51 protein-coding genes (1 of these 51 running past the window's edge) are annotated in these 57671 nt (G+C 62.8%); 27 read left to right on the forward strand and 24 right to left on the reverse strand.

Annotated elements, in window-relative coordinates; genetic code table 11:
• The coding region (locus tag G3N94_RS11045) for an ATP-binding cassette domain-containing protein (RefSeq protein ID WP_205792419.1) at positions 1 to 578 on the forward strand (578 nt) is incomplete at its 5' end.
• A complete protein-coding gene (locus tag G3N94_RS11050) occupies positions 578 to 1279 on the forward strand; it encodes an ABC transporter ATP-binding protein (protein WP_205792420.1) in 702 nt (233 codons plus the stop codon). The genes G3N94_RS11045 and G3N94_RS11050, both read left to right, overlap by 1 nt.
• Before the next feature lie 805 nt (positions 1280 to 2084).
• Here the strand turns inward: G3N94_RS11050 and G3N94_RS11055 are convergent.
• Positions 2085 to 5594: an indolepyruvate ferredoxin oxidoreductase family protein gene (locus G3N94_RS11055; RefSeq protein WP_205792421.1), complete on the reverse strand. Its 3510-nt coding sequence runs from the start codon at positions 5592 to 5594 to the stop codon at positions 2085 to 2087.
• Between the two features lie 186 nt (positions 5595 to 5780).
• Here G3N94_RS11055 and G3N94_RS11060 point away from each other — a divergent pair, with 186 nt between their 5' ends.
• A complete protein-coding gene (locus G3N94_RS11060; RefSeq protein ID WP_346778686.1) occupies positions 5781 to 6281 on the forward strand; it encodes an ABC transporter substrate-binding protein in 501 nt (166 codons plus the stop codon).
• A 124-nt stretch (positions 6282 to 6405) separates the two neighbouring features.
• Here the strand turns inward: G3N94_RS11060 and G3N94_RS11065 are convergent, their stop codons facing one another.
• The 11 genes from G3N94_RS11065 to G3N94_RS11115 form a co-directional block, all read right to left on the reverse strand.
• Positions 6406 to 7947 (reverse strand): 3-hydroxyacyl-CoA dehydrogenase, encoded by a 1542-nt coding sequence (locus tag G3N94_RS11065; RefSeq protein ID WP_241021754.1) that lies wholly within the window; start codon positions 7945 to 7947, stop codon positions 6406 to 6408.
• A 117-nt stretch (positions 7948 to 8064) separates the two neighbouring features.
• Positions 8065 to 9054, reverse strand: a complete 990-nt coding sequence (locus G3N94_RS11070) for an NADPH:quinone oxidoreductase family protein (protein ID WP_205792422.1) — start codon at positions 9052 to 9054, stop codon at positions 8065 to 8067.
• A 12-nt stretch (positions 9055 to 9066) separates the two neighbouring features.
• Complete coding sequence (locus tag G3N94_RS11075; protein WP_205792423.1) at positions 9067 to 10179, reverse strand: CaiB/BaiF CoA-transferase family protein; 1113 nt, start codon at positions 10177 to 10179, stop codon at positions 9067 to 9069.
• Positions 10176 to 10832 (reverse strand): 3-hydroxyacyl-CoA dehydrogenase family protein, encoded by a 657-nt coding sequence (locus tag G3N94_RS11080; RefSeq protein ID WP_205792424.1) that lies wholly within the window; start codon positions 10830 to 10832, stop codon positions 10176 to 10178. Before G3N94_RS11080 ends, G3N94_RS11075 begins: the two co-directional genes overlap by 4 nt.
• Position 10833: 1 nt before the next feature.
• A complete protein-coding gene (locus tag G3N94_RS11085) occupies positions 10834 to 11709 on the reverse strand; it encodes a 3-hydroxyacyl-CoA dehydrogenase family protein (protein ID WP_205792425.1) in 876 nt (291 codons plus the stop codon).
• A gap of 9 nt (positions 11710 to 11718) precedes the next feature.
• Entirely contained in the window at positions 11719 to 12885 is a 1167-nt protein-coding gene (locus G3N94_RS11090) for an acyl-CoA dehydrogenase family protein (RefSeq protein ID WP_205792426.1), read from the reverse strand.
• A 14-nt stretch (positions 12886 to 12899) separates the two neighbouring features.
• Positions 12900 to 13655 (reverse strand): SDR family oxidoreductase, encoded by a 756-nt coding sequence (locus G3N94_RS11095; protein WP_205792427.1) that lies wholly within the window; start codon positions 13653 to 13655, stop codon positions 12900 to 12902.
• On the reverse strand, positions 13648 to 14418 hold the full coding sequence (locus tag G3N94_RS11100; protein ID WP_205792428.1) for an enoyl-CoA hydratase-related protein: 771 nt from the start codon (positions 14416 to 14418) through the stop codon (positions 13648 to 13650). Before G3N94_RS11100 ends, G3N94_RS11095 begins: the two co-directional genes overlap by 8 nt.
• A 2-nt stretch (positions 14419 to 14420) precedes the next feature.
• Complete coding sequence (locus G3N94_RS11105; protein ID WP_205792429.1) at positions 14421 to 16103, reverse strand: class I adenylate-forming enzyme family protein; 1683 nt, start codon at positions 16101 to 16103, stop codon at positions 14421 to 14423.
• A gap of 15 nt (positions 16104 to 16118) precedes the next feature.
• The gene (locus G3N94_RS11110) at positions 16119 to 16898 is read right to left on the reverse strand and encodes an enoyl-CoA hydratase-related protein (RefSeq protein WP_205792430.1); all 780 of its coding nucleotides are present in this window, start codon (positions 16896 to 16898) and stop codon (positions 16119 to 16121) included.
• Positions 16899 to 16910: 12 nt separating this feature from the next.
• On the reverse strand, positions 16911 to 18140 hold the full coding sequence (locus G3N94_RS11115; RefSeq protein WP_205792431.1) for a CoA transferase: 1230 nt from the start codon (positions 18138 to 18140) through the stop codon (positions 16911 to 16913).
• Positions 18141 to 18409: 269 nt separating this feature from the next.
• Between G3N94_RS11115 and G3N94_RS11120 the strand changes: the two genes are divergently transcribed.
• Positions 18410 to 20089, forward strand: coding sequence for a sigma 54-interacting transcriptional regulator (locus G3N94_RS11120; RefSeq protein WP_205792432.1), 1680 nt, complete (start codon positions 18410 to 18412; stop codon positions 20087 to 20089).
• A 91-nt stretch (positions 20090 to 20180) separates the two neighbouring features.
• Here G3N94_RS11120 and G3N94_RS11125 read toward each other — a convergent pair whose 3' ends face one another.
• The gene (locus G3N94_RS11125) at positions 20181 to 20651 is read right to left on the reverse strand and encodes an Lrp/AsnC family transcriptional regulator (protein ID WP_205792433.1); all 471 of its coding nucleotides are present in this window, start codon (positions 20649 to 20651) and stop codon (positions 20181 to 20183) included.
• Between the two features lie 294 nt (positions 20652 to 20945).
• Here G3N94_RS11125 and panB point away from each other — a divergent pair, with 294 nt between their 5' ends.
• Positions 20946 to 21767: a 3-methyl-2-oxobutanoate hydroxymethyltransferase gene (panB, locus tag G3N94_RS11130; protein ID WP_205792434.1), complete on the forward strand. Its 822-nt coding sequence runs from the start codon at positions 20946 to 20948 to the stop codon at positions 21765 to 21767.
• 131 nt (positions 21768 to 21898) lie between these two features.
• Here the strand turns inward: panB and G3N94_RS11135 are convergent, their stop codons facing one another.
• A complete protein-coding gene (locus G3N94_RS11135; RefSeq protein WP_205792435.1) occupies positions 21899 to 22690 on the reverse strand; it encodes an enoyl-CoA hydratase-related protein in 792 nt (263 codons plus the stop codon).
• 642 nt (positions 22691 to 23332) lie between these two features.
• Positions 23333 to 23854 (reverse strand): MarR family transcriptional regulator, encoded by a 522-nt coding sequence (locus tag G3N94_RS11140; protein ID WP_205792436.1) that lies wholly within the window; start codon positions 23852 to 23854, stop codon positions 23333 to 23335.
• A 391-nt stretch (positions 23855 to 24245) separates the two neighbouring features.
• Between G3N94_RS11140 and G3N94_RS11145 the strand changes: the two genes are divergently transcribed.
• The 6 genes from G3N94_RS11145 (at position 24246) to G3N94_RS11170 (ending at position 30928) form a co-directional block, all read left to right on the forward strand.
• On the forward strand, positions 24246 to 26267 hold the full coding sequence (locus G3N94_RS11145; protein WP_205792437.1) for an NADPH-dependent 2,4-dienoyl-CoA reductase: 2022 nt from the start codon (positions 24246 to 24248) through the stop codon (positions 26265 to 26267).
• A gap of 66 nt (positions 26268 to 26333) precedes the next feature.
• Positions 26334 to 27329, forward strand: a complete 996-nt coding sequence (locus G3N94_RS11150) for a zinc-binding dehydrogenase (protein WP_346778685.1) — start codon at positions 26334 to 26336, stop codon at positions 27327 to 27329.
• Positions 27330 to 27601: 272 nt separating this feature from the next.
• Complete coding sequence (locus G3N94_RS11155) at positions 27602 to 28756, forward strand: acyl-CoA dehydrogenase family protein (protein WP_205792471.1); 1155 nt, start codon at positions 27602 to 27604, stop codon at positions 28754 to 28756.
• Between the two features lie 154 nt (positions 28757 to 28910).
• Positions 28911 to 29660, forward strand: a complete 750-nt coding sequence (locus G3N94_RS11160) for an electron transfer flavoprotein subunit beta/FixA family protein (protein ID WP_205792439.1) — start codon at positions 28911 to 28913, stop codon at positions 29658 to 29660.
• A 16-nt stretch (positions 29661 to 29676) separates the two neighbouring features.
• Positions 29677 to 30618: an FAD-binding protein gene (locus G3N94_RS11165; RefSeq protein WP_205792440.1), complete on the forward strand. Its 942-nt coding sequence runs from the start codon at positions 29677 to 29679 to the stop codon at positions 30616 to 30618.
• Between the two features lie 34 nt (positions 30619 to 30652).
• Complete coding sequence (locus tag G3N94_RS11170; protein WP_205792441.1) at positions 30653 to 30928, forward strand: hypothetical protein; 276 nt, start codon at positions 30653 to 30655, stop codon at positions 30926 to 30928.
• A gap of 63 nt (positions 30929 to 30991) precedes the next feature.
• Here G3N94_RS11170 and G3N94_RS11175 read toward each other — a convergent pair whose 3' ends face one another.
• Together G3N94_RS11175 and G3N94_RS11180 are read right to left on the reverse strand one after the other, a co-directional pair.
• Complete coding sequence (locus G3N94_RS11175; RefSeq protein WP_205792442.1) at positions 30992 to 32188, reverse strand: MFS transporter; 1197 nt, start codon at positions 32186 to 32188, stop codon at positions 30992 to 30994.
• 134 nt (positions 32189 to 32322) lie between these two features.
• Positions 32323 to 33231: a LysR family transcriptional regulator gene (locus G3N94_RS11180; protein WP_241021755.1), complete on the reverse strand. Its 909-nt coding sequence runs from the start codon at positions 33229 to 33231 to the stop codon at positions 32323 to 32325.
• Between the two features lie 798 nt (positions 33232 to 34029).
• Between G3N94_RS11180 and G3N94_RS11185 the strand changes: the two genes are divergently transcribed.
• Together G3N94_RS11185 and G3N94_RS11190 are read left to right on the forward strand one after the other, a co-directional pair.
• A complete protein-coding gene (locus G3N94_RS11185; protein ID WP_241021756.1) occupies positions 34030 to 35331 on the forward strand; it encodes an MFS transporter in 1302 nt (433 codons plus the stop codon).
• 59 nt (positions 35332 to 35390) lie between these two features.
• Positions 35391 to 35651, forward strand: a complete 261-nt coding sequence (locus G3N94_RS11190; RefSeq protein WP_205792444.1) for a hypothetical protein — start codon at positions 35391 to 35393, stop codon at positions 35649 to 35651.
• A gap of 69 nt (positions 35652 to 35720) precedes the next feature.
• Here G3N94_RS11190 and G3N94_RS11195 read toward each other — a convergent pair whose 3' ends face one another.
• A complete protein-coding gene (locus tag G3N94_RS11195) occupies positions 35721 to 37445 on the reverse strand; it encodes an FAD-dependent oxidoreductase (RefSeq protein ID WP_205792445.1) in 1725 nt (574 codons plus the stop codon).
• Positions 37446 to 37821: 376 nt separating this feature from the next.
• Between G3N94_RS11195 and G3N94_RS11200 the strand changes: the two genes are divergently transcribed.
• From G3N94_RS11200 to G3N94_RS11240, 9 genes are all read left to right on the forward strand, one after another.
• Positions 37822 to 38970: a branched-chain amino acid ABC transporter substrate-binding protein gene (locus G3N94_RS11200; protein ID WP_205792446.1), complete on the forward strand. Its 1149-nt coding sequence runs from the start codon at positions 37822 to 37824 to the stop codon at positions 38968 to 38970.
• Between the two features lie 54 nt (positions 38971 to 39024).
• A complete protein-coding gene (locus G3N94_RS11205) occupies positions 39025 to 40227 on the forward strand; it encodes a PLP-dependent aminotransferase family protein (protein WP_205792447.1) in 1203 nt (400 codons plus the stop codon).
• Between the two features lie 471 nt (positions 40228 to 40698).
• Positions 40699 to 40992, forward strand: a complete 294-nt coding sequence (locus G3N94_RS11210) for a hypothetical protein (protein ID WP_205792448.1) — start codon at positions 40699 to 40701, stop codon at positions 40990 to 40992.
• Positions 40989 to 41573: an SRPBCC family protein gene (locus tag G3N94_RS11215; RefSeq protein ID WP_205792449.1), complete on the forward strand. Its 585-nt coding sequence runs from the start codon at positions 40989 to 40991 to the stop codon at positions 41571 to 41573. The genes G3N94_RS11210 and G3N94_RS11215 overlap by 4 nt, the downstream gene beginning before the upstream one ends.
• A gap of 15 nt (positions 41574 to 41588) precedes the next feature.
• The gene (locus G3N94_RS11220) at positions 41589 to 43262 is read left to right on the forward strand and encodes a thiamine pyrophosphate-binding protein (RefSeq protein ID WP_205792450.1); all 1674 of its coding nucleotides are present in this window, start codon (positions 41589 to 41591) and stop codon (positions 43260 to 43262) included.
• A gap of 48 nt (positions 43263 to 43310) precedes the next feature.
• Positions 43311 to 44285 (forward strand): quinone oxidoreductase, encoded by a 975-nt coding sequence (locus G3N94_RS11225; protein ID WP_205792451.1) that lies wholly within the window; start codon positions 43311 to 43313, stop codon positions 44283 to 44285.
• 68 nt (positions 44286 to 44353) lie between these two features.
• Positions 44354 to 44650: a DUF1330 domain-containing protein gene (locus tag G3N94_RS11230; protein WP_205792452.1), complete on the forward strand. Its 297-nt coding sequence runs from the start codon at positions 44354 to 44356 to the stop codon at positions 44648 to 44650.
• Positions 44651 to 45076: 426 nt separating this feature from the next.
• Positions 45077 to 45550: an Lrp/AsnC family transcriptional regulator gene (locus G3N94_RS11235; RefSeq protein WP_205792453.1), complete on the forward strand. Its 474-nt coding sequence runs from the start codon at positions 45077 to 45079 to the stop codon at positions 45548 to 45550.
• 113 nt (positions 45551 to 45663) lie between these two features.
• Complete coding sequence (locus G3N94_RS11240) at positions 45664 to 46806, forward strand: NADH:flavin oxidoreductase/NADH oxidase (RefSeq protein WP_205792473.1); 1143 nt, start codon at positions 45664 to 45666, stop codon at positions 46804 to 46806.
• Between the two features lie 172 nt (positions 46807 to 46978).
• On the opposite strand, the gene G3N94_RS11245 is transcribed toward G3N94_RS11240, so the two are convergent.
• From G3N94_RS11245 to G3N94_RS11255, 3 genes are all read right to left on the reverse strand, one after another.
• Positions 46979 to 47842, reverse strand: coding sequence for an AraC family transcriptional regulator (locus G3N94_RS11245; protein WP_205792454.1), 864 nt, complete (start codon positions 47840 to 47842; stop codon positions 46979 to 46981).
• A gap of 331 nt (positions 47843 to 48173) precedes the next feature.
• Positions 48174 to 48749 carry a TetR family transcriptional regulator gene (locus tag G3N94_RS11250; protein ID WP_205792455.1) on the reverse strand — a complete coding sequence of 192 codons (576 nt, stop codon included), beginning with the start codon at positions 48747 to 48749 and terminating at the stop codon, positions 48174 to 48176.
• Positions 48750 to 48988: 239 nt separating this feature from the next.
• Positions 48989 to 49315 (reverse strand): DUF1330 domain-containing protein, encoded by a 327-nt coding sequence (locus G3N94_RS11255; protein ID WP_205792456.1) that lies wholly within the window; start codon positions 49313 to 49315, stop codon positions 48989 to 48991.
• A gap of 607 nt (positions 49316 to 49922) precedes the next feature.
• Here G3N94_RS11255 and G3N94_RS11260 point away from each other — a divergent pair.
• The gene (locus tag G3N94_RS11260) at positions 49923 to 50864 is read left to right on the forward strand and encodes a transcriptional regulator GcvA (protein WP_205792474.1); all 942 of its coding nucleotides are present in this window, start codon (positions 49923 to 49925) and stop codon (positions 50862 to 50864) included.
• A 1-nt stretch (position 50865) separates the two neighbouring features.
• On the opposite strand, the gene G3N94_RS11265 is transcribed toward G3N94_RS11260, so the two are convergent.
• A complete protein-coding gene (locus G3N94_RS11265; RefSeq protein WP_205792457.1) occupies positions 50866 to 52095 on the reverse strand; it encodes an MFS transporter in 1230 nt (409 codons plus the stop codon).
• Positions 52096 to 52248: 153 nt separating this feature from the next.
• A complete protein-coding gene (locus G3N94_RS11270) occupies positions 52249 to 53154 on the reverse strand; it encodes a LysR family transcriptional regulator (protein WP_205792458.1) in 906 nt (301 codons plus the stop codon).
• A 98-nt stretch (positions 53155 to 53252) separates the two neighbouring features.
• Between G3N94_RS11270 and G3N94_RS11275 the strand changes: the two genes are divergently transcribed.
• Genes G3N94_RS11275 through G3N94_RS11285 form a run of 3 tightly spaced genes read left to right on the forward strand, consistent with a single transcriptional unit; the run spans position 53253 to position 55762 of the window.
• Positions 53253 to 53903, forward strand: coding sequence for a DsbA family oxidoreductase (locus G3N94_RS11275; protein WP_205792459.1), 651 nt, complete (start codon positions 53253 to 53255; stop codon positions 53901 to 53903).
• A gap of 10 nt (positions 53904 to 53913) precedes the next feature.
• Positions 53914 to 55059, forward strand: a complete 1146-nt coding sequence (locus tag G3N94_RS11280; protein WP_205792460.1) for an FAD binding domain-containing protein — start codon at positions 53914 to 53916, stop codon at positions 55057 to 55059.
• Between the two features lie 40 nt (positions 55060 to 55099).
• The gene (locus G3N94_RS11285) at positions 55100 to 55762 is read left to right on the forward strand and encodes a DsbA family protein (RefSeq protein ID WP_205792461.1); all 663 of its coding nucleotides are present in this window, start codon (positions 55100 to 55102) and stop codon (positions 55760 to 55762) included.
• A 334-nt stretch (positions 55763 to 56096) separates the two neighbouring features.
• Here G3N94_RS11285 and G3N94_RS11290 read toward each other — a convergent pair whose 3' ends face one another.
• On the reverse strand, positions 56097 to 57191 hold the full coding sequence (locus tag G3N94_RS11290) for an alkene reductase (protein WP_205792462.1): 1095 nt from the start codon (positions 57189 to 57191) through the stop codon (positions 56097 to 56099).
• A 371-nt stretch (positions 57192 to 57562) separates the two neighbouring features.
• Here G3N94_RS11290 and G3N94_RS11295 point away from each other — a divergent pair, with 371 nt between their 5' ends.
• Positions 57563 to 57671 carry the 5' portion of a hypothetical protein gene (locus G3N94_RS11295; RefSeq protein ID WP_241021757.1) on the forward strand. Its footprint extends 296 nt past the window's final position, so only the first 109 of its 405 coding nucleotides appear in the window; its start codon is at positions 57563 to 57565; its stop codon lies off the right edge, out of view.

Raw genomic sequence — 57671 nt, forward strand, 5'->3', positions numbered from 1 at the left:
TCGACGGCCATCAGATCGCGGGGCTGTCGAGCCACCGGATCGCGCTGAAGGGCCTCGTGCGGACGTTCCAGAACATCCGCCTGTTCAAGTCGCTGACCGTCGTCGAGAACCTGCTCGTCGCGCAGCATCGCAAGGTGAAGTCGGGGCTGCTGCACGGCCTGTTCGCGACGCCCGCCTACCGGCGCGTGGAGAAGGAAGCGCTCGAACGCGCAGCAGTGTGGCTCGACCGGATGGGCCTGACGTCGGTCGCCAACCGGCCGGCCGGCACGCTGTCGTACGGGCACCAGCGGCGCCTGGAGATCGCGCGCTGCATGATCACCGAACCGCGTCTGCTGATGCTCGACGAGCCGGCGGCGGGCCTCAACCCGCAGGAGAAGATCGAACTCCAGCACCTGATCGACAAGCTGCGCCGCGAGTTCGGCGTGTCGGTGCTGCTGATCGAGCACGACATGAGCCTCGTGATGGGCGTGTCGGACCGCATTCTCGTGATGGAGCACGGCCGGCCGATCGTGATCGGCACGCCCGAAGCGGTCCGCAACGACCCGCGCGTGATCAAGGCGTATCTGGGGGAAGAGTGATGCTGAAGCTGGAACAGGTCCATACGCACTACGGCGCGGTCGAGGCGCTCGCGGGCGTGTCGATCGAGGTGAACAAGGGCGAGATCGTCACGCTGATCGGCAGCAACGGCGCCGGCAAGACGACGCTGATGATGACCGTGTGCGGCACGCCGCGCGCGTCGTCGGGCCGCGTGCTGTTCGAGGGCCGTGACATCACCGGGATGTCGACGCACCAGATCATGCGGCAGGGGATGGCGATTTCGCCGGAAGGGCGGCGCGTGTTCCCGAGCCTCACGGTGCTCGAGAACCTGAAGATGGGCGGGTTCTTCGCAAGCCGCGACGAGATCGAGGCCGGTGTCGAGCACGTGTATCGCCTCTTTCCGCGTCTGAAGGAGCGTTCGGCGCAGCGCGCGGGCACGATGTCGGGCGGCGAGCAGCAGATGCTCGCGATCGGCCGCGCGCTGATGAGCAGGCCGCGTCTGCTGCTGCTCGACGAGCCGACGCTCGGCCTCGCACCGCTCGTGATCGCGCAGATCTTCGACATCATCCGGATGATCCGCGATGAGGGCGTGACGGTGTTCCTCGTCGAACAGAACGCGAACAAGGCGCTGGGCGTGGCCGATCGCGGCTACGTGCTCGAAACGGGGCGCGTGGTGCTCGCGGATACGGGCGCGAACCTGCTCGCGAACGACCGGATCAAGCAGGCTTATCTCGGCGGTTGATGAGGAAAGCCGCCGGCCTGCAACGGGCCGGCGGTGCATGGCTCCGCTGCTGTCTCGTACTTGCACGTGCGACATGGTCGGGGAAGGGGCGATACCGGTCAAATGGATCGTCCCGACGTCGACCCTCAAGCGGTCAACGAAGCGCGGCGCATCCAAGCGCAGATATTCGGACTTGACTTCGACGAAGTGCCTGAATCTGATGGATCATAAGTGATCCGAAGTGAATGACTGGCGTGGCACGCTCACGCGCACAACACCCGGGCTTTCACGGTCTGATCTTCGGCCCGTCCGCCGCAACGGCATGTTTCCAAGCGGATCAACCACTCGATCAGCGCACACGACATGCGCGCCGGTTCTAGCGACGCTTACATATGCACGTCCTGCCGTCACGAGTGACATGACATCGATCCAGCGCGACCGGCAACGGCATCTGCGCGAGTACTCGTCATCAAGAACACGCGACGGCACTTTCGGTTTCGGCATGTCTTCGCCGAGTACGAATACGGCAGGCCATGCAGCTACCCATCCTCCGCGAATCGCTATTCCAAAACTGAACGGGAGACCCACTCGAGGTTGAGCTGGAACGATCATCCGGACCGAGGTTCGGGGCTTTCGAGGAGCGACTTGAGGAGGGACTTTCGGGGAGAGCTTTCGCAAACGGAAACCGGCCGAGAGACACAGAGTCTCGCGGCCGTTCCTCTGCCTTCGGGATGCGCCGCGCCACGGAGGCGTCGGCTCGCATCCGGTTCGCTGGAACGATGGGGAATCGTTACATCACGAACCGGCTTCGAACCGACTACACGGCTTATGCGGCCTTGACGGTGCTGCGCGAATCGCTGCCGTTACCGGCACGCGCGGAAAGCGCCGCGATCGCACTGGCTCGTCGCCCGACATGCTCACGCATCGCCAGCTCCTTGACGGGGCCGAAGCCGCGAATCTCCAGGGGCAATGCGGCCAGCGCGGTCGCCTGTTCGAGCTTGCCTTCGGTCAGGGATTCGCATGCGCTGCGAATATCGTCGAAGTACTCGGCGACGAGACGTCGTTCCGCGCGCCGTTCGGCCGTGTAGCCGAACACGTCGAGCGCCGTTCCGCGCAGGCCACGCAAGCCGGCGACCGCTTTCAGGACCGGGAAGATCCACGGGCCGAACTTGCGCTTCTTCGGCCGGCCGGTGCGCGGGTCGACAGCGGAAAAGAGCGGCGGTGCCAGCCACAACGAGACCTTGTCGGCGTTCGAGAACTGCGCCATCAGCGATTCGCGGAATTCCGGCGTCGAATACAGGCGTGCGACTTCATACTCGTCCTTGTACGCCATCAGCTTGTACGCGCTCCGGGCCACCGCGGTGGCGAACGTATCGCCTTTGCCGCCGGCCTTCGCTTCCGCATGACATGCAAGCGCGATGAGATCGGCATACTTCCGCGCGTAGCCTTCCCCTTGGTACTCGACAAGCCGCTTCCGGTGCAGTGCCACGAGTTCGTCCAGCGTGGCGGGCTCTGCCTTCGACCCACCCGCAGGAACCTGGATCACGTTCAACGCGTCCGGCACGGCCGCGATGATGCGCCCCCAGTTGAACGCGGACTTGTTCATCTCGACCGCGGCGCCGTTGCGCTCGATGATCTGATCGATCGCCTCGCGGCTCAGCGGCACCAGGCCTTTCTGCCACGCGTAACCCAGCATCAGCGTATGCGTCGGCAACGTGTCGCCGAAGATGCTCTGGGCGAGCGCACCGGCATCGAACGCATGGAACGCGTTGGCGTCGCATCGATTGCGAATTCGATCGTGCATCAGCTTTGTCGGCAATGCGGCATCCCGGTTGCTGACGACATCGGGCGTCGGCGTCGGGGCGAGATTGAGCACGGCCGACGTTCGCTTCTGGGACAGCCGGATCAGCGAATCGGGGGCCGCCGACACCACGAGGTCGGCACCCAGCAGCAGGTCGGCCTTGCCCTCGCCGATACGAGACGCCGCGATCTGGTCATCCGTCGCGGCGATGCGTACCTGACTGACCACCGCGCCGTTCTTCTGCGCCATGCCGGTGAAATCGAGCACCGTGGAGGCGAGGCCGTCGACGCTTGCCGCGGCACCCAGAATCGCCCCCATGGTCAGCACACCGGAGCCGCCAATTCCGGTGATATAGATGTTGAACGGCTCGGCGAGTGCCGGCAGAACCGGGGCGGGCAGGGTGGCGAGAAAATCCGCTTCCATTCCGACGAGTCGCTTGCTGTCGGGCTTGCGGACCTTCACGCCTTCGACTTCGACGAAGCTCGGGCAGAACCCCTTCACGCACGAGAAATCCTTGTTGCAGGCGCTCTGGTTGATGGCGCGCTTGCGACCGAGCGGCGTGTCGACCGGCTCGATGGAGATACAGTTGGACTGAACCGAGCAGTCGCCGCAGCCCTCGCAGACTTCCTGGTTGATGAAGACCCGGCGATCCGGATCGGGCATTTCCTTGCGCTTGCGGCGACGCCGCTTTTCGGCCGCGCAGGTCTGCTCGTAGACGATCGCGGTGACACCCGGTACGTCGCGCAGTTGTCGCTGCACCGCGTCGAGCTGGTCGCGATCGTACACGCCGACATCCGGTGCGAGTTCGCGATCGCCTTGCCAGCGCGCCGGATTGTCGGTCACGAACGCGATCTTCTCGACGCCTTCCGCGTGCAACTGGCGCGTGATGCGGGCCGGATCGTTGGTGCCTTCGGTCGGCTGCCCGCCCGTCATCGCGACGGCATCGTTGTACAGGATCTTGTACGTGATGTTCGTTTTCGCCGCAACGGCGGCACGGATGGCGAGCAGGCCGGAGTGCTGATAGGTGCCGTCGCCGAGATTCTGGAACACGTGCGCGGTCCTGGAAAACGGCGCCGCGCCGATCCACTGCGCACCTTCTCCGCCCATGTGGCTAGCCACCTTGGTCTTCAGTTCCGGTTGCGACAGCGCGATCACGTGACAGCCGATCCCGCCGCCGCTGATCGAGCCGTCGGGCGTGCGTGTCGACGTATTGTGCGGACAGCCCGAGCAGAAGAACGGCCGACGCACGGGGATGACCGCGGTGGACGGCTTCTTGGCCGCCGCGTCGAGCTCGGCGAGACGATCGCGCAATTCGGGCGAATCGATTCCGTTGGCCTGCATTCTGCGCACCAGCACGCCGGCGACGAGATAGGCGCTGAATTCCCAGACTTCAGGAAGCAGCATGTTGCCGGCCACGTCGGTTTTCCCCGAGATGGCGGGACGCTGCGCATCCGGCCAATGGAACAGAGCCTCCTTGAGCTGTGCTTCGACGTTGGCGCGCTTCTCTTCGATCACGAGCACTTCGCGATGCCCGGCGGCAAACTCGGTTGCGCCGTCGGTTTCGAGCGGCCAGCTCATCGCGACCTTGTAAACCGATACCCCCATGTCGCGCAGCATGGCGTCGCTCAGGCCGAGATCGCGGCATGCCTGCATGAAGTCCTGATGCGCCTTGCCGACGGTGATGATCCCGAGGCCCTTCGTCGGGGCGTCGACGATGACGCGGTCGAGCCGGTTCGCCCGTGCCCACGCGCGCGCCGCCGGCAGTCGTTCGTCGATCAGCCGGCGTTCGTATTCGCCGCGCTGGGCGGGCCACGACAGCGTCGGATCCCAGTTCAGGCCGTGCGCGGGCATCGGAAAATCGGTCGGCGCATGGAACGTCGGCCAGGTCGCCATATCGATCGTCGCCGCGGTTTCGACGACTTCCGCGATCGTCTTGAGCGATACCCACAGCCCGGTGTAGCGCGACATCTCGATGCCGGCCAGGCCGAACTCGATCACCTCGCGGACGTTACTCGGCTGCAGGACGGGAATCGACGCGGAGTGAAAAATGCCGTCGGTCTGGTGAGGCCACATGGACGACTGCGCGGCGTGATCGTCACCGGAAATCGCGAGCACGCCGCCCAGTTTCGACGTCCCCATCATGTTGGCGTTGCGGAATACGTCGCCGGTCCGGTCGACGCCGGGGCCTTTGCCGTACCAGATGCCGAAGACGCCATCGACCTTGGTGTCGCCGAAGACGGTATGCAGCTGTGCGCCCCACAGGGCGGTTGCGGCCAGGTCCTCGTTCAGGCCCGGCTGGAACACGATGTCGTGCGCGGCAAGCTGTTTCGATGCTTTCCACAACTGCTGGTCGTACACGCCGAGTGGCGATCCGCGATATCCGGATATCAGGCCACCGGTATTCAGGCCGAGCGCCCGATCGCGCTCGCGTTGAATCATCGGCAGGCGAACCAGCGCCTGGATACCAGTGATGAAGGTGCGTTGTCGGCTTTGGGCCGAGCTCGAAGCGCGATGCTGCGTCAGCTCAGTACTCACGAATGTCTCCAGAATTCAACTTCTCCAATGATGAGTAAGTTTATGGCGACGATTCGAGCGTTTTGCACCAAATTGAATTACTTGATTCATCAAAATCAAGACGTTTGAACCATCATGTGTAGACTGACTAGTACAACTGAACCATGCGGGCGATTCCGGCGAGATTGAACGCACTGACAGAACGCGATTCGCCAGGCATCCGAGTTCGGCCTCGGTAGCGGCAAGCAGGTCGTCGCACCGTTGTTGATCTTCGACCGCGACCTGAAGGGGCTGGGCCTGAAAGCCGCGCAAGGCCTGCAATTCACGACCGCGTTCTACTGGTACTACAACGACGAAACCCGTGCGATCGGCAAGCGCTATTTCGCGAAGACCGGCGCGATGCCGACGATGGTCCAGGCTGGCATGTATTCCGCCGTCACGCAGTATCTGAAGGCGGTCCAGGCGGCCGGAACGGCCGACTCGGACAATGTCATGGCGAAAATGCGCGCGACCCCGATCAACGATTTCTTTGCGAAGAACGGCCGTATTGCCGCGAACGGGCAGATGTTCCACGACATGTATCTGGCCGAGGCGAAGAAGCCGGCCGAATCGAAGGGAGACTGGGACCTGCTCAGGATCGTCAAGGTCATTCCGAAGGACAAGGCATTCCAGGCTGTCGCGCAAAGCGGATGCGCGCTCAAGGATTGAGTCTCGAGCGCCAGTCTGCGCGAGGTGTTCACGTCGAGGCGACGCGACACTTCACGCGCAGACAGGCATCCCTACATGTGGAAACGCCCTTCGGATACGAAACGCCCTTCCGTTACGGGCGCATTCACGCGCCGTCCGCCAGCAGCGAGATGCCGAGCTCGGCCCGACGCCACAGCCACGGGCTAGGGCGGTAGCGCATGTCCCCGGTGAGGCCGGTGAGGTTCTGCAATATCGACAGCACCAGGCGCGGGCCGATCGCATCCCCGAGCGCCAGCGGCCCCTTCGGATAGCCGAGGCCCAGCTGAACGGCGCGGTCGATATCGTCCGGCGACGCGATCCGTTGCTGGGCGATGTCGCTGGCGATGTTGATGATGCAGCAGACGATGCGTTGCGCAACGAACCCGGCGGAGTCGCGGATCACCGTCACCGGTACGCCGTCGCTCGCAAAGAGGCCATGCGCCGTGTCCCGGACAGCTGCCGTGGTTGCGGGCGTGGTCATCAACGTTCGGCGTCGCGTCGCGTCGAGCGGCAGCAGGGTATCGATCGCGATCACGCGGGCCGCGTCCAGACGTTCGTCGACAGCACACGTGGTCGCGTCGTGTCCAAGCGGCGTCACCACGATCAACGCCTCGGGCGACGGCGTTTCTCCCGCCTCGGGCGTGACACCCAGGATGGCCAGCAGCCTGACCACTATGTCGTGCCCGCGTCGGTTAGCCCGGCTGACCCACACACTGGCCGGCCGTGCCGACGGCGCAGCTGACGCTGCCGGAACCTGCTTCTGGCCGTTTTCATAGCGATAGAAGCCGGCCCCGGCCTTTCTGCCGACCAGCCCACCGACCGCCCGAATTGCTGTGATCGGCGAAGGGCGATAACGCGGCTCCTGATAGAACTGGTTATAGATCGACTCCATCACCGGATGCGACACGTCCAGCCCGGTCAGATCCATCAGCTCGAACGGCCCCATTCGAAAGCCGGCCTGCTCGCGCATGATGTCGTCGATGTCGGCGAACGACGCAGCGCCTTCCTGCGCGACCTTGAGCCCTTCGATGTTCATGCCCCGGCCGGCATGGTTGACGATGAAGCCCGGCATGTCCTTGCATCGTACGGGCGTATGCCCCATGCGGCGCGCGAGCGCCATCAGCGCATCGCCGACGGCCGGATCTCCCGACAGTCCGTCGATGACCTCGACCACTTTCATCAATGGCACCGGATTGAAAAAGTGATAGCCGGCGATGCGTTCGGGATGCTTCGCGCCCGCGGCAATCGCGGTGATCGACAACGACGACGTGTTCGACGCGATGATGGCTTGAGGGCGCAGCACCGCCTCGAGCTCGCCGATCAACTGACGTTTGATGTCGAGCCGTTCGACGATCGCCTCGATCACCAGATCGCAGGCGGTCAGCTCCTCGAGTGCCGTACACGGACGGACGCGCGCGAGCGCCGCTGCACCGTCCTCGGCGCTCAGCTTGCCCTTGTCGGCGAGTTTGGCGAAGGTGTCGGACAGGTACACGCGGGCCGCGTCAAGGGCTTGCGGGTTCGTATCGAAGAGATTCACCGCGAGCCCGGCCAGCGCCGCGATTTGCGCGATGCCGCGGCCCATTGCGCCGGCGCCGACGATGCCGATCGTCTCGAGGGGCGGGATTGATGTAGTGGTTTGCATGTTCATTCTGCTGAAGGCTGGGAGTCGGAAACGTGTCGTTCCGGTGGATCGGCGCGACCCACCGGAACGACGGGGCAGGGGCGTGCGTCAGCTCGCGACCGCTGCATGACGCACGCAGGATCGTCAATCGAGCGTCACCACATACTTGCCGGACGACTGGCCCGAGGCCAGCTTCGCCAGCGCCTCGCCGGTGCGGGCGAGCGGGAGCCTGCCGGCAATCCTGGGCTTGATCGCGCCCTGCTCGTACAGTCGGAAGATCGCCTGCTGTACCGCGTGAACCTTCTCGGGTTGACGATCACGGTAGTCGCTCCATTGCAGGCCGCTGACAGCGATGTTCTTGACGAGCAGGTAATTGACCTTGACCTCGGGAATGCGTCCCGACGCGAATCCGATCACCACCGCGCGGCCGCACCAGGCCATCGCACGCAGCGCGGCGTCGAACGCGTCCCCGCCGAGCGTGTCGAGCAGCACGTCGGCACCGCGATCGCCCGTCGCCGTGCGAACCTGCTCGCGCAGCGAATCGCGCAGGTTCGGCGCGGTCAGGTCGATGACTGCGTCGGCACCCATCTCCGTCACGGCGCTTGCCTGATCGGCCCCGCTGACGGCCGCCAGCGCGCGTCCGCCGAGTCCCTTGACGATCTGGAGCGCCGCGGAACCCACGCCACCGGCCGCGCCGGTGACGAGCACCGACTCGCCTTCACGAAACCCGCCGCGTTCAACGAGCGCGAAATACGCGGTCTGGTAGACGAGCCCCATGGCCGCGGCATCTTCGAACGACATCGAGTCGGGCAGTGCGAAACAGGATCGTTCATTGACGCTGACCCGTTCGGCGAATGCGCCGTACTCCATTTGTGCGACAACGCGATCGCCGGGGTGAACGCGCGTCACATTGCGCCCGACGGCCCGCACGATCCCGGCCGCGTCCTTGCCCGGTGCGAACGGACGCTCGGGCAGCACCTGATAGGTCCCCCGGACGACCAGCAAGTCCGGATAGTTCACGGCCGCGGCACGGACGTCGATCAGGACGCTGTCGTCGTCGACGTGCGGATCGGGCAGCTCGCCGATGTTCAGGTGTTCCGGTTCAGTGAACGCCTGGATCACAATTGCTTTCATGTCGTTCGCCCCTCACCGGTTCAAGAGCGGATTGTCGGCCCCAAGCGCGGGCGACGGCCGATCGCGGAATCGGTTGCGGAAGGCCGCGGCCACCGGCACCGGAAGCGCCGGCAGCGTGCTACCGGCGGCGGTCCGCACCGTATGGTCGAATACGCCACGGGAGACGAAATGAGGATCGCGGCAGGCCTCCTCGAGACTCGCCACCCGGCTCGTGCAAACGTCCTGGCCGGCGAATCGATCGAGCCAGTAGGCGAGCGGACGCTGCACGATCGCATCGGCCACCGCGTCGGTTGCCTGCGCCGGGGACATCCGGGCCAGCGTCTCGACATCCAGTCCGACGAGCGCGACGAAGTTGCTCCAGAACTTGTCCTCGATCGGTGCGGCCGCGAGAAAGGCGTCGTCGGCGGTGCGATAGATCTGGTAGCGCGGCGACCCGCCCGTCACCAGTTCGGACGCCGGACGAGGCCACTGGCCGCGTGCACCGCTGCCGAGGCCCCAATACAGGAATGTGAACAGGTTGTCGGCCATCGCTATGTCGAGATGGCTGCCCTGGCCCGTCTGGTCCCGCTGCCGCAGCGCAAGCAGGATGTTGATCATGGCGGGATAAGCGCCACCCGCGACGTCCGCAATCAGCGCCGGCGGCAGGCCGGGGCTGCCGTCGACGCCGGCCGTCAGCGACAGCATGCCGGCCGCCGCGACATAGTTGAGGTCGTGGGCCGCCTCGTGCGCGCGCGGCCCATCCTGCCCGAAGCCGGTGATCGAGCAGTACACGAGCCGTGGATTGCGTTTCGCGAGGGCGGCATAGCCGAGGCCGAGCCGCTCCATCACGCCGGGCCGGAACTGCTCGACGAGCACGTCGGCCGATTCGATCATCGGCGCGAGTTGGTCCAGCGCGTCGGGCGCCTTCAGGTCGATCGCGACCGATTTCTTGCCTCGGTTCAACAGCACGAAGTTGGTGCTGTCCTCGTCGATCTTGGGCTCGTACGAGCGCATGTCGTCGCCCCGGTCCGGCCGCTCGAACTTGATCACTTCGGCGCCGGCCTCCGCCAGCAGCAACGAACACAGCGGTCCGGGAAGCAGCGTACTGAAATCGAGTACCTTGATACCGGCGAGCGGTTGCATCATTGCATTCCTCCGCTTGCCCGTTCGGCCGCGACGCGCGCGCGGCGCGCCGGGGCGTAGGGCTCCTGGCCGAGCGCCTGGTAGAGCGCCTCGGTAATCGCATGGTGGTGGGCGAGGCCGGTGCGTTCGAGCAGCGAGATCGGCCCCTCGGGATAGCCGAGCCCCAGGCAGAGCGTCTTGTCCAGGTCGTCGGCGCTCGCCAGTTTCTCGTCGAGGCGCCGCAGCGCCGCATTGAAGTACGGACGAATCAACCGATCGACGATGCGCCCGGGAAAGTCATTGCAGACCGCGACGACCAGACCCGCGGCCTGAAACGCCGCCTTGGCGGCGTCGACGGCAGCCGCCGACGTACCCGGTTGCCGGACCAGTTCGACGAGCTGGCTCGGGTCCGCGTCGCCAAGCCGGAACCGCGCGAACCCGACGACGTTGTTCCCTTCGAGCCCGCGGTGCTCGCCCGTATGGACGCCCAGGCACTCGGTACCCAACTCGATGGCAACGAACGTCCGCGTAGCCAGTCCGGTGGACGCCGCGTAGGCAAGGCCTGAGTCGCTGCCGACGAACACCAGGGCATCGCCGCCGGTCGATGCCTGCTCCAGGAACGGATGCGGGGTAGGGAAGGACCGGCTGTCGCCGGCCTTGACGATCTCATAGCGCATGTCAGGCTCCGAACATCTTGTTGTCGCTGTACACATGAAAACCTCTGCCGGTTTTCTTGCCGAGGCGATTCGCGGCGATCATCCTCCGCACGAGTGGCGGGCATGCCGCGCGAGGTTCGTGGGTCAGTCCGTGCATGGCTTCGCACAACAGCTTCTGCGTGTCCATGCCGACGAGGTCGAGCAGCTCGAGCGGGCCCATCGGATAACCGAGTGCGGTCTTGATCGCGGCGTCGATGTCGGCCGGCTCTGCCACGCCTTGCTCGACGAGGCGGATCGCATCGTTGTTGAACGGAATCAGGAAGTAGTTGAGGATGAAACCCGGCGTATCCTGCGTGGCGACCGGCTTCTGTCCCATCGCCTCGGCGAATGCCCATGCCCGCTGGAACGTTTCGTCGGACGTGGCAAGACCCGGCGACATCTCGACCAGCTTCATCAGTTGCGCCGGCAGGCAGAAATGCATGCCGACGAATCGGTCGGGCCTGCCGGAGCCGCCGGCGATTTCAGTGATCGAGATCGTCGAGGTGTTCGACGCGAACAGCGTCGTCGCCGGACACACCTTGTCCAGGGCCTGGAAGATCTGGTGTTTGACTGCAAGATCCTCGAACACGGCTTCGATCACGATGTCGCACTGCGCGAGACTCGCCAGGTCGGTCGTGGCCTGCCAGCGTTCCATGGTCGCGGCGGCACCGCCTGCAGGCAACTTGCCCCTTTCTTCGGATTTCCTGAGAAAGGCTTCGGTCTGGGTGCGCGCCTTGTCGAGCGCGTCCTGGCGCGTATCGAACACGACGGTGCGAAAGCCGGCCCGGGCCGCGACGATCGCGATACCGGCGCCCATCGTGCCCGCGCCGGCAACGCCGACGGTCTGGATGGTTGTCATGGATGTCTCCTATTTCTTCAGAAAGCTGCGTCCGATCAGCTGACGATGAACCTGGTTGGTGCCTTCCCAGATCTGGGTGATCTTCGCGTCGCGCATCAGGCGCTCGACGCGATAGTCGTTGCAGTAGCCGTAGCCGCCAAACAGTTGCACGGCGTCGGTCGTAATGCGCATCGCTGCATCGGAAGCCCGTTGTTTGAGCACGGACGCCTCGACGCCAAAATCCTGCTCGCCGGCATCGACCATCCCGCCCAGCCGCCACAGCAGCGATTCGCACATGACCAGTTCGGAGGCCATGTCGGCCAGCATGAACTGGATACCCTGGAATTCGAGGATGCGCTTGCCGGATTGACGGCGTTCGTTGATGTAGTCGACGGCGTCCTCGAACGCCGCCCGCGCGATGCCGAGCGCATGTGCGGCGATACTGGGGCGAGACCGGTTGAGCGACCCGAAGAGGATGCTCAAGCCGTCGCCGGGATTGCCGATGAGATTGGCGCGCGGCACCCGGCAGCCGTCGAACGACAGGCTGGCGGTGCTCGACGCTCGCGTGCCCATCTTGTGCTCGGTGCCGAGCACACGCAGACCGTCGGTGCCTTTCTCGAGAATCAGCACGGAAATGGCGGATTTCGCATCATCGATTTCCGACCATTTCCCGAACAGCAGATACAGGTCTGCGACGTCGCCGTTGGTTATGAAGATCTTGCCGCCGTTGATGACGATGTCGTCGCCATCGGGCGTGAAGGTGGTGCGCATGCCGGTTGCATCCGATCCCGCCGAGGCCTCCGTGATCGCGAGGGATGCGAGCCCGCCTTCGGCAATGCGCGGCAGCAGCCGGCTCTTCTGTTCTTCGTTGCCGTACTCGATGAGCGGCTTGATCGCGTGGAAATTGGTCGCCCAGATGATGCCGGTCGACGCGCACGCCTTCGAGATCTCGCGCACGCATGCCAGATAGCACAGATAGGAAAGCTGCGCGCCGCCGTAGGCCTCGGGAATGAACATCGCATTGAGGCCGAGTTCGTTGATCGCCCGCACGTTCTCCCACGGGAACGCACTGTTTCGATCGTATTCGGCTGCGCGGGGCGCGATCTGCGATTCGCAGAGATCCTTGACGCTGTCGAGAATCATCCGTTCTTCTTCGGAGAGCGGGAGGCGCGCGTCAAGCCGTTCCAGAATGTTCATGTGTGGTCCTTGCATCAAAGAGCGATGCCCTGACCGCCATCGACATAGAATGTCTCGCCGGTCACGAACGCTGCGGGAAGCTGGAACAGGGTCGCGACGAAACGCCCGATGTCGTCGGCCTTGCCGGGGCCGCCCAGCGGAATGCGCTTTTTCAGGAATGACTGCAACGCCCCTTCGTTCAGCTCGTCGCGATTCAGGTCGGTTTCGATGTAGCCCGGCGCGACATTGACGACGCGGATTCCCTGACGCGCCCACTCGACCGCGAGGCAACGCGAAAGGGCGCCCACTGCGGCCTTCGACGCACAATAGGCCGCGTTGCCCTTGACCCCGAGCTTGTCGTAGAACGAGCCGATGTTGACGATGAGCGACGAACCCGCATCGCACAGAAGCGGGTAGACGGCCTGGCTCGCGAGCAGGATCGAGGTAGCGTTGGTGGACATGACCCGCTCGAAATCGGCGAGCGGAAACGTCGCGGACGGGCCTTGCAGGTGAATGCCCGCATTGTTGACGAGGCCGACGACGGCCTGCCCGAATGCGTCGGGCACCGACGCGAACGCGGCATGCATTGCCGGCGCGTCCGTGATGTCGCAGCGTATCGCTATCATCCTGCGCCGCGCCTCCCCATCGAGGTCCGTCACTTTCGGCAACTCGCCGGACCGGGACAGGCACGCGACGTTGAATCCGGTAAGGGCGAGTTCGGCCGCGATGGACGCCCCGATCCCGCGACTCGCCCCCGTCACGATGACGGTCCCGTTGAGACGATCATGCATCTTTGAACTCCGGAGTACGTTTTTCGATGAATGCCCGCATGCCTTCGGCCGCGTCGGCGGTCTGGTATGCGAGTGTCGACAGATCCGCTTCGATGTCGAGGCCTTCGCCGAGCGTGGTCGCCGTGCCGCGCGCGACTGCCTCGCGCGCGAATTGCGACGCACACCGGCTGTAGCCGATGAACTCGGACATGAATGCCTTGCCGAGTTCAACCGGATCGCCATCCGGGACGATCCGGTTGACGAGTCCCCATCTTTCGGCCTCGGTTGCATCGACAGTCCGGCCCGACATCACCAGTTCGGTGGCCCGTGCCTCGCCGACCAGGCGGGACAGGCGCTGCGTCCCCCCGTATCCGGGAATCAGGCCCAGCTTGATTTCGGGAAGCCCCATGCGCGCCTGCGACGTAGCAATGCGGAAGGTGCAGGCCATCGCCAGCTCGAGGCCGCCGCCGAACGCATATCCGTGTAGCACGGCCACCGACGGGATCGACAAGGCGGCCAGTTTGGCGAACGTTCGCTGACCGAGCTGTGCGCCACGGCGCTGGTCCATCAGACCACGATCCATCAATTCCTTGATGTCGGCGCCGGCGCAAAACGCCTTGGGGCCCGCGCCGGTCACGACCAGCGCACGCGCGCTGGACGCGGCCACGTCGTCGAGCGCACGGGCCAATGCCTCGATCATCGAGAACTGCAGTGCGTTGCGTGCGTCGGGGCGGTTCAGCGTCAGTACCGCGTAAGGCCCGGAAAAATCCAGTTCGATTGTCATGTTCAGACTCCTGCGGCAACGGGCGCCTTGTATCGGACCGAGACGGGCTTCAACTCGCCTCGCAGCGTCATCTCGACCAGATCGCGCTTGAGAATTTTCCCGCTCGCGGTCAGCGGAAAGGCTTCGAGCGACAGGTAGTACTCGGGCATGTCGTATTTCGATAGCCCGCAGTCGGCGAGGTGGGCCAGCATGTCGTTCGGTTCGAGACGCTGCCCGATACGCAGGATCACGGACAGGCAAACCTTCTCGCCCAGCCGTTCGTCCTGTACCGGATACGCAGCGGCGCGCTCGACCAGCGGATGACGCATCGCGAGCTCTTCGATCCGGGCCGGATGGATGTTGTGTCCGCCGCGAATGATCAGATCCTTTTTGCGTCCGACGATCACGAGACAGCCGTTCTCGTCGAACATGCCGAGGTCGCCGCTCATAAACCATCCGTGGATGTTGAACGACGTTTCCGTCGCGACCTGATTGCTGAAATAACCGAGCATCAGGAGTCCGCCACGGCCGCCGATTTCCCCGATTTCGCCCAGTTCGGCTTCGACATCGGAGTTGTCCTGCTTCCACAGGCGGACTTCATAGCCCCGGCACGCACGGCCACACGTCGAAACGATGGTGTCCGGGGTGTCGGTCGGGATCGTATAGTTGTGCGACCCGTTTTCCGTCATGCCGTAGATGTTTTGCGGGGTCACGCCGACGCTGAGAAATTTTTGCGCGACTTCCCGAGGAATGGCGGCCCCGGCCATGTAAAACGTCCGCACGTCGCCCAGCGTCCGCAGATTGCGATCGCGCACGGCTTGCAGGATGTCCATCGCGTGGGTCGGCACGCCCATCACATAGGTCGCGCCGGTCTCGAGAATCCAGTCCAGCGCGTGCTTGCCACCGCGCAAATTCGTCATGACCAGTTCGAGACCGGCCACGAGCATCTGCTCGATCGCGACGGTCGCAATATGGTGACTCATCGGACTGAGCGTGAGCAGCGTCGTATCCGACGTGTGCCCCCAGTCCTCGACCAGCGCGCGCCCGTTGGCCAGCAACGTGTTGTCGCTGTGCATGACGCCCTTGGGCTGTCCGGTGGTGCCGGACGTAAAGGCCAGGTAGACGATCTTGTCGGGGTTCAGGTCCGGGGGCGCAACGGCCGCTGGCGGCTGACGCCCCGGAAACGGCAGTACGCCGGCAAGGTCGGCCGGCTGATCCAGCACCGGATTGGGAAGCGCAAACACCGCGGCGAGGGCCGGCATCTCGCCGACGCGCGCAAAGATCGAGTGACAATCCGCGTCCGCTCCATATCCAGGCATCGCGAAAAGCGCGCGGCACTGAATGCGGTTCAGCAACGTGCAGATCTCCTCGACCGTGTAGTTCTGGTGAAGGGACGGGCAGCATACGTAGCCGTTACGCGAGCAAGCCAGAAAGACGATCGCCGTATGCACGACGTTGGGCAACCAGATTCCGACCCGGTCGCCCGGTTTCAGGCCCTGCCGGTGGAGCGCTTCCGCAACACTGTCCACCCAGTCGACCACCTCGCGCCAGGTCAGGCGCACATCGGCGTCGCGCAACGCACACGACGTCGGACGCTCCCGCGCGTGCCGGCGGGCGAGCGTATAGAGCGTCTCCTGCTGCCAGACGCCGGACAGGTAGTAATCTCGTGCGTTCTGCGGATTGTGAAGGGTCAGGATATTCTGCATGGCGTCATCCGTGCATCAATGCCCGAACTTGCTCGGGTCCGGTTTGCGGCGCTCCGCGAATGCGGCCGCCAGTTCGTCGTGCTCATCGGTATCAAGATAGCCGCGCAGCAGCAGGTCGTGGGCCATGCGCGACAGGCCGCTTACGCCGCCATGGCGTGCATTGAACGCCCCCTTCAACGACGCAAGCGCAAATGCGCCGCGCTCGGCGACTTCCAGCGCGTACTCACGCGTCGCCGCCTTCAACTGGTCGTCCGGCACGACGCGATTGATGAGGCCGATCTCGAGCGCTTCGCGAGCGCTCATCTTCGGATTGCGGAACCAGATGTCCTTCGCGCGCTTCTTGCCGACCAGGTCCTCGAGGTACCACGTGCCGTAGCCGCCGTCGAAACTACCGACCATCGGGCCGACTTGACGGAACACAGCCGATTCCTTGGCAATGGTCAGATCACAGACCACCTGAAGGACGTTGCCGCCGCCCACTGCGAAACCGTTGACCGACGCGATCACCGGTTTCTGGAGACGGTCGATGCTCTCGTACATTTCCAGCGTCGGCAGCACGCCCGCATAGAGCGTGGTGTCCGGCATTCCCTCCTTGCGCCCGCCGGTACAGAAGAATTTGTCGCCGGCGCCCGTGATCACGACCACACGCGTGCGCGTTTCGCGCCGGATCGCGTTGATGCAATCCCGGATTTCGTGGCACATCGTCTCCGTAAACATGTTGCCGTCGTCCGGGCGATTGAGCGTGATCGTGCCGATCGGGCCGTCTTCTTCGTAGATGATTTCCGAATAGTTCATTGTGTCTCCTGTTCAAACGATTTCTGCGTCGATAAGGCCCGCGATGCAAATGGCGGACATGGATAAGTGATCCCTGAGAATGCGTTCCGTGTCCTGCCCGAGGGCAGGGGGTGCGCTGCGATAGACCGCACTGCCGCCATCGAAGCGGATGCCGAGGCCGACCTGCGGCACGCGGCCGGCCGCACCTTGAGCGGCAAAGAACATGCCGTCCTCGCGCAGCGGCGCGTCGTCGACCAGTTGGTCGATCGTGTTGATCGGTCCGGCTGGAATGCGATGCCTGGCGAACAACGGCAGCCAGTGGTCGCGCGATTGCGTGCCGAGCACATCCGCGATCGCGGCAACGATCCGCTCGCGGGCATGGCGTCGCTTCGCATTCGTGTCGAAGCAGGACTCCTGACCATATTCAGGCTTGCCGACGGCTGCCCAGAACCGATGCCAGATCGCATCGTTCCCGAGGCCGAGCGTGATCGGGAAGTCGGCCGTATCGAAAACCTGGTAGATCGCGATGACCGAATCCGTGCCGCCCGAGCGCATCGGCGATTCGCCGGAACCCACGTAAGGCACGATTCTCGGCGCCATGAAGCGCGCGGACGTGGCAACCATCGAGATGTCGATCTGCTTTCCGGCGCCCGTGCGCTGGCGCTCGAACAGCGCAGCGAGCACGGCCATCGCGATGTCCTGACCGGCAAGCAAGTCGGCGGCGGGCGTGCCAACCTTTTGGGGTGGCCTGTCCGCCTGGCCAGTGAGATGCATGACGCCCGAATAGCCCTCCGCGATCAGGTCGTAGCACGGCAGGTCCGCCCGGTCGCCCTGAAGACCGAAGCCGGTCACGGAAACATGAACGAGCGCCGGGTTCACCGTCTTCAACGTCGCGTGGTCGAGCCCGAGCTTTTCTTGCACGCGCTGCGTCGTGTTCAGCACGACGACGTCGGATTGCCGCACCAGATCATGGGCGATCCGGCGACCCTCGGCGCGGGTCAGATCGATCGTCATGCTCAGCTTGTTCCGGTTCATGCTCAGGAACCACAGCGATTCGCCATCGAGAAACGGCGGCCCCCAGCTTCGAGTGTCGTCTCCCCCCCGGCGTTTTTCGACCTTGATGACCTCCGCGCCGAGGTCAGCCAGCAGCAACGTGCCATACGGGCCGGCCACCGATGTTGTGAAGTCGAGCACCCGGACGCCATGCAGGCATTGCAGTCCTGACCCGGAAACAACCAGCGGAAGTGTATTCAGTGCGTCCATTGCGATCAAATTTTGGTTGGTGTCGCTACTGACGCAATGACCGTGCCAACTTTTTGGCGCGAAATTTGCTTAATCTATATACGGTTTGCCGCAGACTCAGTGTGGACGGGCGCGCAGCACCCGGCAGCGCGGGGGATGACGGCGAAAACATGGTTGTCGACTTGGAATCGCACTGTATTCATGCTGTACTTGGCGCAGCGCTCGACAACAGATGTGTAGTCGACAAATACACTTCTGGGTCCCGATAGACCCTCGGCATGGTGGGAGACATGAAACGCGAATCTGAAGGCATTCTCGTCCTGGACGACGACGGGAACACCACGTTTGCCAGCGGTCTCGGCCGAGATGCGCTTGTTTCGACGTCGCTAGGTCGACTGTGGCGTAACCGGGACCGCACACCGGTCAAGCGCCTGTCGGCGATGACGGAGTTCGAACGCCCGCTGACAGTAGCGGCGATTCCCACGCGCGACGCGGTGTGCTTCCTGATCTTTGCGCTCCAGGAAGCCGACGCGCTGAGCGAATTCCTTGCGGGCGTAGACGTCGCAGAAGACATCCTCAGGCACTTCATCACCGACCCGTACAGGGCGATGATCGTCGTCGATACGGCCGGCAAGATCGCCTACATGAGCCCGGTCCATGAAAAATTCTTCGGACTGAAGCATGGCGAAGCCATCGGTCGCCATGTCACGGCGGTCATCGAGAACACCAAGCTGCATGAAGTGGTCGCGACCGGGAAAGGGCAAGTGGCCCAATTGCAGGAGATGAATGGCATCTCCCGTGTCGTCTCGCGCCTGCCGATCTTCGATCGCAACAAGCGCGTGGTAGCGGCGGTCGGGCAGGTGATGTTCAAGGGACCCGAAGCGATGCGTGAGTTGACGGCCGAGCTCGCACGCGTCAAACAGGAACTCGATTTCTATAAGCGCGAACTGTCCGGCATTCGCAACCGCAGTTACGGACTCGATCAGATCGTCGGCAGTAGCGAGGCGGTTCGGCGACTCAAGGAGGACATCCTGCGCGTCGCGCCGCTCGATGTGCCGGTACTGCTGGTTGGCGAAAGCGGGACCGGCAAGGAAATGGTCGCGCACGCGATCCACATGCTCAGTCCGCGCAGCGACAAACCGCTTGTCCTCGTGAACTCCGCTGCGATGCCACCCAATCTGGTCGAAAGCGAGCTGTTCGGCTATGAGCCTGGCGCGTTCACCGGTGCGGATCGCAAGGGGAGAAAAGGCAAGTTCGAAGCGGCGGACACCGGAACGCTGTTTCTCGACGAGATTGGCGACATGCCGATCGACATGCAGGTTAAGCTGTTGCGTGTCTTGCAGGATGGGCAATTCGAGCGAATCGGCGGCGACCGGGCACGCCATTCCGACTTCCGCCTGATTTCCGCCAGCAATCGGGATTTCAAGGCGATGATCGCCAGCTCGAGCTTCCGCCTCGATCTCTTCTATCGCATCAGTGCCGTAACCTTGCGCTTGCCCGCATTGCGCGAGCGGCTCGAAGACATCCCGGAGCTGGCCGATACGTTCCTGGAAGCATTCGCGATCCGTCACGGTGCGCCAAAGAAATCGATCGCCGACTCCGCCATCCACTTCCTGCAGTCGCGTGAATGGCCAGGCAACATTCGCCAATTGCAACATGCAATCGAACGCGCCGCGATTTTTTGCGACGGGCCGGTGCTGTCGATCGCCGACTTCGGCAGCCTGGAAGGCGCGGTGCAGCCGCGGCTCGCCGAGCCGGCCGCGGAGGCATTACCGGTGCCGAACAAGGGTGCTGTCGATATGCGGGAAGCCAAGGAACGCGTCGAATCCGAACTCATTCGCGACGCGATGCGGCGAACCGGCGGCAACAAGAAGCGGGTTGCCGAGGAACTCGGCATTTCGCGATCCTACCTGTACAAGCGCTTGAGCATGATGGAGGAGGCGCAGTCCGACGAGCCGCTGTCACCCTAGGCGCACGCCGCAGCACCGGGTGTGCGGCCGCATGCCCCGGCACCATCGACCACGCCTGCCGGCGTGTCGCGGTGCCCGCGACGACCGCGTGCTAGAGCATCGGCGAAGCCCGGTTCAGCACAGTCTTCAGTGCGAAGCTCGAACGGATGTGCTCGACGCCGGGTATCCGGGTCAGCGTCTTCGTGAGAAAGTTCTGATACGAGTCGAGGTCGTGCACGACGACGCGCAGGATGAAGTCGGCATCGCCGGTCATCGTGAAGCAGCTCATGACTTCCGGTGCGACGACGATTTCCTTTTCGAAACGCTTGATCGCGGCCTCGGACTGATTTTCAAGCGTGACTGCAACGAATACGTTGAGCCCGCCTATCAGCTTGCGCTCGTCCAGTTGCGCGGCGTAGCCGCGAATGAACCCCTGTTCCTCGAGCTTGTGAACGCGCCTGAGCGTCGGTGTCAGCGAAAGACCGATCCGTTCGGCCAGTTCGCGCCAACTCAACCTGCCGTCCTCCGCCAGTTCACGGAGAATTTTCAGGTCCGTTTTGTCGAGATCGTGGTCATGCACCATAACAACTACACATCTCCAGAATGATAGGGAAATCGTACTACAGCGGGCCTGAAATCAAGCGTGAATTGGTAAGAAATCGCGCGACGAAAAGCATAGACTGAGTCTCCGCAAACGCGCTGCCAATCGCGCTGCGGCCCTGTCGCTTTCGACTGTCGATCCGCCACCCGGCCTCGATGAGACCGTGCTGGCTGCTTGTGTGTCTCGCACGAACCCGTGCACTTGCCGCTCCGTCCCGCTCTCCGCGGGAAAACACGCGCGCGCACCAGTGCCATTCCCGAATTGATCACGCTCACCATGACCTACCTGCAAGAACCCGACCGCAAGACCGTCACGATCCCCAGACTGCATGAGATGCGCGCGTCCGGCGAGAAGATCGCCATGCTCGCTTGCTACGACGCGACTTTCGCTGCGCTGCTCGACCAGTGCGGTACGGATGTGCTGCTGGTCGGCGATTCGCTGGGCAACGTCCTGCAAGGACACTCGACGACTCTGCCGGTCACACTCGACCACATGGTCTACCACACGGAATCGGTCGCGCGCGGCAACCGGACCGCGATGGTCGTGACCGACATGCCGTTCGGTACGTATGCGACACCGACCGATGCATTCGATCACGCTGCACGTCTGATGCGTGCCGGCGCGCAAATGGTCAAGCTCGAGGGCGGCGCGTGGCTTGCCGAGACGATTCGCTTCCTCGTCGAACGCGGCATCCCCGTATGCGGACACGTCGGCCTGACGCCGCAATCGGTGCACGCACTCGGCGGCTTTCGCGTTCAAGGCAGAACCGATTCGGCAGCCACGCGATTGCTCGAGGATGCGATGGCAATGCAGGACGCCGGCGCACAACTGATCGTCATGGAAGCCATTCCCGCCGAACTGGCCGCTCAGGCGACGGCGCGACTGACCGTCCCGACGATCGGCATCGGCGCGGGCGTGCATTGTTCGGGGCAGGTGCTCGTGCTGCATGACGTACTCGGCACGTATCTCGGACGAAAGGCGAAATTCGTCAAGAATTTCATGGACAGGCAGACGTCGATCGGCGCTGCCATTCGCGCCTATGTGTCGGAAGTGAAGGCCGGCACGTTTCCCGCACCCGAGCATTCGTTCTCGGCCTGAGCGTCACACAACCACGACGTCCGCGTCGCCGTTCGACAGCGCATCTCGATCGATTGGCGACGCACGGCGCTGACCATCCGCGCATCCGCCGCGAAGTCCGTGGCGGATGCGCTGTCAGCGACATCCTCACATCATTCGCCGGTGAAGCGGGCTTCCCGCTTTTCGCTGAATGCCAATACGCCTTCCGCGTAGTCCTTGCTCCATCCCATTTCGCGAATGGTGGTGGCTTCCATCGACATTTGCTGCTCAAGCGAATGGCCGTTCGCGGCCTGGACGAGCTGGCGTGTGCGAACAAGTGCCTTGGTCGGCATGCTGGCCAAACGCTGGACCAGCGAGTCGACACCGGCCGGGAATTCGGCATCGTCCAGGACGTCCCAGATGAGTCCCCATTCAGCGGCCTTGGCTGCCGGCAGCTTGTCGGCGAGCATCGTCAAGCCCATGGTTCGTGCGGTGCCGACTCGTTGAGAGAGAAACCAAGTACTGCCCGTGTCCGGAGTCAGGCCAATCTTCGAGAAGGCCTGCAAGAAATAGGCCGAACGCGCGGCGACGACCAGATCACACGCAAAGGCCAATCCGGCTCCGCCACCCGCAGCCAGTCCGTTCACGGCAGCCACGGTCGGCACAGGCAGATTCTGAATTTTCATCACGAGCGGCTTGACGAGGCGCTCCACCAGATTGCCGATATCAGGCTGCTTGCCGTCAACGGCCTGCATGGCGGGATCAGCGAGATCCTGCCCGGCGCAAAATGCGCGGCCGGCGCCGGTGATGACAAGCACGCGCGCTTGTTTGTCCGCCTCGATCTGATCGACCGCACGATGGAGTTCGTGCAGCATCGCCTCGTCGAAGCTATTGAGCTTGTCAGGGCGATTGAGCACGATCCGGGCAATCGCTCCGGTGGTGACGCTGATTCGACTGAAGGTCATGGTGAACATCCGTTTGAGCAAACACATTGGAAGCCTGCACGCGCTGAAGGAAACGCGTCATCTGCTGATTCGCGTCACAGGTGCCGGATGCGCTCTGGATAAGGTAGTGACCGTGACGACGTGCCGCCCGCTCGCGACAATCGCAGCCGTCGAGCTGGTTGCGCGCCCACGGTCGCTCGTGCGGGCTGTGGTCCGCATGCCCATTGCCGGTCTCCCTCGGTCGGGCGTTCATGCTCGAGAGCGAATCATGCGCGCCGTCCTATCCGCATCCTGTTGACGGCTGCACGATACGACGCGGATCCATATGCGTCAATATCTTGATGTATATTTTTTCTGATTATGCAAGATTTCAGCCAGATTCCGCGAAACCGAGCGGAAAGAATGACATCCTGTAGTCGTATATCGGCGTATCGTGCCCACCGACCGTGGCTTGTCCGAACGCGGCGCAACGGCAAGGGCGGCTGCGCTACGCGGCGAGCCGTCGACGCTATCGGTGAAACGACAGGACTGGCGACACAACGGGGTTCAGGTGGATGCGGAAACTGCGCTTGTTGCCATCCTTCCTGCACGACATTTGGGGAAGATGTCCTGCTCGTACGCTCATGAGCACTGACGGACCCGCATCGGATCCGCCACATCCGCTCAATCGTGCGCTGATATCGCCGAATCGCTCGCCTCGCCGATCGAGAGCGACTCGCCCAGGTTCACGTCATTCATTCCGTTGTTCAGCTGATTCAGAAAGTGAACCAGTGACACCTTGTCGTCGAAGCGAAAGTTCGCCAATGCCTGCCGATAGAACTCGTAGATTTTGGGCTGCAGGCTATCCCAGAACGCGCGGCCCTGGGTCGTCAGCACGACCTTTTTTGCACGCCTGTCGACGGTGTCGGCAATGCGCACGACATGGTCCTCACGCTCCAGCCGCTTCAATACCCCATCGAGACTCTGGCGGCTGACCACCAGATAATCCGCGAGTTCGGAGAACGACATTCCGTCGACCACTTGTGGGCGCGACAGTGCGCCCAGCACCGACCACTGCACGGTCGTGATACCCAGCGCCTTGATCGTCTGCCTGTCGAGCGTGTTACCTGCCTGGAACAGCCGAAAGAACAGGCGGTTGTGGATGGATGAGACGGATTGATCGTAGGACGGGTCGGAATTTGTCATGAGCTGATCTGAAATTCGCGCTGGTGCCGCAACGCGTTAATGCCGCTATTCTACGGTGGCCATGGTCTCGCCAACATGCATTGTGGAGAGCGCTGCCGCCTGCCGACACCGCTCGGGCATGTTCCTTCCATGCGCGATACCTGGCCAGCCGTGTCGATGGTCCGGCTATCACACCCGTCAAGCAGGTTCCCCGCCAACGCAGCACCCTTGCCGGCAAGGAACACATACGACATCTACATGATGTGATGGGCGCACACGCATATGAACACACAGTGTACTTGATGCGGACATGGCCCTCGTTGCTCATAAAAATATATATCATGATGTTGACGTAATTTAAAACCTGGCCTAGAGTGTCCATACACCGCACTACAACATGACGAGACACCCCATGGCGACCTTCGACAAGATTCTGTCCCCGCTTACCGTCGGATCCGCTGTGCTGCCCAACCGGATGGTGATGGGTGCAATGCACACGCGACTGGAAACACTTGACCGGCCTCACGAGCGCCTTGCCGCGTTTTACGCGGCACGCGCTGCCGGCGAAATCGGGTTGATTCTGAGCGGCGGTTTTTCGCCGAACCCCGAGGGCGTCATGGAGGAGGGGGGGCCGTTGTTTGATCGAGCCGACCAGATCGACGAGCATCGTGCGGTGACGCACGCAGTACATGCGGCTGGCGGAAAAATCGTCTTGCAGATCCTTCATGCAGGCCGCTACGCGAAGGTGCCGAACTGCGTCGCACCCTCGCTCGGCAAGGCGAGAATCAACGCGTTTTCCCCTCGTGCGTTGAGTACCGAAGAGGTCTGGACGACGATCGCTGATTTCGCACGGACTACCGCACTGGCTGTCGAGGCCGGTTACGACGGCGTCGAGATCATGGGTTCCGAAGGCTACCTCATCAACGAATTCACGGCTGCCGTCACAAACCACCGCAGCGACGAATTCGGCGGCGATTTCGATGGTCGAATCCGCTTCCCGCTGGAAGTGGTACGCGCGGTTCGTCAACAACTCGGCAATGGGCCGATGCTGATTTACCGGATTTCCGCCATCGATCTGGTTGACGGCGGGATGACTGGCGCTGAGATTGCGGCCTTCGCGCAGCAAATCGAAGCGGCCGGCGCGGATCTCATCAATACAGGCGTGGGCTGGCACGAGTCCTCCGTGCCAACGATCGCGGCGTCGGTGCCGCGAGCGGCCTGGCGCGACGCGATCCGCAACGTCAAGCAGGCGATTTCGATTCCCGTCATGGCGTCCAACCGGATCAACACGCCGGAGGTCGCCGAGGAATTGATCGCAACGGGCGTCGCCGACCTGGTGTCGATGGCGCGCCCGCTGCTGGCCGATCCCGAATTCGCGAAGAAAACCCGTGTCGGCGCGGTCGACGAAATCAATACCTGCATCGGCTGCAACCAGGCTTGCCTGGACCGCATCTTCACCGAGCGCACCGCAACCTGTCTCGTCAATCCGCGTGCGGGCCGCGAGATCGAGTTCCCGGCCGGTCCGGCGCCGCGCGCCAGGCGGATCGCGGTGGTCGGTGGCGGCCCTGCCGGGATGGCCTTTTCCGTGAACGCCGCGGAGCGCGGACATCACGTCACGCTGTTCGAAACCGACGCGCGGCTCGGCGGCCAGCTCAATATGGCCAAGGTTGTGCCCGGCAAAGCCGAGTTCAACGAGATGCTCCGCTATTTCCGCGTCCGTCTGGAACGGCTCGGCGTGTCGCTACGCCTGGGCGAAGCCGCCACCGCGGACGGACTCGCCGGCGGCGAATTCGACGAGATCGTGCTGGCGACGGGCGTCACGCCGCGCGTGCCGGACATCGTCGGCGTCGATCACCCGAAGGCGGTCTCCTATGTCGACGTGCTCACGGGCGCAGCCCGAGTCGGCCAGCGTGTCGCCATCATCGGCGCGGGCGGTATCGGGTTCGACGTCGCGGAATTCCTGCTGGGCGATCCCGAAGAATCCCTCGACAGGTCGGCGTTCTTCCGCGCCTGGGGCGTCGATCCCGCCAATGCTGTCGCTGGCGGCATCGTGCCAGCTGCCGCTCACGCCGCTCCGCCGCGCAGCATCCACATGTTTCAGCGCAAGGCCGAACCGCTCGGCAAGGGGCTCGGCAAGTCGACCGGGTGGATCCTGAAGGCCAAGCTCCGCAAGGCCAATGTCGCGATGATCTCGGGCGCGACGTACGACGCGATCGACGACGAAGGGCTGCACTACACCGTCGACGGTAAGCCGCACGTCCTGCCCGTCGATCATGTCGTCCTGTGTGCCGGCCAGAATGCCAATCGCAGTCTCTACGAGGCGCTGCGGGCGCGCGGGCTGTCGCCGAAGCTGATTGGCGGCGCGGACGTCGCGAGCGAGCTCGACGCACTGCGCGCGATCGATCAGGCGACGCGGCTCGCGGTGGCGCTTTGATTCGATCGACCGGGTGAGGAAGACATCGTGAAGGCAGCATTCATTACGGGACATGGCGGCAATGAAGTGGTCGAGGTCGGCGAGCGCCCGATGCCGGTTCGCGCGCCGGGCGAGGTGCTTGTGCGCCTTCGGGCCGCAACGCTCAATCGCGTCGATCTGTACATGCGGGACAGCGGCGCCGGCATTCCCCATCAATTGCCCCAGATACTGGGTCTGGATGGCGCCGGTACCGTGGAGGAAGTGGACGACACGGAACCGGCGTGTTCACGTGGGCAACGCGTCGTCGTGCATCCCGGCATCACGTGCGGGCGCTGCGAATTCTGCCGACGCGGTGACTCGGCGCTGTGCGCGTCGATCCGATACGTCGGCGAGCATCGGGACGGGACCCTGGCCGAATACATTTCCCTCCCGACGGCCAATGTGTTCCCGATGCCCGAGTCCCTCGATTTCGCCGAGGCGGCCGCGCTCGGTGTCAATCACCTGACCGCATGGCGGATGCTGTTCACGAAGGCCCGGTTCGAGCCGTGGGAAACGGTCCTGATCTTCGGCATCGGCGGTGGCGTTTCGTTGGCTGCGTTGCAACTCGTCAAGCTGGCAGGCGGACGCGCGATCGTCGCATCCCGCGACGACGAAAAACTGAAGCGGGCCGTCGAGCTCGGAGCCGATCATGCGATCAACATCGGCACCCAGGATGTCGTCAGGGAAGTGATGGCGATCACCGGCGGGCGCGGGGTCGATGTCGTGATCGAGAACGTCGGGCAGGCCGTCTGGGCGAGCGCGCTGAAATCGTTGACGCGCGGTGGACGCATCGTGACGTGCGGTGCGACGTCCGGCGATCAACCGCCTGCCGACCTGCGACGCGTCTTCGCGAAGCAATTGCAGATATTCGGCTCGTCGCTCGGGAATTTCGACGAATACCGCGCTCTGCTGGAATGGGTCGGACGCCGGGCACTGCGCCCGGTCATCGATTCCCGCCATGCGCTGGCGGACGTACGTGTCGCGCTCGATCGCCTGGCGTCCGGCGAGCAGTTCGGCAAGATCGCCATCGAAATCGCCGACTGAACCCGTAGGGGGCGATGAACGCCAGGGCCAACCAGAGCGCCGGCCGTGCCAGTCGGTGTGCGGCGAGTCGATGCGGGATGCCCGGCCCAGACACCATCCGCTGCCGACACGCCCCGCGGACGACGACAGCCGATGGCGGGGCGCGTTGGAATACGGCACGGGGCTTCGATTCGAGGCGTGTGTCCGACAAGTATCCGTCGCCACCCGGCGACGATGACGAACCGGTGCGGCGGCACGTAACGCGCGCCACACCATCGCTGAGCAGGAATACGATGATTCGCGATCAGGAAACACTCTCTCTTCTTCTCGATTCGGTGTCGCGCTTCGTGCGCGAGCGACTGGTGCCGGCCGAAGACGAAGTCGCCGAAACCGACGAGATACCGGCCGAGATCGTCGGCGAAATGCGCGAGCTCGGGTTGTTCGGTCTGACGATCCCCGAGGAATACGGTGGACTCGGCCTGACGATGGAAGAGGAGGTGCTCGTCGCATTCGAAATCGCGCGAACGTCGCCTGCGTTCCGGTCGATCATCGGGACCAACAACGGCATCGGCTCACAAGGTTTGATCGTCGACGGCACCGACGCGCAAAAGCAATGCTACTTGCCCAGGCTGGCATCGGGCGAATTGATAGCGTCGTTCGCGCTGACTGAGCCCGAAGCCGGTTCCGACGCTGCGTCCTTGCGGACGACCGCGGTCCGGGACGGCGACGACTACATCATCAACGGCACCAAGCGATTCATCACGAATGCGCCCGAGGCCGGCATCTATACGGTGATGGCCCGCACCGATCAAAAGGCGAAGGGAACAGCCGGCATTTCTGCGTTCATCGTCGAAAAAAATACGCCCGGATTGTCGCTGGGAAAGCGTGACAAGAAGATGGGCCAGCGCGGCGCGCACACCAGCGACGTGATATTCGAGAACTGTCGCGTGCCGGCCTCCAGCGTCATCGGTGGCAAGGAAGGCGAGGGCTTCAAGACGGCGATGAAGGTGCTCGACAAGGGGCGCCTTCACATCGCGGCGATCTGCGTCGGTGCAGCCGAAAGGATGCTGGGCGACGCCCTGCGCTACGCGATGGAGCGCCGGCAGTTCGGCAAGCCCATCGCGGAATTCCAGCTGGTTCAGGCGATGCTGGCTGACAGTCGCGCCGAGATCTATGCGGCTCGCTCGATGGTCCTCGACGCTGCCCGCCGCCGCGACAACAAGGAGGATGTCTCGACCGAGGCCTCCTGTTGCAAGATGTTTGCATCCGAAATGTGTGGGCGCGTCGCGGATCGCGCGGTCCAGATCCACGGCGGCGCGGGGTATGTATCTGAGTATGCGATCGAACGGTTTTATCGCGATGTCCGGCTGTTCCGGATATATGAAGGCACCACGCAAATTCAGCAGATTGTCATCGCGCGCAACATGATGCGCGATGCTGCGCGATAGCCCGTCGATGCCCGGCGCCTCAAGGCGCCGGCACCACCGTGTCCGCCGGTCGGCGTGATCAGGATACGGTTCGCTCGGGCTGACTGGCCGAATGGCAGGCGCCGATCACGGTCGGCACGCCTACCACAGGACACTCATACGATTGAGGACTTTTATGAAGATATTGGTACCAGTGAAGCGAGTGGTCGATTACAACGTGAAGGTCCGCGTGAAGTCGGACAACACGGGCGTCGACATCGCGAACGTGAAGATGTCGATGAACCCGTTCGACGAAATTGCGGTGGAAGAAGCCGTGCGCCTGAGGGAAGCGGGCGTGGCGACCGAAGTGGTCGCGGTGTCGGTCGGCGTCGCGCAAGCGCAGGAAACGCTGCGTACGGCGCTGGCGATCGGCGCGGATCGCGCGATCCTCGTCGAGTCGAACGACGGCGTGGAGCCGCTGGCTGTCGCGAAGATCCTGAAGGCGCTGGTCGACAAGGAACAGCCTTCGCTGGTGATCCTCGGCAAGCAGGCGATCGACGACGATTCGAACCAGACGGGCCAGATGCTGGCTGCGCTGGCAGGTCTCCCGCAAGCGACGTTCGCGTCGAAGGTGACGATCGCCGACGGCCGTGCGACGGTCGCCCGTGAAATCGACGGCGGCGCGGAAACGCTGTCGCTGACGCTGCCGGCGGTCGTGACGACCGACCTGCGCCTGAACGAGCCGCGCTACGTGACGCTGCCGAACATCATGAAGGCGAAGAAGAAGCCGCTGGAAACCGTGAAGCCGGAAGACCTCGGCGTGGACGTCACGCCGCGTCTGAAGACGCTGAAGGTGGCGGAGCCGCCGAAGCGCGCGGCCGGCGTGAAGGTGCCGGACGTGAAGACGCTGGTCGAGAAGCTGAAGACCGAAGCCAAGGTACTGTAAGAGGGAGCGCAGAGAAATGACGATTCTGGTGATTGCGGAACACGACAACGCGTCGATCAAGGCGGCGACGCTGAACACGGTGGCGGCTGCCACGAAGATCGGCGGCGACATCCACGTGCTGGTCGCGGGTCACAACGCACAGGCGGCTGCCGACGCAGCAGCGAAGATCGCCGGCGTCAGCAAGGTGCTGCTGGCCGACGCGCCGCAACTGGCCGCAGGCCTCGCGGAGAACGTCGAAGCGACCGCACTGAACATCGCGAAGGACTATTCGCACATCCTCGCGCCGGCCACGGCCTACGGCAAGAACATCGCGCCGCGCATCGCCGCGAAGCTGGACGTCGTGCAGATCTCGGACATCACGGCGGTCGATTCGGCCGACACGTTCGAGCGCCCGATCTACGCGGGCAACGCGATCGCGACGGTGCAGTCGAGTGATCCGATCAAGGTCATTACGGTGCGTGCGACGGGTTTCGACCCGGTTGCCGCAGAAGGCGGCAGTGCAGCGGTCGAGAAGATCGAAGCGGCGGCAGACGCAGGCAAGTCGCAGTTCGTCAGCCGTGAAGTGACGAAGCTGGACCGTCCGGAGCTGACGTCCGCCAGCATCATCGTGTCGGGCGGCCGCGGTCTGGGCAACGGCGAGAACTTCGCGTTGGTGCTGGAGCCGCTGGCCGACAAGCTGTCGGCAGCACTCGGCGCATCGCGCGCGGCAGTCGACGCCGGCTATGTGCCGAACGACTACCAGGTCGGCCAGACCGGCAAGATCGTCGCACCGCAGCTGTACATCGCAGTCGGCATCTCGGGTGCGATCCAGCATCTGGCCGGCATGAAGGATTCGAAGGTGATCGTTGCGATCAACAAGGATGAGGAAGCACCGATCTTCGGCGTGGCCGACTACGGTCTCGTCGGCGATCTGTTCACGCTCGTGCCGGAACTGAACGCCGCGTTGCTGGATGGCTGAGTCCCGCGCGTCAATGTCGACTGGAGGACGGAGGATGAGTCTTCTCGACGACTTGCAGAAGGTCAGGGTGGAGGCGGCGCACGCCGCCAACGTCGAAGACGCGGCGATCTGGCGATGGTTCTCGCCGTTGCTGGAGGAACGTCGCATTCGCTGGTGTCTCGCCGGAGAGAATTGGCTCGTCAGCGTCGACAACCGCCACGTTGCGACCCATCGAAGTTTCGACTGTGCAATTCGAATGGCGAAGGAAAACGCCGAGCAATTCGTGATGCGTCGGGAATCGCGGGCGGCGGAAAAGCACCGAGTCGCGTGACGGCCGTGTTGCCGGCCATCCCGCGACCCGACCATTCACCCGACGCGCGATGCGTCGCGACAATCAGTGTCCGGCGCCCCGCACCGACCGATAGCTTCCTCCCGTATCGCGAGCGACCTGCGTGAGCAGTAGTGCGAGGCCAATGGCCGACGCGATCGCACCGGTCGCACCGGTCGAAGCGATACCGACATGGTCGATCGTCACGCCGCCGAGCAGCGAGCCCAGCGCAATGCCCGAATTGAAGCCAGCGATGTTCAGGCCCGCAGCTACGCCATGGGCATTCGGGATGTGTGCCTCGGCAACGCTGATCAGGCGCGCCTGCAGTGCCGGCACCGCCGCGAACGTGAACAGGCCGAGCAATGCGACGAGTACCGCCATGCTGACCGGCGACGAGACGAACAACCACATGCCCAGCACGGCAAGAGCGATGCCGGCGATCAACAATGTGCTCGCGCGATTGACTCCGAGCCTGTCGGTCATCTTGCCGCCCATGACGTTGCCGACCGCCGCGAGCACACCGTAGATCATCATGAAGATGCTGACGGTATTTGCGCTGAGTTTGGTCACCTGGGTCAGCATCGGCGCGATGTAGGTATAGGCAGCGAACGATCCCGCGTAGCCGAACACCGTGACGAGTGCGCCGGCCAGCAGCTTGCCGTTAAATAGCGCCTTGAGTGCGGCCATCGTCGATTGCCTGGTACCGTGGTCGGGGTGGATCGGGTCACGCATGCCGATCAGCAGGCCAACGAAGCCGAGCGCGCCAAACGCACCGATGGCGGCAAGTACCGGGCGCCACGAGATCGTCGCGCCGAGATAGGTGCTGACCGGCACGCCGATCGCCATGGCGAGCGTGAAGCCCCCGAACACGACGGCAACGGCGCTGCCCGACTTCTTCGAACCGGCAAGCCGTGCCGCTGTGCTCGATGCGACGGCGAGGAACAGCCCATGCCCGATGCCGGCGACGAAGCGGGCAACGAGCAGCATGTGCAGGTTGGTGGCAGTGGCAGCGAAGAGGCTTCCCGCGGCGAATACGAGCGTAGTCGCGAGCATGACGCGCTTGCGCGACCAGTTCGCGGTCAGCGCGGTCAGAATCGGGGCCGAGAAGGTAGCGCCGAGCGCGTATGCGGTAATGGCCGTGCCGGTTTTGGCGATATCGACGCCGAGCGTTTCGGCCATCACGTCCGTCAACCCGATCGGGACGAACTCGGCCAGTCCGAGCGCAAACGCACTCAGTGCAAAGATGTAAATGACGAATGGCATGACGGGACCTGCACAAGTTGAGGGGGAAACCGAGCGGCACTCGGGATTACCCTAGTGTAGGGATGCGTCAGCCATAAATGAAATAACGCTTTTTGCGCGCTGGGATAATTTCCCTTATGGCAGAGTGACTGCGATCAAGATGCGTTGAACGCCTGCAGCAGATAGTCCCGCGCATGGACGATACGCGGGGTTCGCATCGCGCTCTGGCTCCAGACGAGATACAGGTTGTTGGTCGGCGCGGTCTCCAATGCGGTTAGCGCTATCAAGCGGCCGGATTCCAGTGACTCGGCGCAGAGATAGTCCGGCAGGACTGTCCAGCCGTGCCCGCCGGCCACGAGGCGCTCGATGATCCGCAGGTCGGGAATCGTCAACGATGCTTGAATCGTCGGTGCCATCTGGAACAGGGAAGTCCAGACTGGGCGGATCAGTGCAAGGTCCTCGTCGTAGGCGATGATCGGCAGCGCGGACAGCGTTTCTGCCGTCGGATGTTTTCCGATCCGTTCCGCGAGTTCCGGCGCAAGAACGAGCAGAAAGCGCTCAGTCAGAAGACGCGCAAAGCCGTGCGACGCCGTATCCGGCATGGACGCCGTAATCGCGAGATCCGCCGTGCCATCGTTGAGCAACTGGTAGATGCGATCGCGGTTGCCGATATGAAATCGAATCAGGAAGCCTTGCTCCATCAGTGGGGCAAGCGTCGACGCCACATGCGCGCAGATGAAATCGGACGGGCCGACGAGATGCAGCGTACCGCCGGGTGACGCGCCCGACCGGTAGGACGCGAGCTTCGTTTCGAGTCCGTCGAGATACGGCGCAACGGATCTCGCCAGCTCGTCGGCGGCTTCCGTCGGCAGCACGCCACGGGCGCGCCTGACGAACAGCGGCTTTCCGACCAGTGCCTCCAGCGCCTGGATATGCATCGACGCCGCCGGCTGGGTAATGCCCAACTGGTCGGCGGCCTTGGAGAACGATTTCAATCGGTAGGCGTCGAGAAACGTTCTCAGATGGGTAAGGTGGCTCATGTCTGTTTCGAATGATGTGCGCAACGCTGCACCGGGTGTGGACCTGCGACACACGTATCGGCAAGCCGTGTCATGCGAAAACTCGCTGCACCCGGACCGACTAAGCGGACAATGATTCTACGGTTTTTGTGCGGAGCAAAGACGGAGGGGCGCCGGAAAACGAGCCCGCACCCTTCGCCAGTCTGCCTGCTTGGTCCGGCGAAGGGCCGGTGTTCGCGCCGACGACACTTTGTCGCCGATCCGCACAACCCTTGCTCGGTACCGAGCCTGCCAGCTCATCGCTCACCGATCGCGATGAACGCATTCGTCGCGCCGTTTTCGCCGCACGATACATCCGCTCATTCCGGGAAGCGCGTATCGCCACGTCGCTCGTCTGCGCGAGTCGAGATGATTCTTCTGCAGATTCCCGAGGCAAGCCATTCCTCTCATTCGTCATCGGTCGATCGCGCTGTTTGCGGCACGATCCGATTCCTGTCATCCGTCGAATCCACAAAGTGACGCGTGGTCACGCGGAAACCGAACACGCCGATATGTCGGCTGCAACGACAGGCGATCGACGGTGTGTCTTTGCCACGGCCACTGTTCGGTGAGAGCGACATGAATGCAGTCGCGCGACTTCCGCTCAAGCCGACCAGACCCACACCCAGCTCACGCTTGATGCGAAGCGAAACGGCCTTTGGCACGGATATCGCTTAGATCGGTTCGCATGGCCCGCGACGGCATGCCCCGGCCTGCCGATTCAGCGCGGAGGCCACGTGAGAGAAAACGAAACTGGAGACGAGAATGGAAGTTGTGCGCGCTAGCCACACGAGACATGTGGCCATGGACGAGTCGATCGACGAGAAACGGAAGAGCGCCATCAAAGGCGCGGTGTTTTCCGAATTCATCGACATGTTCGACATCTATCTGCCGGTGATCATCCTCGCACCGATACAGTCGTATTTTCTGCCGAAGAATGTGTCCGGCGGTCACCAGGCAATTCTGGAGTCTCTGGTCTTCATCACGACGCTGCTGGGTCGCCCGCTCGGCGCGATCCTGTTCGGCCGGATCGCGGATCGTGTCGGTCGACGCACCGCGTCGATCCTGTCGGTGACCGGATTCGGCGTGGCGACCTTGCTGATTGCCCTCATTCCCGGCTACGCATCGATCGGCATCGCGTCGTACTGGCTGCTGGTCCTCCTGCGGTTTGTCGACGGCATATTCCTCGGCGGCGGATATACCGGCGCGCTGCCGCTCGCGATCGAATACTCGCGGAAGGCGCAGCGCGGCCTGGTGGGCGGCCTGATCCTGGCGGGATTCCCGGCTGCGTATGTCGCGATCAACGTCATGGCGATGGTCATGTTCGAATTGTTCCCGCTCGGCGGCCCCGATTCGCCGTACGCCATGTGGGGCTGGCGCATTCCATTCATCGTCGGCGCGGCGATGGCCGCGTTGCTGGCCGTGTATTACGTCCGAAAGGTATCGGAGTCCGAAGTGTGGGCCGGCAAATCGGCGCACAAACCTCAGGCAACATCCGCGGCTCGACTCGTCAGCGGTCAGCAGTGTCGAAACCTGATGCAGGTTCTTCTTATGATGACCGGCTTCTGGCTCACGCAAAACGTGGTCGGATTGTTTCTGCCGACGGGCATCCTGCTGAAAACACTGCACCTCTCGGCATTCGAGATGACAGCTACGCTGATGATCTCCTACGCCGTGCTCTGTCTTGCCTATGTCGGCGCCGGGATGTTGGGGCAATGGATCGGTAGACGGACGATGCTGGCTGCGATCGGCGTGCTTTCCTCGACAGTCGGCGCGGCTTTGCTTTACGCGTTGATCGAAGCGAAGGGCGCGAGCCTCATTCACATCGGTTTGCTCGTCTGCGGCCTTGCCATCACCGTCAGTTCGGCGTGGGCGGTCATCGTCACCTATATCAACGAACGCTTTGCAACGGGCGTGCGTGCCACCGGGTTCGGCGTCGGCTACAGCCTGTCGGTGATCATTCCGTCTTTCTACGCGTTCTACATGAACTGGCTCGGTGCCCTGATGTCATCGCGATATGCACCAATCGCGCTGCTCGTGATCGGCGGGATCGTCGCTTGCGTCGGCGCGCTCATGGGGCCGGAGACGAAGAACGCGGAGCTTTGAGTGTCCGGACGCTGACGAACATCGGGATAACCAGGTCGAGTACCGTCGACGAGGCAGGCATGGATCTCTACTACGACATGAGACAAACAAGGATCAATGCGGCTCGCGCTGCCAACGACGAAGATGCGGCTGTCTGGCGCTGGTTCTCCTCGCTACTCGAGGAGCGGCGTATTCGCTGGTGCGTCTCGGGCGAAAGCTGGTTCGTCAGCGTCGATAACCGACATGTCGCAACGGAATACAGCTTCGACAGCGCAATCCGTGTCGCGAAGGACAACTCGGATCAGCCGAGTGCGCAGCGAAACGTCCGACGGATCGCGTGACGGCGACCCGTGCGACAGCCGTCGCGCGGGCGGCCGCCGCGCCCACGTGGCGTCGCCAGGCCGCCTTCGTCAATGCACGTCGAGATACCCGTGAATCTGTGCGATCGCTGCCGCGCCTTCTCCGACGGCCGCGGCGACGCGCTTGATTGAACCGGCGCGAACGTCACCGATCGCGAACACGCCCGGCGCACTGGTCTGCAGCGGGAGGGTGCGATCGTGACTTCCTGGCACGTCGGTGCCGGTCAGAACGAACCCCTTGCTGTCGACCATGACGCCGCAACCGCTCAACCATCCAGTATTCGGCTCGGCACCGGTGAACAGGAATAGATGATGGACCGAAAGTCGCATTTCGGCGCCATCGTCACGGGAGCGATAACGCACTTCCTCCAGCCTTTCCGCGCCGTCGAGGGCCGTGACGTCGACATGCGAATGGATCGTCACGTTCGGCAGCGACGTGACGCGCTCGATCAAATAGCGTGACATGCTCTGATCGAGATTCGGCGCCCGAATCAGCACATGAACGTGTGCGGCATGAGACGCGAGGAACACGGCCGCCTGTCCGGCCGAGTTGCCTCCGCCAATGATGATCACCGGTTCGTTCCGACAGAGGCGGGCTTCGATGGGCGTCGCCCAGTAGTAGATGCCTCGACCTTCAAAGCGCTCGCTGCCTTCGAATGCCGGTCTCCGGTAACGCGCGCCGCTTGCGACGACCACCGCACGTGCCGCGATGCGCCGGCCATCCTCCAGTTCGATCGAGAGCGGAGCGGCATCGCACTGCAGCGACCTGGCCGTGCACGGTATGCCGATATGAGCGCCGAATTTCTGTGCCTGGTTGAAAGCCCGCCCGGCAAGCGCCTGCCCGGAAATGCCGGTCGGAAACCCGAGGTAATTTTCGATACGGGCACTGGTTCCCGCCTGTCCCCCGGGTGCCCGGGAGTCGAATACGGCTACAGACAGCCCCTCGGACGCGGCATAGACGGATGCTGCCAGCCCCGCCGGTCCGGCGCCCACGATGATCACGTCGTAGACATGCGCTGGATCGAATTCGGGCATCAGCCCCAGGCACGATGCCAGCTGGCCTTCGTCCGGACAGCGGAGCATCTGACCATTCGGGCAGATCACAAGCGGAAAGTCGTCCGGTTTCGGGCATAGATGCTCGAGAAACGCAACGGCATCAGCATCGCGGTCGCTGTCGAGCGTCAGGTGAGGATGACCATTGCGGCGCAAGAAATTTTCGAGCGCGACGAGCCTCGCGTTTCCGCACGTTCCGACGAGGACCGGACCGTACTGACGCTCGATGGCGGCGACACGCCTCAGAATCAGCGCGCGTGTGATCTTCTCGCCGAGGTCTGCTTCGGCAATGATCAGCGCACGCAGACGTTCGGTGGGAAGCAGCAGTGCTTCCACATCGTCGATCGCTCGCACATCCACCAACGCGGGCTTTCCCGACAGTTGACCGATATCCGAACTGAACTCGCCGGGCTGCATTCGTGCCCGCACCACGCGTTCGCGGCCGAGGCCGTCGCGCCCCGTCACACGGACACTACCCGACAGCAAAACGAACATCCCCGGGCTGACGCTTCCCGCTCGATAAAGCTCTTCGCCGGCCCGACGCAGCGACGGACTCGCGAATCGCCGCATCTTGTCGACTTCCGCGCTGGTCAGTATCGGGTACTGCTGATAGTGGCGCGGGTTATTGCGTTCGCTGTCGTCTTCCGCGTCGAGGTGAACGCTGGTCACATCAGATGCCTGATTCGTCGCCGGACGCTTTGGGTCAGTGAAGTCGCCGTTCATCGTGGGTCTCCTGATACGTGGAATGCGTGAGCAGAAGCAAACAGCGATGTAGCGTCCGTTGCAAACCTCGATGATTTGGTCGGACGGGTGCCGAAATTGTACAACCGGCACACGATGTCTCGATCCGCATTTTCGGGGAATGCGTTGCTCAAGAACTTCACCGCAAGCTGCGGCCCCAGGTGTATCGGCCGGCAAGCGAAACGTTTGTTTCGTCCCTCGCGATCAGCCGAAACAGTCATTCTGATTGCGTGGTTCACGTCACTTCAAGTCGACAGCAAATGCCCTAATTGGCTGGCTATATTGATTCACCATCCTGATCAATTCAATCGGATGGATCGCGAACAACGATGGTCAACTCAACATCTGGGACGTCGATATGAAGAGCTCCGCAACACGCAGTACGGCGTTGTTACTGTCGGTCATGGTCTTGAATGCTTCATCGCTCGCCACCGCCGCCACGACGCAGGTGGTCAAGCTGGGTCTGGCGGGTCCGCTCACCGGTGTTGTTGCGCACATCGGCAGGGACGTCCGGAACGGGGCAAGGCTCGCCGTCGACGAAGCCAATGCAAAGGGTCTGGTCATCGACGGCAAGAAGGTCGACTTGCAGCTCGAAGTCGAGGACGACGCCGGGGATCCGCGGCTCGCCACCCAGGTCGCGCAGAAGCTCGTCGACGACAAGGTCGTCGCCGTGATCGGGCACGTGCAGTCCGGCACGACGATTCCCGCGTCGCGGATCTATCGTGACGCAGGCATCACGGAGATTTCGCCGTCGGCGACGAATCCCCTCTATACGCAGCAGGGGTTCAAGACGACCTTCCGCGTGATGGCCACCGATGCGCAACAAGGCCCCGCGCTGGCAGCCTATGCGTCCAGGCAAATGAATGCGAAGACCGTCGCGATCGTGGACGATGCCACGGCTTACGGGCAAGGGCTGGCCGACGAATTTTCCCGAAGCGCGAAGGCGCTCGGGATCAGGATCCTGTCGCGTGACGCCAGCACCGACAAGACCGTCGATTTCAAGGGCATCCTGACGAAGATCAAGAACGAGAACCCCGATCTGATCATGTACGGCGGATCCGACGGTGCGGGGCCGCAACTCGTGAAGCAGGCCTATCAGCTCGGCCTGCGCGCCCGGGTTCTCTCCGGCGACGGCATGTGCACGGAGCGGTTCGCCACGCTGGCCGGCGACGGCGCCGCGAAGCTGACGTGTTCGGAAGCCGGTCTCCCGATCGAGAAAATGCCGGGCGGCGTCGAGTTCAAGAAGAAATACATGAACGTCTTCAATCAGAAAATCGAAGGATACGCGCCGTTCTCGTACGACGCGGTCAATGTCGTGATCGACGCGATGAAGCGCGCGAACTCGACGGATCCGGCGAAGATCCTCGACGCGATGTCGACAACGCAATACGACGGCGTCATCGGGCCCATCTCGTTCGACGAAAAGGGTGACCTGAAGCAGAAGGGGATTTCGATCTACGAGTACCGCGGTGGAACGAAGACGCTGCTGAACGTGATGAAGCTGTGACCGTGCGTCGGACACCGCTTACCCGAGTACAGACAATTTGCCTGGAGCATCAACATGACTGAGCCTGTCGTACGCTATTCGAAAAGAATGCGGTTGGTCAGACCTTCCGCGATCCGGGAACTGCACCTGCTCGAACACGATCCCGAAGTCATCTCGTTCTGCGGTGGATATCCGGATGCTTCGTTGTTCCCGGTCAGCCATCTTCGCGAAGCCTACGGCACCGTCATCGAGCGGGACCCGTTGGCCTTCCAGTACACGCACTCCCAGGGCGACCTGTCGCTTCGGCAAAAGATCGTCGCGAAGATGCGCCGGGACGGCGTGACGTGCGACGAGGACGACGTCCTGGTGCTTCATGGTGCACAGCAGGGGCTCGATCTTCTCGGCAAGCTGTTCATCGACGAAGGCGATACCGTTCTCGTCGAGGCCCCGACCTTTCTCGGCGCACTGATCTCGTTCAACGCCTACGCGCCGCGGTACGTCGGGCTTCCGATGGACGAGCACGGCATCGACACCGATCGCCTGGAAGAGATTCTCCGGCGCACCACTGGCGTGAAGTTCATGTATGCCATACCGGACTTCCAGAACCCGGCCGGCGTCACGCTGAGCCTCGAACGCCGCAAGCGACTCGTCGAACTGGCCGAACAGCACGACTTCTACATCGTCGAGGATTCGCCGTACCGGGACATCCGATTTTCCGGGCAATCCGTGCCGCCGATCAAGCATTTCGACGTCAGCGGACGTGTGATCTTCGTCGGCAGCTTCTCGAAGAGCCTCGTTCCCGGCATGAGACTCGGGTGGGTGGTCGGCAACCCGGACGTTGTCCGCAACCTTGCGCAGCTGAAGCAAGCCGCCGATACGCAATGCAGCACGGTCAACATGAAAGTGGCGAACGCCTATCTCGAGTCGTTCGATCACGACACCCACGTGGAGCGGCTGATCGGCGGCTACCGCAAGAAGAAGCAACTGATGCTCGACGTCATCCGTGCATCCTTTCCGGATTGCGTGGCGTACACGAATCCGGAGGGCGGGATGTTCACGTGGCTGACCTTCCCCGCGACATTCGACGCGAACGCATTCCTGAAGAACGTCCTGCTACCGAAATCGAAAGTCGCGTACGTGCCGGGCATGCACTTCTTTGCGGGCGAGGGCGCGGTGCCGGTCAATCACGCGAGGCTGAGCTACTCGGCAACGGCCGAGTCCGCGATCATCGACGGCATCGCAAGAATGGGCAAGCAACTCCACCTGCATTTGCGTTGAGGCCCGTGGACCGGTCGCTTGACCCAGTCGCACATGCTCGTTGCGTCAATTGTCTGGCGGGCGCGCCGTCCGCGACGCCGCGCGCTGGTTCGACGGATGGCGCGTAAGTCGACGCCGCGACGCGATCGATTGACCCGTGAGTGTCAGCTTGACGTCCGTCCGGAAGCCGCATCGCATCTGAAGAACTTTTCCCAAGAATATGCAATCCGTTAGCAAGGACAGGCAAGACGGCCATAGCCGCGCGACGATAAAGTGGTTTTCACCGCCGTTCCTGCTGGCGCCCGAATGTCACGAGGGCATCGTCCCTTCCTGCAATCGAACCGGCTTGTCCGGGAAAGTTCGGGCTGGAATGAGCGCACAAACATCGCTGGCGCAGACGAACGTACCGGCCGAGACGATGGCAATCCATGTTGTTCCGGAGGCATCGGTGGTCGCCCCGGTTGCTGCACGCCATGTGAGGATTTTCCCGTGATGACCCAGCTGTACGCTCAACAGGCCGACTGTGTTGCCGCGAGCTCGCGCTTTTCCTCATGGTTCGAATGGGACGTACCGGCCGGCGGCATGTTCGTGTGGGCAACGGCACGTCACGCATCGATCGACACCGATCGCCTCGTTCCGGCCGCGATGGACGCGGGCGTCATGGTGGGACCGAGCAGCGTATTCGACCCGTGGGGGCAAAACCGCCACGCGCTGCGGCTCAACTTCACGCGCCGGATGCATCCCCCCTTCGACAGACACGCTTTTGAAGAGTTGAACACGCGATGATCAAACTATCCGAATCGATCGAGATTGCCGCGCCGGTCGCCGACGTCTGGCCGATTCTGGCCGACCCCGCGCAGGTCGTCGGCTGCGTACCGGGCATGACGTTGACGTCCGACAAGGGCAACGGCGTCTACGACGGAACGATATCGGTCAAGTTCGGGCCGACGGTCGCGAACTTCCGCGGGCAGTCGCGACTCGTGTATGACCACGCGGCCAAATCCTGCGATATCGAAGCCGGCGGGGTCGACCAGAAGGGATCGACGCGCGCGATGGCCTCCGCGCATATCGTCGCGTCGGGCACGAACGTAACCACCGTGGTCATCGACGGCGGCTTCAACGTGACCGGGCCTCTGGCGCAATTCGCACGCACGGGCGGGGTGTTCGTCGCCAGGGCACTGCTCGAGGAGTTCGTCGCCAACCTGACCCAGCGTCTCGACATCAAACGCGCGCCGGCGGGCACGCCGATCCCCGATGCCGTCCACGCGCCGCAGGCAACCGCGGCCGCAACGTCGCAAATCAGTGGTTTCCGTCTTCTGCGGGCAGCCCTGCGCGGCTGGCTGAAGAATCTTTTCCGTCGAAAATAAGGCAAGGATACCGTCATGCTTTCGCAATCCGAAGAACTCAACTACCAGCTTCTGGCCAAGGCTTTCGCAGCAGAGGGCGTCGACACCGCCTTCCATCTGATGGGGGACGGCAACATGTACTGGGCCACATCGCTGACGCGCGATTGCGGGGTGCGTGCGATTCACGCCCGCCACGAAAATTGCGCCGTTGCGATGGCGGACGCGTACAGCCGCGCGACAGGGAAGATCGGCATCGCCTCCGTGACGTGCGGACCCGGCTTCACGCCGACGGTCACGTCGCTGACGGTCGCCGCACGCGGCAACGTGCCGCTAATCCTGTTCGCAGGCGACACCCCGATCACCGACCTGTTCCACAACCAGGCATTCGATCTCGGGCCCGTCGTCGAAAAGACAGGGGCGCGCTACGTTCCGTTGCGGCATCCGGACCGCATGCTGAACGACGTGCGAGAGGCCTTCTACATCGCGCGTCATGAGCGAACGCCGGTCGTGCTGGGCGTCCCGCTCGACCTGCAGATGTCCGCGGTCGCATGGGGCGTCGAATACATCCCGTCCGCCGACCTGATGCCACGCCCGCAACGCATCCAGCCCGATCCGGAACTGGTCGGCGAAGCCGCGGCCATGCTGGCTCGGGCCGAACGTCCGATCGTGGTTGCCGGCTATGGCGCCTATCGCTCGGGGGCCATTCCGGAACTCACCGCGCTGGCGCAACATGCCGGTGCGCTCGTGGCGACCTCGTTGCGTGCGAAAGGCGCCTTTCACGACAACCCGTTCAATCTCGACGTGGCGGGGTCGTTCGCCAGTCCGTACGCACATGAGCTCTTTGCGGACGCCGACATGATCCTGTCCGCCGGTGCGGGACTCGGCAGCTTCACGACCGAGGCGGGCTATCTCTTTCCGAACGCCAAGGTGGTGCAGATCGATACACGCCCGCGCGGCCTCTGGCAAGGCAGTCGGACCGCGGATCTCCACATCGCCGCGGACGCGAAGGCCGGCGTGCAGGTCATCACGACCGAGCTTCGTCAACTGACGCCGGCACGCACCGGCTATCGGCGACCCGACATCGCCGAGCGCCTCGCCCGTGACGTGCAGGACGACAAGCCGTTCGATCTCGAGCCGAACACGCTCGATCCGCGCGAAGCCGTCAACGAGCTCGACCGGGTGATTCCGAAGGACTGGGACATCGTGATGGGGTGCGCGCATTTCTTCACGATCGCCGGACCCACGCTCAAGGGGCGCGCTGCCGATCGTTACCACTTCTTCACCGAATTCGGCGCGATCGGGCAGGCCCTTCCCGCGGCCGTCGCCGTGGCCGCGGCTCGCGGCAACGGCAAGGTTTGCCTGATCGAAGGCGAGGGCAGCCTGCTGATGCAGATCCAGGAACTCGAAACGCTCGCCCGCCACGGGATCAAGCTCCTGATTCTGACGTTCAACGACGGCGCGTATGGCGCCGAGATCCACAAGCTCGTACCGAAGGGCATCAGCCCGGAGGAAGCGACGTTCGGGCGACCGAATCTGGCGGCGGTCGCTCAAGCGTTCGGCCTGCGGGGAGCCACTGTCGACCAGCCCGGCAAGCTTTCCCAATTGTTTGCCGAGCACGAGCGCGGCAGCACGGCGAGCCTGCTCGACCTCCACATTTCCAGGACGGTTCCGTCGATCTCCTATCGTCGCGTCTATTTTGGCGAAATCTGACATCGGTCACCCAGCGAGATCGAGCAACACATTTCCGGAGGAAGTTGCATGGCACACGTTGTCCGCTTTCACGCCCACGGCGGTCCCGACGTTCTTTCATTCGAGGAAGCCGAGGTCGGCGAACCTCGGCCTCATGAATTGCGCGTGAGTCAGACCCGATGCGGCGTGAACTTTATCGATACCTATGTTCGCTCGGGCCTGTATCCGGTCGAACTGCCGTACATCCCCGGTCAGGAAGGCGTCGGGACGGTGACGGCCATCGGGTCGGATGTCACCGGCTTTGCCGTGGGCGACCGCGTCACCTATTCGACGATGGGCGGCGGCGGCTACGCATCCGAACGGCTCATCGAAGCCGATCAGGCCTTCAAGGTGCCTGCGTGGATCAGCGATGAAGTGGCTGCCGCGCTCACCATGAAAGGCCTGACGGTTCAAATGCTGATCCGGCAAACCTATCCGGTGGAAGCCGGCACCGTGATGCTCGTGCATGCCGCGGCGGGCGGCGTCGGCACATTGCTTTGCCAGTGGGCCTCGCGCCTCGGCGCAACGATCATCGGCACCGTCGGATCGGACGACAAAGTGGACATCGCCCGGAAGAATGGCTGCCACGACGTCATCGTCTACTCGCGCGAGAACTTTGCCGAACGCGTCAAGGCGATCACGAAGGGCGAATTGTGCGACGTCGTGTATGACGGCGTGGGAAAGACGACCGCAATGGGTTCGCTCGATTGCCTGAAACCGTTGGGCATGTTTGTCAGCTACGGCAACGCGTCGGGGCCCGTCGACGGCTTCAGCTTGCTGGAACTGGCCAAGCGCGGCTCGCTGTTCGTCACGCGTCCGATGCTGCCTCACTATGCATCCACGCGGGCAAAGCGCGTTGCGATGGCCGACGAGTTTTTCGAGACGCTGAAGGACGGCACCGTGACAGGACCTTCGATCAAGGCATTCGCGTTGAGCAAGGCCGCCGCCGCGCACCGTGAGCTGGAAAGCCGCCGCACCGCCGGCAGTCTCGTTCTCGTCCCGTAGTCGAGGCGGGTGTCGCCTGGCATCCGGCGCGATGCCAGGCATGTTCGCGATCCGTCGGGAAGTGAGCAATGGCCAAGGGATACTGGATTGCGCTCGTCGATGTCGAGGACCCTGAGGCGTACCGGGCCTATGTCAGCGCGAATGCTGCTGCATTCGAGAAATATGGCGGGCGCTTTATCGTCCGCGGCGGCACGGCCAGCAACGTCGAAGGCAAGGTGCGGTCCCGCGCGGTGGTGGTCGAGTTCGCCAGCTACCAGCGTGCGCTCGATTGCTTCGAGTCTTCCGAATATGCACCGGCGAAAGTACTACGCAGACAGGCGTCGACGGCCGACATCGTGATCGTCGAAGGCTACGAGGGGCCTTGAGCTCGGCAGCACGCAAACACCGTGTGGCGATTCGTGCGTTCGAACCGCGCAGCCGGGCAGGGTTGCGCACGGCGTATCCGTGCCCGCTTGCATCGGCCGACATCGATGCCGTCGTACCGCGATGCGACGCCGATGCCAGCCGTGCGACCTGACTCGATACCGATCAGGTGACCTGCGCTGCGACGACTTGCATCGACGCTTCGATCACGCGAGCCCGGTCGACATCGCATTCACATACGGATCGGGACGCACGCGAACGACCGCTCGCGAGCTCGTGCCGGCAGAGCAACGCAATACCCGTGGAGACGGCTGTATCGGCAACCGTCACCGACAGCTTATCCGAGTCGGCATGCCGGGATTTCTCGAATTGCAGGTCGAAACGGCTCTGTAACGAAAAAGTTCAGTTGATAGTAGTGGAGTGGCGAAATGGATCGTTCAATACCTGTTCTGGATCGGCTGGATCGGCAGATTCTCGCCGCGTTGCAACGCGATGCGCGGCTCTCGAGCGCCGAGTTGTCCGAGAAGGTCAACCTGAGTACGTCGCCATGCTGGCGTCGCGTCAAGCGTCTCGAATCCGCGGGCGTGATCACCGGCTATCACGCGCGCGTGGATTTCATCAAGCTCGGCTTCGAAGTGACGGCGCTTGTCCAGGTGGCGCTCGCACCGAAGTCCGTCGAGCATATGCGCGCGTTCGAGGCAGCGATCCGGCCGCTGCCGGAGGTGCTGAGCTGCCACAGCATTTCGGGGCAATACGACTACCACCTCGTCGTGATGGCGAAGACACCGTCGCTCTTTGGCGATTTCGTTCGCGAGCACATCAATGGATGTCCGAGCATCAAGGACGTGTGTACGTCATTCATCATCAACGAGGTGAAGGCGCCGGTCACGCCGCCGCTTTGACTGCGCGACACGCCATGCAGGTTCGACCCGCAGCCGCACAACCGTATTCATCCAACACGCTTCCGACCCGGACCCACGCGCAGGCGCTTCGCCCGTGGCGTTCCATTGTTCGAATGGAGGATTTCCCCTTGTCTCAACCCGCTCTCTTTACCCCGTTGCGTATGCGCAATCTCGACCTGGCCAATCGCATCGTGATCGAGCCGATGTGCCAGTATTCCGCGACCGATGGATGCATGACCGACTGGCACCTCATCCATCTCGGGCAGCTCGCGCTTTCCGGCGCCGGGCTCCTGACCATCGAAGCGACCGCCGTCGTACCGGAGGGGCGAATCAGTTATGCGGACGTCGGCCTGTACGACGACGCGACCGAAGCATCCATCGCCACCGTCCTGGACAGCGTGCGCCGCTGGTCGGACATACCGATCGCCCTCCAGCTCGCACATGCGGGGCGCAAGGCTTCGACGGATATCCCGTGGCTGGGACGCAGCCAACTGTTGCCGAATCAGGAGCACGGCTGGCAAACCGAGGCACCTTCCGCCATTGCGCCGGACGCGGCTTCGTTGCCGCCAACCGAGCTTGACAGGAACGGACTCAAGCGGATCCGCGATGCGTTCGCCGCCGCGGCCAGGCGTGCGGCCCGGCTCGGCATCGACGCGATTCAGATTCACGTCGCGCACGGCTATCTTCTCCATACGTTCCTGTCGCCGCTTTCGAACCAGCGCACCGATGAATATGGCGGTTCACTGGAAAACCGCGCACGCTTTCCGCTGGAAGTGCTGGATGCGGTCCGGGACGCGTTTCCTTCCGATCGCGCCGTCACGGTCCGGATCTCGGCAACCGACTGGATCGAAGGCGGCTTCGCGATCGACGAGGCGGTGGCATTTTCACGCATGCTCGAGGCGCACGGGGCAGATGCGATCGACGTGTCGACGGGCGGCCTGCATCCGGCCCAGGACATCCCCGTTTCACCCGGCTATCAGGTGCCTCATGCGCGTGCGATCAAGGCTGCCGTGAGCGTGCCCGTCGCAACGGTCGGCCTCATCACCGAACCGACCCATGCTGACGCGATCGTTGCCACCGGCGATGCCGATCTGATCGGCATCGCGCGCACGGTGATCTACGATCCGCGCTGGCCGTGGCATGCAGCGGCGGCACTCGGCGGCCAGACGGTCGCCGTTCCGCAGTATTTGCGATGCGTTCCGCGTCTGCATCGCAACGCGTTCCGTGCGCCGCATCATCATGCTTTCCTCAACTGAGCGCGAACTCATGCGAACCTGATGCACGGCGGACTGACCGGATGTGTTTCGAACGCATCGGCATGCGTGTCCGTCCGTGCGTCGTCGGCCGGGGCGGTTGCACGAGTCCGTGCGACGTAGCGAAGTAGCGCACGGCGATGACACGCCGCCATCCCGCATCGCAGCCGCTCGACTAAACGCGCCGCCATGCCCCCGGCGTCATCCCCGTCTCGGTCTTGAAGGCTTTCGTAAAATGACTCTGCGACGCGTATCCGCACGCAAGCGCTATTTCGACCAGTTCCATCGAGGTCTCGCGCAGAAGCTGCTTCGCACGCTCGACACGTCGCTTCGCGACATAGCGGTGGGGTGGCAAGCCGACGCCGACTCGAAACATCTTGGCGAAATGGAACGTGCTCAGCCCGGCCTCCCGGGCCAGATCGTCGAGGTTCAGCGTTCCGCCCAGGTTCGCCTCGATGAATTCGGTCAGGTTCCGCTGAACGGATGGAGCAAGGCCGCCCTTGATCGGAGCCGTGGTCGCGCGCGCATTGTGGCGACGCAGAATGTGATGGATCAACAAATGACACGCGGAATCGAGCGCCATCCGATCGCATGTGCCCGTCCAGTCGAGCGGCAGGAGCCCCCCGCGCACGATCATCGCGATCGCCGGATCGTCGACGAAGGTGAGGTCCATCAGGTCGATCTGGCGATGCCCGGTATTGAATGTCGTCTGAGCCTGGTAGGCCAGCGCGTCGGGATCGATATAGAGATGAAACATCCGAATCGCGCCGCCGACCTTCCATTCGCTCGAATGGCCGGCAGGCAACACGCATAGCTTGTCCGGGGCACCGCCGGCGAGCCGTCGGTCGGTTCGAATGATATCGTTGCCGCCTTCCAGATAGAGGCTGATCGTATGATGCCCGGGGCGATCATAACGAGTCCAGCTGTCGCGGTTGTGCCACTCGGCAAGCGCGAGGCCGCAGCCGACCGATGCTTCGCGCAGGAGCTGCGCCCCGTTCCCGGAGAGAACTTCGCTTACGCGAGGAATAGAGGAAGTCATTGTCAGCCTGTCCTGAAGCCCGATTCGCAGTTCATGAAAGCACCACGGCGAGGAATTTTAGCGATCGCACACACGAAGTGTGCGCCTTCCGGACAATTTCTCCGGCACGGACAGTCACAGTGTCGTCGGCGAAGACACACTCGCAGCTTCTATCGGCGTCGATGTGGTGTGTCGTCACTGATCCCTGAGGCCCGAGGTCATCTGCCGTGGGGCCGGCTGGACGATACTCGGGAACCGTCGACTCTAATGCAGCAATTTGAGTGCCAGAGTATGAAGATTCAGTGGTGATCGCACTGACAAATGCGCACCGCGCGCTTGCGATTTTCGCGTGCTATCTGCGACTGATACCGAGCAGCGTCAGTACCTGCAGGAAGCTGGTGGCGGAGGGCTCGCTGGTATTCAGCGCGCATTCGACGATGGCATCGCCCTCCAGCGCACTAATAAGCAGATAGGCAGCCTGGCCCGCCGACAAGGCCGGCGCGACCTCCTTCGCCGCGTGATGTTCCTGCACTGTCTGGCGGATCCAGTTCAGTTGCAGGCGATATAGCTTCTCGATCTCCACGCCGACTTCGTGCGAGACGCTCGCACGAGCCGCGCTCAACACGTTCGGAAGGGAAGGCACGCCTTGCTCGAACTGATCGGAAGCGAGACACGCGTAGGCGATCAGTCGACTTTCCGCGTCACGGTACTCGAAGGATATGTCGCGCAGTTCCTGCTCGAGATAGCCGGAATGCGCGTGGATCAGCTCGATATAGAGCGCGTCTTTTGTCCCTAAGCTCTCGGTTACGACCGCTTCGGTCAACGACGCAGATTCCGCCAGGCGTGCGAGGGTGAAAGACGACAGGCCGTGCCGGCGAATCAGTCGCTCGGCGTGTGACAAAAGGAGAGTCCGCGTGCTGCGAACCATGATTCCGGCCGGCGCCTTCGCACAACGCGATTTCGGACAGGCTGATCTCGAAGCTGCGGGGGGCCGGTAGATCATTGATGTGGTCGGGTTCGTTAAGGGGCGTGACGCCTGAGATTCTCCGCGCGACGGTGCCGCTTCGGTGGGTGCTCTCGACTGCGCGTGGAACGGGAGGCTTCCGAGGATGCGTGGCCAAGTCAGGCGCACGTTTCGTCGCAGACGTGCGCCTGCACCGCGGGTTGCTAGTTGTCGACGCCCACGGCTTCCTCGGGCTGGAGGCCGACGTAACCTTCGACGACCACGACATCGGTAATCGCCGCCGACTTCCGAAACGCTGCTGCGCGCGTGTACTCCTGCGACCGGTAACATGCCTGCGCGGTTTCGTAATCCTTGAACTCGATCACGACCAGGCGCGATCGGTACTGGCCTTCCACCACGTCCGCCTCGCCACCCCGGATCAGGTAGCGACCGCCATACTTCCGGTACGCGATCTGGTTCAGCTTCGAATACTCGGCGAACGTCTCCGGATCGGTCACGTCGGTTTGTCCGATCCAATACCCTTTTGCCATCTCCCGCTCTCCAAAGGTAAAACTGTTGAACATTCAGTGCTACGGCGTCGATTCGTGTACGTCATGCGATCCGGTTGCGAGATCGCCTGCATCGTGACGCTCGTGCAATTCCCAGGGTCTCCCGCGCGCTTGATCAATGCAGGTTGAATGGCGAGAACATCGTTCGATGGCGAGGACTGCCATTCACCGTCGCCGTGCACGGACGACGGATGCGAACGACGATGTTAGTCGAACCGGCATCGCGATTCATTTCGATTACGCGGCTTGAAATCCGGAAAACGAAACGAAAACACCGAAATCGATCCTGTATCGATACGAACATTCCATTTTGCTCGCAGCAGGATCGGCGCGTGCATCCTGTCGATATACTCGTGCCGGTCGAACGTGTTCGCGGCTCGTACCCTCATCGATTCCGCCGTGTATCGTGCGTGTTCGTTCCGTCCTTGAAATTCGCATTCCTTTGCATTTTCAACGGGGAAATCGACGACACATCCGCATGTCGGTTCAGGACGCGGGCGCCCGTCCGATCATCATCTTCCAACCGGCGAATGGAGTGCATTTTGCTTTCCAGCTGGTTGGGCGAGGTAGAGAGAGTCATGACCTAACGATGGATCTGAGAAAACTACCTAATCTGGGTACCCTTAAGGCATTCGAAGCTGCAGCCCGCCTCGAGAGTCTCTCTCGGGCAGCGGATGAACTACACGTCACGAATAGCGCTATCAGCCACCAGATTCGCGCGCTCGAAACCGATCTGGGCATGATGCTGTTCAGGCGCGACGGCAAACGCGTTACCTTGAGCGAAAACGGACGACGCTATGCATCGCAGATTCGGGCTGCGCTGTTCGACATTGCAGCGGCGACCGAGTCGATGCGGGCGGGGGATCGCGAGCGTCGACTGAAAATCAGTCTGCTACCGTCGTTCGCGTCGCGGTGGATGACCCCGCGGATTGGGCGTTTCATCGAACGGCACCCGGAAATCGACGTCGAATTGCTGTCGACCCATGCGATTACCAACTTCAACCGGGACGATGTCGACGTTGTCTTGCGGTTCGGCGATGGCGACTACCCCGGACTGTTCACCGAGTTGCTCCTCGAAGAAGCGTTCTTTCCCGCATGTTCGCCAAGCTTCAACGGAGGAAACCCGCCGCAGACGCCCGCCGATCTGATCAACGCGCCGCTGTTGCGCAACGACTATGAAATGTGGGCGTCCTGGTTCCACGCAGCAGGCCTGCAAGGCGCGGCCGAGCCGCGCCGCGGGGTGCTGTTTCAGGATTCATCGATCCTGATGCAGGCCGTGATGGATGACCGGGGCATCGGACTCGTGCGGAGGTCGCTCGCGATGCAGGAGGTTGCCGACGGAAACCTCGTACGCTTGTTTGACGTCGATGCGCCAAGCCCGTGGGCATACTGGTTCGTTTGTCCGCCTCAGATGCTGGACCTGCCTCGGGTACAAGCGCTGCGGAAATGGCTGCGTGAAGAGGTGAGGCAGTTCCGGTCACTCTACGAGAAAATCCCGTGCGACATCGAAACGGCTCGCACGGGAACATGATTCATTTAACCGATGCGTGATGTCGGGCACCAGGCACAAGGCGCTGGGCAGCGATTGCGAGCGCGCCGGCGAGGGCTGCCATCGCAACGGACAGGCCGATCAGCGATGCCTCGAGCCCCATCCGTTCAGCGGCCAGACCGAGCCCCAGGACGGGAACGATGCCACCGAGGTAAGCGACCGTGAAGAACGACGAGATCATGCCTGCTCGGTACTCCGACGTCGCGATCGTATTGACGACGAACAGCGCGGACATGAACGTGAGCCCCTGGCCGAATCCGCCGAGCAGGTCGCTCGCCACGAACAACCCGCCGGACGATAGTTTGACCGACGCTGCTAGCATCACCAGTGCCGCGGTAACGATCAAGGACCCGATCACGAGCCCCAGTCTCGGATTCATTCCGCGGAATGAGATCTGCGCCGCGGCGGAGCCGGCGAACAGGAGTGCAACGCCGACACCCCCGATGGCCGACCCTCGCCACGGCAGGAATGCATTGAAGAACGACGGAGCCAGTGATGCGAAGAGGCTGAACAGCGTATAGCCGATGAACGTAATGACCGCCACCGTGATGAATTGCTTGAACTGGCGTGCGGCAGGCAAGTGAAAGCGCAAGCGCGGAACGAAACGCGTCGCGACACGCGGCTGAATTCTTGCCCCGTTGCGCATCAAAGCCAGAAGGGCAAGCAAGAGCGCGCCAGCGAATATTCCATACGGGAGTTGCAACGGCAACGGCAAGATCTGGGCAATCAAGCCCCCCGCAAGCGGGCCGAGCCCAAGGCCGATGATTGTCATCAACGATCCGATCGACGACGCATGGGTCATCCTGTCCGGCGGGGACGCCGCGACGAGACCGGACGTGGCCGATGTGGATGCAATGCCGGCTGCTACACCGATCGTAAAACGGCCGATCGAGAGGACAAGAAGATCGGGCGCGAAACCGGAAACAGCCAGCCCCGCAAGGGCCAGTATCGTGGCCGCACGCAGTGTCCGAATATGGCCGATGTGGTCGCTAAGATGCCCAAGGAAGAGCAAGGCCAGCAGCGTGCCCGCCATGTACGTCGTATAGGCTATCGTGATCCCGCTGGGCCCGATATGAAACGTTTTCTCATACAGCGGATACAGGGGACTGGCGAGGGTTGCACCCGCCATGATCATGCAAAGCGTGTAGGCCATCGTGATGAACTGCGCATTGGCAGTCCGGGCCCGGGGTACTGAACTCTCTTGAACTTTCATTGCGCCGCACCTTGGCATTCAGTCGATGACCAAGCATAGAGCGGCACTTCCGTAGCGAGAATGCCTTCGGCAGGCAACGCTACATTGCGCAAGGGACAAAGCGCGCCCGCGCCGTGCGTCGCAACCGATACTCGACGCAAGCGACTCGGGCGCTCAGGTCGGGCTGCTCACCAGCGAGGAAACCAGTTCAATGAATGCGTTGACACGCTTGGACCCACGCTGGTTGGGCAGATAAAGTGCACTGACGACCGAGCGCGCCTCGTTCGGTGTCACGTCGTAGCGTTCGAACAGCTTCAGGAGCTTCCCCGACTGAATATCGGGCTCGACCAGCCAGTCGGGCAGCAATGCAATACCGGCCCCATCGAGCACGGCGTCGCGCAACACCTCCGAGTTGTTGGATTTCATGCGTCCTGTCACGACGACTTTGGTCGTGGTCCCGGCTCCGGCGAATGTCCAGAACTGCTGATCGCCGCGATAGGAAAAGCGCAAGCAATGGTGATTCGCCAGATCGATCGGCTCGACCGGTGTCCCGTGGACCGTCAGATAGTCGTGGCTGGCGACTACGTAGCGGCGAAAACTGCCGAGTTGCCGGGCCACGACATCCGCCGTAGGAGCAGCCTCACCCAGCCGGATCGCAACATCGATTCGCTCGGCGACAAGATCGACCATGTCGTCGCTCAGCCGCATGTCGAAATCCAGCTTCGGGTAACGGGCAAGAAACGCGGCGATATGCGGCCCGATTCGACGGGATCCATATGCCACCGGCACCGAGACACGCAGCGGTCCGGATGGTTCGTCACCTCGGTCAGCGACAAGGGAATCGGCGTCGGCCAGATCCTCGAGCAGTTTCTTCGCCCGTACGTAATAGACGGCCCCCGCATCGGAGAGCGTCACCTGGCGGGTTGTCCTGTTCAGCAAGACGGTGCCCAGCGACTCCTCGAGCGCATCAACCGACCGCACGACTGACGACGGCGCCAGTTCGAGGCGGCGACCTGCGCTGGAAAAGCCACCCGCTTCAGCCACTTCCACGAATATCCGGAGTGCGGAGAATTTGTCCATGTCTTTGCCTTTATCGCAATGATGCGTTGCTCTCCGTCTGCATTCTACAGACACCTGTTCGCCCCTATCTTCTCGTCATGAATTCACTGGAGGTTGTCATGAAGAAGCAGGAGATCACGCTGACTTACGATTTCATCTGCCCGTGGTGCTGGATCGCTGAACGCCGGCTCGCACGGGTCGTAGATGACCTGGGGCTTGCGGATGCCGTCGACGCACGGATTGTTCCGTACGAACTGAACCCGGCGATGCCGGTCGAGGGGATGGATCGCAACGCATATCGGACCGCCAAATTCGGTAGCTGGGCGCGGTCGCAAGCAATGGATGCGCACGTAGCCGAAGCCGGACGGGCCGAGGGCCTTCAGTTCCACTACGCGATCGTCGATCGAACGCCGAACACGCTATTGGCCCACCGCCTGGTGTGGTTTGCGCAGCGCAACGGCAATGCGTCCGGTCTCGTCGATGCATTGTTCGGTGCCTATTTCAGGGACGGCCGCGATATCGGCGATGCCGCAGTCCTGATCGATATCGCAGCCGAAGCCGGCCTCGACGCTGATGCAGTGACGGCCTTCCTCGCCTCCGATGAAGGCACGACCGAAATCCGTGCGCTCGAAGCAGAAGCCATTCGGCAGGGGATCGGCTCGGTCCCGTCGATGCAGATCGGCCAGACCGTGATCACCGGCGCACAACCCGACGCGGTATTCCGCGATGCGTTTGCCGACGCTGTCGGCGCGCTCGCCATCATCGAATAAGGAGGCCGCCATGCCGGTCAATACGAAGAAACCTCGGGCGCTCGTCATTGGCGGTTCGCTGGCGGGCCTTTTCGCTGCAAACAGCTTGCTGAAGTCCGGATGGGACGTGGACGTGTTCGAACGCTCGCCGAGCGCACTCGACAGTCGTGGCGGCGGCATCGTGCTGCAACCGCAGGTCGTCGAAGCGATCAACGGCGCCGGGCTGGGCTCCGGTTCGCCGCTCGGCGTGCTGTCGCGAGACCGCGTGTATCTCGACCGCAGCGGCAAGGTGCTGCACCGCACGTTCATGCCGCAGACGCAAACGTCCTGGAACACGCTCTATCGCAATCTCATCAAGGGTATTCCGGCCGAGCGCTACCATCGCGGACAGCGCCTCGTGTCGTTCAGTCAGGGCAACGGGCATGTGACCGCACGTTTCCTGAACGGCCGGGTCGAGGAGGGTGATCTCCTGATTGGTGCCGATGGCGCGGATTCCACGGTTCGCTCGATTCTTCTGCCCGATGTCGAGCTCACCTATTCCGGTTACGTCGTGTGGCGGGGCCTCGTTCCGGAAAACGCCGTATCGCCGGAAACGGCAACCGCATTGACCGAGAAGTTCGTGTTCCAGCAAGACCCGGAATCGCTGATGCTGCAGTATCTGGTGCCCGGTGAGGACGGTTCCGCGAAACCAGGGGAGCGGCGCTTCAACTGGCTTTGGTATCTGAAAGCGGAACAAGGAACGGCACTCGACGGGACCCTGACCGACCGCGACGGCAAGCGACGCGCGCATTCGGTTCCGCCAGGCATGCTTGCTCCGGCCAAAGAGCGCTACATCCGCGAATACGCTGAGGCGCACGCCAATCCGGCATTCAAGGAACTGGTGCGGAAAACCGACGAAATCTTCGTCCAGGCGATCGTCGATCTCGCGGTACCTCGGATGGTGTTTGGCCGAGTGATTCTGCTTGGCGATGCCGCATTTGTCCCAAGGCCACACACTGCGGGAAGCACGGCGAAAGCGGCGGAGAATTCGCTGACCCTTGAAGCTGCGCTGCACGCTTTCCCGGACGACATTGACGCCGCCTTGCAATCCTGGGAGGCAGATCAGTTGAACTCAGGCCAACGGATGATCGATTGGGGCGTGCATATGGGCAACCGCCTGATGAGCGTCAACGATTGACCGTGATGCGCGGCTTGTATCCCGATAACCGGAGGTAGAGATGTCTGAATCAACCTTGCACTATCTGTACGATCCATATTGCGGCTGGTGCTTCGGTGCGTCGCCGATGCTCACGGCTGCCCAGCAGATCGACGGACTCCATGTCGAGCCGCATAGCGTCGGAATGTTGGCCGGTCCGCGCCGCCAGATGATGTCGCCGGAATGGCGCGACTTCGTTCGGCCGCATGAAAAGAGAATCACCGCACTCAGTCACGTCGAGTTCGGCGCACCGTACGTCGAACACGTACAGGAAGATCCTTCCATCGTGCTCGACTCCGGTATGCCGACAGCGGCCATGCTGGCGGCCGAGAGCTTGTCCGGGCGCGGCCTGGAAATGCTCAAACGCCTGCAACGTGCGTACTACGTCGACGGACTGCCGATCGCCGAGCGGAACGTCATCCTGGACCTGGCCGCAGAGCTCGGATTCGAAAAGGACGGTTTCGCCCGGGCATTCGACGATGCAGTCGATCACACGCTGGACGCGCACATCGATGCAAGCAACAACCTTCTTTCGTCGCTCGGCGCACGCGGCTTTCCGGCATTCTCGCTCCAGATCGGGGACAGGAGCGAGACGTTACCGCTCGGCCGCTACTATGGGAAGCCCGAGCGATTCGCAGAGGATATCCGGGCCAAGATCGCTGCTGCGCGATCTGACAAGGTATGAGGCGCACCGGATCCGTGCGACCGACCCCAAGGTCGCACGCGTAGCGTCCTGAGCGCGGTGCCAAAGAAGCGATACGAAAAGGCTGGGTTCCGTAACACATGGAACCCGGCCTTGTATTTTTATATTCCTCGTTTCGCCTTGCGTGGCGACACGCGGACACGTGGACTCTCGGAAAACGCGGTGGGGAAGAGCCGGCAGGCCGGGTTGATGCCGGCCCGATGGTGACTCGGCGACGGACAGCGCCGTCAGCGTGAATTCTCCCGACCCGCTTGCGTCACGGCATGCCGCGCTTCAGCATGCTCGACCGCGGGCCGGGATGTCGCTCGATCGCGGGTTACTCGTGCGGAGGATAGTCGGTATAGCCCGTCTCGTCCCCACCGTACCAGCCATACGACTCCGGCTTGGTCAACGGGGTGCTGTTGCCGATTCGGCTAACGAGATCGGGGTTGGAAATATACAGGCGCCCGAACGCGACAAGATCGACTTGCCCGTCGTCGACCAGTTGGGAAGCCTGATCGACACCGATTCCACCGTTGGCAATCACGGTTCCCGAAAAACGTGGACGGACGATGTCGAGAATCTTCGGCAAGTCCGGCGCACCTGCCCATCCATTCGTATCCGCAATGTGGGTATACGCGACCTTGAAACCCTCGAGCATGTCGGCGACGTGAGAGTACGTCGCAGCCGGATCCGGATCGCGAACGTTGTTGTATTCCGCGAACGGCGAAATTCGCACGCCGACGCGACCGATCGGCATGACCTCGGAAACGTTCTCGAGGATTTCCTTCAGGAATCGCGCCCGATTTTCGACGCTGCCACCATATTCATCGTCCCGGTGATTGATCGTCGGCGACAGGAACTGGTGGGGCAGATAACCGTTTGCGGCATGAATCTCGACGCCGTCAAAGCCAACGGCCCGAGCGTGTTCCGCACCCCGCCGGAACTCCTGGATAACCTGTTGCACTTCCGCGTGGGTCATCGCGCGGGACGGCGTCGCATGGATCTTCGTATAAGCGCCATTGGCCAGTTGCGCCCAGACCTGGAGCTTCTCCAGGTCGTCGTTCACGCCGGACGGGGAAAGCGGCTGAGCGCCGTTCAACAGCGCAAACGAGCTGACGCGCCCCGAATGCCAGAGCTGGAGGAATATCTTGCCTCCGGCCTCATGGATCCGGTCGACGACATGCTTCCAGCCCTGGACCTGGGCGTCGGTATAGATGCCCGGCGCCCGTTCGAACGCATTGGACCACCGGCTCACGTTCGTTGCTTCCGAAATGATCAGGCCCGAACTGGCGCGCTGGACATAGTACTGGCCGTTAAGCTCCGTCGGAACGTCGCACTCTCCGGCACGGCTGCGCGTCATGGGTGCCATCACGACACGGTTGGCAAGCTCCAGATCACCGATCTGGATTCGGTCAAGAAGCGTAGGCATAGGGCCTCCTCGAGAAGAAATTTGACCGTATCAGGGGGGAAATCTGCATCGATTTGCATTGCTGGAAAGTATAAATTATCGACAGATAAATTAAAGATCAAAGACGCTGACCCGGGAGATGCAGGACGATGGGGGGAACGGGCGAGAGCCCCGCCAGCAAACGCTCGGCGGCAGATGGCCGGCGATGAGCAAAGAAGCTTTGCGGTCGGCGCAACGCCGTTGACGTCCCGGTCGTCGTCGATCGCCAACGCAGATGCCGTCGTCACGACAATCTTTTATGATGGAACGTCGCACGGATACTGGCGGGCGGCGAAACACGTCGCACCGGCCGCCACCGAAAGGATGACAGCAGTCCGAAGAGGCGAGCCGCTATGAATTCCGAAACACATTCCCACCGAACAGAGCACTGCACACGCATCCGGATCGCGCTGCTCAATTTGCACAGAACGCTGGTCGAGCTCGAACGGCGCGAGTACGAGA

It is taken from the genome of Burkholderia sp. Ac-20353 (genome assembly GCF_017104785.1).
In the GTDB taxonomy this organism is placed as follows: Bacteria; Pseudomonadota; Gammaproteobacteria; order Burkholderiales; family Burkholderiaceae; genus Burkholderia.

What these genes read in the sequence shown, in the direction of transcription:
- G3N94_RS11050 (WP_205792420.1), top strand. Translation starts at nt 578, where the DNA reads ATGCTGAAGCTGGAACAGGTCCATACGCACTACGGCGCGGTCGAGGCG.
- G3N94_RS11065 (WP_241021754.1), bottom strand. Translation starts at nt 7,947, where the DNA reads ATGAACATGCAAACCACTACATCAATCCCGCCCCTCGAGACGATCGGC.
- G3N94_RS11070 (WP_205792422.1), bottom strand. Translation starts at nt 9,054, where the DNA reads ATGAAAGCAATTGTGATCCAGGCGTTCACTGAACCGGAACACCTGAAC.
- G3N94_RS11075 (WP_205792423.1), bottom strand. Translation starts at nt 10,179, where the DNA reads ATGATGCAACCGCTCGCCGGTATCAAGGTACTCGATTTCAGTACGCTG.
- G3N94_RS11080 (WP_205792424.1), bottom strand. Translation starts at nt 10,832, where the DNA reads ATGCGCTATGAGATCGTCAAGGCCGGCGACAGCCGGTCCTTCCCTACC.
- G3N94_RS11085 (WP_205792425.1), bottom strand. Translation starts at nt 11,709, where the DNA reads ATGACAACCATCCAGACCGTCGGCGTTGCCGGCGCGGGCACGATGGGC.
- G3N94_RS11090 (WP_205792426.1), bottom strand. Translation starts at nt 12,885, where the DNA reads ATGAACATTCTGGAACGGCTTGACGCGCGCCTCCCGCTCTCCGAAGAA.
- G3N94_RS11095 (WP_205792427.1), bottom strand. Translation starts at nt 13,655, where the DNA reads ATGCATGATCGTCTCAACGGGACCGTCATCGTGACGGGGGCGAGTCGC.
- G3N94_RS11100 (WP_205792428.1), bottom strand. Translation starts at nt 14,418, where the DNA reads ATGACAATCGAACTGGATTTTTCCGGGCCTTACGCGGTACTGACGCTG.
- G3N94_RS11105 (WP_205792429.1), bottom strand. Translation starts at nt 16,103, where the DNA reads ATGCAGAATATCCTGACCCTTCACAATCCGCAGAACGCACGAGATTAC.
- G3N94_RS11110 (WP_205792430.1), bottom strand. Translation starts at nt 16,898, where the DNA reads ATGAACTATTCGGAAATCATCTACGAAGAAGACGGCCCGATCGGCACG.
- G3N94_RS11115 (WP_205792431.1), bottom strand. Translation starts at nt 18,140, where the DNA reads ATGGACGCACTGAATACACTTCCGCTGGTTGTTTCCGGGTCAGGACTG.
- G3N94_RS11120 (WP_205792432.1), top strand. Translation starts at nt 18,410, where the DNA reads ATGAAACGCGAATCTGAAGGCATTCTCGTCCTGGACGACGACGGGAAC.
- G3N94_RS11125 (WP_205792433.1), bottom strand. Translation starts at nt 20,651, where the DNA reads ATGGTGCATGACCACGATCTCGACAAAACGGACCTGAAAATTCTCCGT.
- panB (WP_205792434.1), top strand. Translation starts at nt 20,946, where the DNA reads ATGACCTACCTGCAAGAACCCGACCGCAAGACCGTCACGATCCCCAGA.
- G3N94_RS11135 (WP_205792435.1), bottom strand. Translation starts at nt 22,690, where the DNA reads ATGACCTTCAGTCGAATCAGCGTCACCACCGGAGCGATTGCCCGGATC.
- G3N94_RS11140 (WP_205792436.1), bottom strand. Translation starts at nt 23,854, where the DNA reads ATGACAAATTCCGACCCGTCCTACGATCAATCCGTCTCATCCATCCAC.
- G3N94_RS11145 (WP_205792437.1), top strand. Translation starts at nt 24,246, where the DNA reads ATGGCGACCTTCGACAAGATTCTGTCCCCGCTTACCGTCGGATCCGCT.
- G3N94_RS11155 (WP_205792471.1), top strand. Translation starts at nt 27,602, where the DNA reads ATGATTCGCGATCAGGAAACACTCTCTCTTCTTCTCGATTCGGTGTCG.
- G3N94_RS11160 (WP_205792439.1), top strand. Translation starts at nt 28,911, where the DNA reads ATGAAGATATTGGTACCAGTGAAGCGAGTGGTCGATTACAACGTGAAG.
- G3N94_RS11165 (WP_205792440.1), top strand. Translation starts at nt 29,677, where the DNA reads ATGACGATTCTGGTGATTGCGGAACACGACAACGCGTCGATCAAGGCG.
- G3N94_RS11170 (WP_205792441.1), top strand. Translation starts at nt 30,653, where the DNA reads ATGAGTCTTCTCGACGACTTGCAGAAGGTCAGGGTGGAGGCGGCGCAC.
- G3N94_RS11175 (WP_205792442.1), bottom strand. Translation starts at nt 32,188, where the DNA reads ATGCCATTCGTCATTTACATCTTTGCACTGAGTGCGTTTGCGCTCGGA.
- G3N94_RS11185 (WP_241021756.1), top strand. Translation starts at nt 34,030, where the DNA reads ATGGACGAGTCGATCGACGAGAAACGGAAGAGCGCCATCAAAGGCGCG.
- G3N94_RS11190 (WP_205792444.1), top strand. Translation starts at nt 35,391, where the DNA reads ATGGATCTCTACTACGACATGAGACAAACAAGGATCAATGCGGCTCGC.
- G3N94_RS11195 (WP_205792445.1), bottom strand. Translation starts at nt 37,445, where the DNA reads ATGAACGGCGACTTCACTGACCCAAAGCGTCCGGCGACGAATCAGGCA.
- G3N94_RS11200 (WP_205792446.1), top strand. Translation starts at nt 37,822, where the DNA reads ATGAAGAGCTCCGCAACACGCAGTACGGCGTTGTTACTGTCGGTCATG.
- G3N94_RS11205 (WP_205792447.1), top strand. Translation starts at nt 39,025, where the DNA reads ATGACTGAGCCTGTCGTACGCTATTCGAAAAGAATGCGGTTGGTCAGA.
- G3N94_RS11210 (WP_205792448.1), top strand. Translation starts at nt 40,699, where the DNA reads ATGACCCAGCTGTACGCTCAACAGGCCGACTGTGTTGCCGCGAGCTCG.
- G3N94_RS11215 (WP_205792449.1), top strand. Translation starts at nt 40,989, where the DNA reads ATGATCAAACTATCCGAATCGATCGAGATTGCCGCGCCGGTCGCCGAC.
- G3N94_RS11220 (WP_205792450.1), top strand. Translation starts at nt 41,589, where the DNA reads ATGCTTTCGCAATCCGAAGAACTCAACTACCAGCTTCTGGCCAAGGCT.
- G3N94_RS11225 (WP_205792451.1), top strand. Translation starts at nt 43,311, where the DNA reads ATGGCACACGTTGTCCGCTTTCACGCCCACGGCGGTCCCGACGTTCTT.
- G3N94_RS11230 (WP_205792452.1), top strand. Translation starts at nt 44,354, where the DNA reads ATGGCCAAGGGATACTGGATTGCGCTCGTCGATGTCGAGGACCCTGAG.
- G3N94_RS11235 (WP_205792453.1), top strand. Translation starts at nt 45,077, where the DNA reads ATGGATCGTTCAATACCTGTTCTGGATCGGCTGGATCGGCAGATTCTC.
- G3N94_RS11240 (WP_205792473.1), top strand. Translation starts at nt 45,664, where the DNA reads ATGGAGGATTTCCCCTTGTCTCAACCCGCTCTCTTTACCCCGTTGCGT.
- G3N94_RS11245 (WP_205792454.1), bottom strand. Translation starts at nt 47,842, where the DNA reads ATGACTTCCTCTATTCCTCGCGTAAGCGAAGTTCTCTCCGGGAACGGG.
- G3N94_RS11250 (WP_205792455.1), bottom strand. Translation starts at nt 48,749, where the DNA reads ATGGTTCGCAGCACGCGGACTCTCCTTTTGTCACACGCCGAGCGACTG.
- G3N94_RS11255 (WP_205792456.1), bottom strand. Translation starts at nt 49,315, where the DNA reads ATGGCAAAAGGGTATTGGATCGGACAAACCGACGTGACCGATCCGGAG.
- G3N94_RS11260 (WP_205792474.1), top strand. Translation starts at nt 49,923, where the DNA reads ATGGATCTGAGAAAACTACCTAATCTGGGTACCCTTAAGGCATTCGAA.
- G3N94_RS11265 (WP_205792457.1), bottom strand. Translation starts at nt 52,095, where the DNA reads ATGAAAGTTCAAGAGAGTTCAGTACCCCGGGCCCGGACTGCCAATGCG.
- G3N94_RS11270 (WP_205792458.1), bottom strand. Translation starts at nt 53,154, where the DNA reads ATGGACAAATTCTCCGCACTCCGGATATTCGTGGAAGTGGCTGAAGCG.
- G3N94_RS11275 (WP_205792459.1), top strand. Translation starts at nt 53,253, where the DNA reads ATGAAGAAGCAGGAGATCACGCTGACTTACGATTTCATCTGCCCGTGG.
- G3N94_RS11280 (WP_205792460.1), top strand. Translation starts at nt 53,914, where the DNA reads ATGCCGGTCAATACGAAGAAACCTCGGGCGCTCGTCATTGGCGGTTCG.
- G3N94_RS11285 (WP_205792461.1), top strand. Translation starts at nt 55,100, where the DNA reads ATGTCTGAATCAACCTTGCACTATCTGTACGATCCATATTGCGGCTGG.
- G3N94_RS11290 (WP_205792462.1), bottom strand. Translation starts at nt 57,191, where the DNA reads ATGCCTACGCTTCTTGACCGAATCCAGATCGGTGATCTGGAGCTTGCC.